This window comes from uncultured Enterovirga sp. (assembly GCF_964242715.1).
In the GTDB taxonomy this organism is placed as follows: domain Bacteria; phylum Pseudomonadota; class Alphaproteobacteria; order Rhizobiales; family Beijerinckiaceae; genus Enterovirga.
This window is the reverse complement of sequence record NZ_CAXTAZ010000045.1, coordinates 1-41,701: the sequence shown is the minus strand read 5'-3', so window position 1 is coordinate 41,701 and position 41,701 is coordinate 1. Positions and strand designations below refer to the sequence as shown.

42 protein-coding genes and 1 tRNA gene are annotated in these 41,701 nt (G+C 67.1%); 23 read left to right on the top strand and 20 right to left on the bottom strand.

The genetic code is table 11. From position 1 onward, the window contains the following. From ACFE87_RS19140 to ACFE87_RS19130, 3 genes are all read right to left on the bottom strand, one after another. Nucleotides 1-509 (bottom strand): ABC transporter ATP-binding protein (locus tag ACFE87_RS19140; protein WP_375461250.1); only part of this gene is annotated, 509 nt, incomplete at its 3' end. 94 nt (nucleotides 510-603) lie between these two features. Next, entirely contained in the window at nucleotides 604-1,923 is a 1,320-nt protein-coding gene (locus tag ACFE87_RS19135) for an ABC transporter substrate-binding protein (protein WP_375461247.1), read from the bottom strand. A 107-nt stretch (nucleotides 1,924-2,030) separates the two neighbouring features. Next, a complete protein-coding gene (locus ACFE87_RS19130) occupies nucleotides 2,031-3,107 on the bottom strand; it encodes a branched-chain amino acid ABC transporter permease (RefSeq protein ID WP_375461246.1) in 1,077 nt (358 codons plus the stop codon). Nucleotides 3,108-3,263: 156 nt separating this feature from the next. Here ACFE87_RS19130 and ACFE87_RS19125 point away from each other — a divergent pair, with 156 nt between their 5' ends. The 5 genes from ACFE87_RS19125 to ACFE87_RS19105 all read left to right on the top strand — a co-directional run bounded on the left by ACFE87_RS19125 (nucleotide 3,264) and on the right by ACFE87_RS19105 (nucleotide 7,117). After that, nucleotides 3,264-4,451 carry an amidase gene (locus tag ACFE87_RS19125; protein ID WP_375461245.1) on the top strand — a complete coding sequence of 396 codons (1,188 nt, stop codon included), beginning with the start codon at nucleotides 3,264-3,266 and terminating at the stop codon, nucleotides 4,449-4,451. 86 nt (nucleotides 4,452-4,537) lie between these two features. Beyond that, nucleotides 4,538-5,428 (top strand): SMP-30/gluconolactonase/LRE family protein, encoded by an 891-nt coding sequence (locus ACFE87_RS19120; RefSeq protein WP_375461244.1) that lies wholly within the window; start codon nucleotides 4,538-4,540, stop codon nucleotides 5,426-5,428. After that, nucleotides 5,425-6,444: an aldose epimerase family protein gene (locus tag ACFE87_RS19115; RefSeq protein ID WP_375461243.1), complete on the top strand. Its 1,020-nt coding sequence runs from the start codon at nucleotides 5,425-5,427 to the stop codon at nucleotides 6,442-6,444. Before ACFE87_RS19120 ends, ACFE87_RS19115 begins: the two co-directional genes overlap by 4 nt. A gap of 89 nt (nucleotides 6,445-6,533) precedes the next feature. Beyond that, a complete protein-coding gene (locus tag ACFE87_RS19110; RefSeq protein ID WP_375461242.1) occupies nucleotides 6,534-6,821 on the top strand; it encodes a hypothetical protein in 288 nt (95 codons plus the stop codon). 95 nt (nucleotides 6,822-6,916) lie between these two features. Then, the gene (locus tag ACFE87_RS19105; protein WP_375461241.1) at nucleotides 6,917-7,117 is read left to right on the top strand and encodes a hypothetical protein; all 201 of its coding nucleotides are present in this window, start codon (nucleotides 6,917-6,919) and stop codon (nucleotides 7,115-7,117) included. 33 nt (nucleotides 7,118-7,150) lie between these two features. Here the strand turns inward: ACFE87_RS19105 and ACFE87_RS19100 are convergent, their stop codons facing one another. The 5 genes from ACFE87_RS19100 to ACFE87_RS19080 form a co-directional block, all read right to left on the bottom strand. Next, complete coding sequence (locus tag ACFE87_RS19100) at nucleotides 7,151-7,855, bottom strand: ABC transporter ATP-binding protein (protein ID WP_375461249.1); 705 nt, start codon at nucleotides 7,853-7,855, stop codon at nucleotides 7,151-7,153. Further along, nucleotides 7,848-8,576 carry an ABC transporter ATP-binding protein gene (locus ACFE87_RS19095; protein WP_375461248.1) on the bottom strand — a complete coding sequence of 243 codons (729 nt, stop codon included), beginning with the start codon at nucleotides 8,574-8,576 and terminating at the stop codon, nucleotides 7,848-7,850. The genes ACFE87_RS19100 and ACFE87_RS19095 overlap by 8 nt, the downstream gene beginning before the upstream one ends. Nucleotides 8,577-8,587: 11 nt before the next feature. Further along, nucleotides 8,588-9,601 carry a branched-chain amino acid ABC transporter permease gene (locus ACFE87_RS19090; RefSeq protein ID WP_375461240.1) on the bottom strand — a complete coding sequence of 338 codons (1,014 nt, stop codon included), beginning with the start codon at nucleotides 9,599-9,601 and terminating at the stop codon, nucleotides 8,588-8,590. Then, on the bottom strand, nucleotides 9,601-10,479 hold the full coding sequence (locus tag ACFE87_RS19085) for a branched-chain amino acid ABC transporter permease (RefSeq protein ID WP_375461239.1): 879 nt from the start codon (nucleotides 10,477-10,479) through the stop codon (nucleotides 9,601-9,603). The genes ACFE87_RS19090 and ACFE87_RS19085 overlap by 1 nt, the downstream gene beginning before the upstream one ends. A 183-nt stretch (nucleotides 10,480-10,662) precedes the next feature. Next, complete coding sequence (locus ACFE87_RS19080; protein ID WP_375461238.1) at nucleotides 10,663-11,916, bottom strand: ABC transporter substrate-binding protein; 1,254 nt, start codon at nucleotides 11,914-11,916, stop codon at nucleotides 10,663-10,665. A 253-nt stretch (nucleotides 11,917-12,169) separates the two neighbouring features. On the opposite strand from ACFE87_RS19080, the gene ACFE87_RS19075 reads away from it, so the two are divergent. Further along, nucleotides 12,170-13,441 carry a cation:proton antiporter gene (locus ACFE87_RS19075; RefSeq protein WP_375461237.1) on the top strand — a complete coding sequence of 424 codons (1,272 nt, stop codon included), beginning with the start codon at nucleotides 12,170-12,172 and terminating at the stop codon, nucleotides 13,439-13,441. Between the two features lie 17 nt (nucleotides 13,442-13,458). Here the strand turns inward: ACFE87_RS19075 and ACFE87_RS19070 are convergent, their stop codons facing one another. Beyond that, entirely contained in the window at nucleotides 13,459-14,658 is a 1,200-nt protein-coding gene (locus ACFE87_RS19070) for an O-succinylhomoserine sulfhydrylase (RefSeq protein ID WP_375461236.1), read from the bottom strand. A 196-nt stretch (nucleotides 14,659-14,854) separates the two neighbouring features. Between ACFE87_RS19070 and ACFE87_RS19065 the strand changes: the two genes are divergently transcribed. After that, entirely contained in the window at nucleotides 14,855-15,061 is a 207-nt protein-coding gene (locus ACFE87_RS19065) for a hypothetical protein (protein WP_375461235.1), read from the top strand. Nucleotides 15,062-15,073: 12 nt separating this feature from the next. On the opposite strand, the gene ACFE87_RS19060 is transcribed toward ACFE87_RS19065, so the two are convergent. Then, nucleotides 15,074-16,648: a putative bifunctional diguanylate cyclase/phosphodiesterase gene (locus tag ACFE87_RS19060; RefSeq protein ID WP_375461234.1), complete on the bottom strand. Its 1,575-nt coding sequence runs from the start codon at nucleotides 16,646-16,648 to the stop codon at nucleotides 15,074-15,076. Between the two features lie 217 nt (nucleotides 16,649-16,865). On the opposite strand from ACFE87_RS19060, the gene ACFE87_RS19055 reads away from it, so the two are divergent. Next, nucleotides 16,866-18,566, top strand: coding sequence for a pilus assembly protein TadG-related protein (locus ACFE87_RS19055; protein WP_375461233.1), 1,701 nt, complete (start codon nucleotides 16,866-16,868; stop codon nucleotides 18,564-18,566). Here ACFE87_RS19055 and ACFE87_RS19050 read toward each other — a convergent pair. Then, nucleotides 18,550-19,869: an adenylate/guanylate cyclase domain-containing protein gene (locus tag ACFE87_RS19050; RefSeq protein WP_375461232.1), complete on the bottom strand. Its 1,320-nt coding sequence runs from the start codon at nucleotides 19,867-19,869 to the stop codon at nucleotides 18,550-18,552. The genes ACFE87_RS19055 and ACFE87_RS19050 overlap by 17 nt on opposite strands. A 182-nt stretch (nucleotides 19,870-20,051) precedes the next feature. Between ACFE87_RS19050 and ACFE87_RS19045 the strand changes: the two genes are divergently transcribed. Next, the gene (locus ACFE87_RS19045; RefSeq protein WP_375461231.1) at nucleotides 20,052-21,068 is read left to right on the top strand and encodes a Ku protein; all 1,017 of its coding nucleotides are present in this window, start codon (nucleotides 20,052-20,054) and stop codon (nucleotides 21,066-21,068) included. A 3-nt stretch (nucleotides 21,069-21,071) separates the two neighbouring features. Here the strand turns inward: ACFE87_RS19045 and ACFE87_RS19040 are convergent, their stop codons facing one another. From ACFE87_RS19040 to ACFE87_RS19030, 3 genes are all read right to left on the bottom strand, one after another. Beyond that, nucleotides 21,072-22,271: a serine hydrolase domain-containing protein gene (locus tag ACFE87_RS19040; RefSeq protein ID WP_375461230.1), complete on the bottom strand. Its 1,200-nt coding sequence runs from the start codon at nucleotides 22,269-22,271 to the stop codon at nucleotides 21,072-21,074. Between the two features lie 12 nt (nucleotides 22,272-22,283). Further along, nucleotides 22,284-23,600 (bottom strand): MFS transporter, encoded by a 1,317-nt coding sequence (locus tag ACFE87_RS19035; RefSeq protein ID WP_375461229.1) that lies wholly within the window; start codon nucleotides 23,598-23,600, stop codon nucleotides 22,284-22,286. 96 nt (nucleotides 23,601-23,696) lie between these two features. Then, nucleotides 23,697-24,620, bottom strand: coding sequence for an ABC transporter six-transmembrane domain-containing protein (locus tag ACFE87_RS19030; RefSeq protein WP_375461228.1), 924 nt, complete (start codon nucleotides 24,618-24,620; stop codon nucleotides 23,697-23,699). A 170-nt stretch (nucleotides 24,621-24,790) separates the two neighbouring features. Here ACFE87_RS19030 and ACFE87_RS19025 point away from each other — a divergent pair, with 170 nt between their 5' ends. Beyond that, nucleotides 24,791-26,680: an ABC transporter ATP-binding protein gene (locus ACFE87_RS19025; protein ID WP_375461227.1), complete on the top strand. Its 1,890-nt coding sequence runs from the start codon at nucleotides 24,791-24,793 to the stop codon at nucleotides 26,678-26,680. A 5-nt stretch (nucleotides 26,681-26,685) separates the two neighbouring features. Here ACFE87_RS19025 and ACFE87_RS19020 read toward each other — a convergent pair whose 3' ends face one another. Beyond that, nucleotides 26,686-27,408, bottom strand: a complete 723-nt coding sequence (locus tag ACFE87_RS19020) for a tyrosine-protein phosphatase (protein ID WP_375461226.1) — start codon at nucleotides 27,406-27,408, stop codon at nucleotides 26,686-26,688. Between the two features lie 224 nt (nucleotides 27,409-27,632). Here ACFE87_RS19020 and ACFE87_RS19015 point away from each other — a divergent pair, with 224 nt between their 5' ends. The 6 genes from ACFE87_RS19015 to ACFE87_RS18990 all read left to right on the top strand — a co-directional run bounded on the left by ACFE87_RS19015 (nucleotide 27,633) and on the right by ACFE87_RS18990 (nucleotide 31,226). Further along, nucleotides 27,633-28,139, top strand: a complete 507-nt coding sequence (locus ACFE87_RS19015; protein ID WP_375461225.1) for a GNAT family N-acetyltransferase — start codon at nucleotides 27,633-27,635, stop codon at nucleotides 28,137-28,139. A 59-nt stretch (nucleotides 28,140-28,198) separates the two neighbouring features. After that, nucleotides 28,199-28,735 carry an inorganic diphosphatase gene (gene ppa / locus ACFE87_RS19010; protein WP_375461224.1) on the top strand — a complete coding sequence of 179 codons (537 nt, stop codon included), beginning with the start codon at nucleotides 28,199-28,201 and terminating at the stop codon, nucleotides 28,733-28,735. 231 nt (nucleotides 28,736-28,966) lie between these two features. Continuing rightward, a complete protein-coding gene (locus ACFE87_RS19005; protein WP_375461223.1) occupies nucleotides 28,967-29,092 on the top strand; it encodes a hypothetical protein in 126 nt (41 codons plus the stop codon). A 145-nt stretch (nucleotides 29,093-29,237) separates the two neighbouring features. Continuing rightward, a complete protein-coding gene (locus tag ACFE87_RS19000; protein ID WP_375461222.1) occupies nucleotides 29,238-29,489 on the top strand; it encodes a hypothetical protein in 252 nt (83 codons plus the stop codon). 252 nt (nucleotides 29,490-29,741) lie between these two features. After that, nucleotides 29,742-30,044 (top strand): hypothetical protein, encoded by a 303-nt coding sequence (locus tag ACFE87_RS18995; protein ID WP_375461221.1) that lies wholly within the window; start codon nucleotides 29,742-29,744, stop codon nucleotides 30,042-30,044. A gap of 342 nt (nucleotides 30,045-30,386) precedes the next feature. Next, nucleotides 30,387-31,226, top strand: a complete 840-nt coding sequence (locus tag ACFE87_RS18990) for a class I SAM-dependent methyltransferase (RefSeq protein ID WP_375461220.1) — start codon at nucleotides 30,387-30,389, stop codon at nucleotides 31,224-31,226. Nucleotides 31,227-31,287: 61 nt separating this feature from the next. On the opposite strand, the gene ACFE87_RS18985 is transcribed toward ACFE87_RS18990, so the two are convergent. After that, nucleotides 31,288-31,364 (bottom strand) — tRNA-Arg (locus ACFE87_RS18985). A 124-nt stretch (nucleotides 31,365-31,488) separates the two neighbouring features. Here ACFE87_RS18985 and ACFE87_RS18980 point away from each other — a divergent pair. Then, complete coding sequence (locus tag ACFE87_RS18980; RefSeq protein ID WP_375461219.1) at nucleotides 31,489-32,043, top strand: GNAT family N-acetyltransferase; 555 nt, start codon at nucleotides 31,489-31,491, stop codon at nucleotides 32,041-32,043. Nucleotides 32,044-32,050: 7 nt separating this feature from the next. On the opposite strand, the gene ACFE87_RS18975 is transcribed toward ACFE87_RS18980, so the two are convergent. Beyond that, nucleotides 32,051-34,276 carry a malate synthase G gene (locus tag ACFE87_RS18975; RefSeq protein ID WP_375461218.1) on the bottom strand — a complete coding sequence of 742 codons (2,226 nt, stop codon included), beginning with the start codon at nucleotides 34,274-34,276 and terminating at the stop codon, nucleotides 32,051-32,053. Between the two features lie 190 nt (nucleotides 34,277-34,466). On the opposite strand from ACFE87_RS18975, the gene ACFE87_RS18970 reads away from it, so the two are divergent. Continuing rightward, a complete protein-coding gene (locus tag ACFE87_RS18970; RefSeq protein WP_375461217.1) occupies nucleotides 34,467-35,288 on the top strand; it encodes a DUF2076 domain-containing protein in 822 nt (273 codons plus the stop codon). A gap of 61 nt (nucleotides 35,289-35,349) precedes the next feature. Here ACFE87_RS18970 and ACFE87_RS18965 read toward each other — a convergent pair whose 3' ends face one another. After that, nucleotides 35,350-36,048 (bottom strand): L,D-transpeptidase, encoded by a 699-nt coding sequence (locus tag ACFE87_RS18965; protein ID WP_375461216.1) that lies wholly within the window; start codon nucleotides 36,046-36,048, stop codon nucleotides 35,350-35,352. A gap of 226 nt (nucleotides 36,049-36,274) precedes the next feature. Between ACFE87_RS18965 and ACFE87_RS18960 the strand changes: the two genes are divergently transcribed. Beyond that, a complete protein-coding gene (locus ACFE87_RS18960; RefSeq protein WP_375461215.1) occupies nucleotides 36,275-36,934 on the top strand; it encodes a chemotaxis protein in 660 nt (219 codons plus the stop codon). On the opposite strand, the gene ACFE87_RS18955 is transcribed toward ACFE87_RS18960, so the two are convergent. Further along, complete coding sequence (locus tag ACFE87_RS18955) at nucleotides 36,927-38,375, bottom strand: lipopolysaccharide biosynthesis protein (RefSeq protein WP_375461214.1); 1,449 nt, start codon at nucleotides 38,373-38,375, stop codon at nucleotides 36,927-36,929. The two genes, ACFE87_RS18960 and ACFE87_RS18955, sit on opposite strands and share 8 nt — an antisense overlap. 266 nt (nucleotides 38,376-38,641) lie before the next feature. Here ACFE87_RS18955 and ACFE87_RS18950 point away from each other — a divergent pair, with 266 nt between their 5' ends. Together ACFE87_RS18950 and ACFE87_RS18945 are read left to right on the top strand one after the other, a co-directional pair. Next, a complete protein-coding gene (locus ACFE87_RS18950) occupies nucleotides 38,642-39,208 on the top strand; it encodes a chromate transporter (protein ID WP_375461213.1) in 567 nt (188 codons plus the stop codon). Next, nucleotides 39,205-39,732, top strand: a complete 528-nt coding sequence (locus ACFE87_RS18945) for a chromate transporter (RefSeq protein ID WP_375461212.1) — start codon at nucleotides 39,205-39,207, stop codon at nucleotides 39,730-39,732. The genes ACFE87_RS18950 and ACFE87_RS18945 overlap by 4 nt, the downstream gene beginning before the upstream one ends. A 7-nt stretch (nucleotides 39,733-39,739) precedes the next feature. Here ACFE87_RS18945 and ACFE87_RS18940 read toward each other — a convergent pair whose 3' ends face one another. Continuing rightward, nucleotides 39,740-40,228, bottom strand: a complete 489-nt coding sequence (locus ACFE87_RS18940) for a PaaI family thioesterase (RefSeq protein ID WP_375461211.1) — start codon at nucleotides 40,226-40,228, stop codon at nucleotides 39,740-39,742. A gap of 295 nt (nucleotides 40,229-40,523) precedes the next feature. Here ACFE87_RS18940 and groES point away from each other — a divergent pair, with 295 nt between their 5' ends. Together groES and groEL are read left to right on the top strand one after the other, a co-directional pair. Beyond that, the gene (gene groES, locus ACFE87_RS18935) at nucleotides 40,524-40,838 is read left to right on the top strand and encodes a co-chaperone GroES (RefSeq protein WP_375461210.1); all 315 of its coding nucleotides are present in this window, start codon (nucleotides 40,524-40,526) and stop codon (nucleotides 40,836-40,838) included. Nucleotides 40,839-41,028: 190 nt separating this feature from the next. Further along, nucleotides 41,029-41,701: chaperonin GroEL (gene groEL / locus ACFE87_RS18930; RefSeq protein ID WP_375461209.1), on the top strand; the 673-nt coding region annotated here is incomplete at its 3' end.

Below are 41,701 nucleotides of genomic sequence, written 5' to 3'. Positions count from 1 at the left end.
GCGCGCCCGATCGCGCACATCTGCTGCTCGCCGCCCGACGTGTAGCCGGCCATCGCAGAGCGCCGCTGCCGGAGCCGCGGGAAGGTCTCGTAGATGATGTCGAGGTCGCGCCGTATCGCGGCGTTGCCGTCGCGCCGCGTGAACGCGCCCGTGAGCAGGTTCTCCTCGATCGTGAGGTGGCCGAAACAGTGGCGGCCCTCGAGCACCTGGATGCAGCCGCGACGCACGACCTCGGTCGGCGAGAGCCGGTCGACCCGCTCGCCCGAAAAGGTGATCGAGCCTTTCGTGACGTCGCCCCGTTCTGCCCGAAGGAGGTTCGAGATCGCCTTCAGCGTCGTGGTCTTGCCCGCGCCGTTCGCCCCGAGTAGGGCGACGATGCCGCCCTGCGGCACCGTGAGCGAGACGCCTTTCAGGACCAGGATGACGTGGTCGTAGACCACCTCGATGTTGTTGACCGACAGGATGGTGTCGGTCGCGGGGACGGGCGCGATGGCTGCCAACCCGCTCATGCCGGGGAAGACCGGCACCCAGCCCCGACCGTCCTGCTGGGTCCCGGCTTGCGCCGGGGTGAGCGGGAACGAGGCATGGCCTTCACGTAGCGCCTCACGACCTCTTGTCGCAGGCCTCGGCGCGCTTCGGCCAGCCCGAATTCTTTTCCTCGTAATCCTTCGCGGCCGCGTCCTGGAGCGGCTGCACCTTTTCCGTCAGGGGGGTGATCGGCTCGGTCACTTTCACGTATTTCTGGCCGTCGAATTCCTGGATGAAGGCGGCCTTGTGCCCGTTATGGTCGCTGCAGCTGAGCTTGATCGGATCCGCGAAACCCTCGAATCCGAGTTCCTTCAGGCGCGCCGCCGAAAGGTCCATGCCCTCGAGGCCACGCCGCACGTCCTCGCCCGTGACCATCTTCTTGCCGGTGATCTTCTGCGCCTGCGCGATCCCCTCGGCGATGAGCAGCGAGTTGTAGACGCCTCGGTTGTAAAGGACCTCGCCGACACTCTCCTTCGGTGTCTGGCTCCCGGCCTTGCCGATCACATGCTTCTGGATGTCCCGGATCGCCGGAAAGTCGGCGCTCGCGGCGTGCCAGTTCAGCGTCTTGAAGCCCTTCGCCCCGGCGCCGGCTCCCCGCGCGTCCTCCTCGGACGGCCACCAGACCGAGATGAACTTCGCCATGTTGTAATTGACCTTCACGGCCTCCTTGATGGCGGTCGGGTTCAGCGCCCCCCAGCCGTACATCACCATGTAGTCGGGCCGGTCACGGCGGACGCCGAGCCATTGCGACGACTGGTTCTGCATCTCGGTCGCGGCGACCGGGTACATCTTCAATTCTAAGCCGTAATCCTTGGCCAGCGTCTCGAGCAGCGGGATCGGCTCCTTGCCGAAGCCGGCATCGAGATAGATGTAGCCGATCTTCTTGCCCTTGAGCTTGTCGAGCCCGCCCTCCTGGCTGGCGATATACTTGATGATCATCGACGCGCCGTCCCAATAGGTGTTGGGCGGGTTGAAGATCCAGGGGAAGCGGGTGCCGTCGGCGGAGGCGGACAGGCCGTAGGCCATCGACAGGACCGGGATCTTGTCGACGGCGGCCTTCGGGATCAGCGGCAGCGTGATGCCGGTCGACCAGGGATTGACCATGACGGGCTTCTTGCCCTTCACGGCCTCGTAGCATTCGACGCCCTTCTTGGTGTCGTAGCCGGTCTCGCATTCCTCGATGATCAGCTTGACGCCGCCGATACCGCCATCACGCTCGTTCAGCATGGTGAGGTAGTCGCGCATGCCGTTCGCGATATGCGTGCCGGAGCCGGAGAACGGGCCGGTGCGATACGTGAAAAGGGGAACGTAGATCCCCTCCTGTGCCGGGGCCGGGACAGAGCCTGCGGCGAGCGCGGCGGCCACGACGCCGAGGGCGAGGGCACGTTTCAGCATCAGATCCTCCCGGATATTCATCTGGCCGCTTGGGGCCTTATGCTTCCTCTGCCGCAGTTTCCCGACGAGGTCACGTCGGCGGAGCGCCCGACTTTAGTCGACGCCGCTCAATAGGGGAACGGCCAGACCCTGAGCTTCTGCTTCGCCGTCTGCCACAATCGCGCCAGCCCATGCGGCTCGGCGATCAGGAACACGATGATGAGCGCGCCCACGATCATGAAGGTCAGATGCTCCACGGAAGAGGGCTGGATGTGGATCCCGATCGCGGGGAGAAACGACTTGAGGGCGATCGGCAGAAGGTAGATCAGGCCGGCGCCCAGGAAGGAGCCGAGGAGCGAGCCGAGCCCGCCGATGATCACCATGAACAGGATGGTGAAGGACAGGTTGATCGAGAACACGTCCGGCTCGGCCGAACCGTACCAGAGGAAGACGAGGAGCGCGCCGGCCACGCCGCAGATGTAGGACGAGACCGCGAAGGCGAGGAGCTTCGTCGGCAGGAGCCGGATGCCGATGAGCTCGGCCGCGATGTCCATGTCCCGGACGGCCATCCACATCCGGCCGATCCGGCCGTGCACCACGTTCGAGACGAGGAGCGTGAGGAGCGACACGATCGCGAGCACCACGAGGTAGCGCAGGGACGGGGAGGCGTTCGGTCCCGTGATGGCCATGCCGAAGGCGGTGCGGGTCGGCACCTCGATCGCGCCCGACACGTTGTTGTTGTAGAGCCAGGGCACACGCTGGAAGGCCCAGGACAGGAAGAACTGCGCGGCCAGCGTCGCGACCGCGAGGTAGAAGCCCTTGATCCGGAGGCTCGGCAGTCCGAAGACGAGACCGACGAGGCTCGAGAACAGCCCCGAGGCGAAGATCCAGACGATGATGTTCACGTCGGGATAGAAGGTCGTCAGCTTGTAGCAGGCATAGGCCCCGACGCCCATGAAGCCCGCCGTGCCGAGCGACAGAAGCCCCGTATAGCCGACCAGAATGTTGAGCCCCGTCGCCGCGAGCGCGTAGATCAGGAACGGGATCAAGACGACGTTGAAGAGGTAGGCGCTGCCTGTCAGCGGCAGGACCACGAAGGCCACGAACAGGATGATGGCCATCCCGATCCGGTCTTCCCGGAGCGGAAACACGGCCATGTCGGCCGCGTAGGCGGTCTTGAACTGTCCGGCATCGCGGTAGAACACCTGCTGTCGCTCCCGGGCGCCGCGGCCACGCCCCCTCGTCTGCCACGTGCGAGCTTTGCCGCCCAGCCCGCCCGAGGGTCAACCGCGACTTGAGGCGGAGCCGGCCCGGCCTATGCTACGGATCTCCACGCCCACATTCACCGTCACCGAGGCCCCATGCTGCTCGAGACCGATCCCGCCCGCGCCTTCGTTCCCTACCCGCCGGCCAAGGTGGCCGGGGTCGAAACGGGGCCTCTCGCGGGCCTCACCTTCGCGGCCAAGGACCTCTACAACGTCGCGGGCTACCCGACGGGCGGCGGGTCGCCGGCCTTGCTCGCGCTGTCCGGGATCAAGACCCGGAACGCAAAGGCGGTGCAGATGCTGCTCGATGCGGGAGCCCGCTTCGTCGGCAAAACGGTGACGGACGAGTTCGCCTTCTCGATGAACGGCAAGAACGCGCATTTCGGCACGCCCGTGAATGGCGGCGCGCCCGACAGGATCCCGGGCGGCTCATCCTCGGGGTCAGCCTCCGCCGTGTCGAATGGGTTGTGCAACACGGCGCTCGGCTCGGACACGGGCGGATCGGTCAGGGCGCCGGGGTCGCATTGCGGGCTCTACGGCATCCGGCCGAGCCATGGCCGGATCAGCCTGGACGGCTGCCTCGACCTCGCCCCCTCCTTTGATACCTGCGGGTTCTTCGCCCGCACGCCCGACGCGTTCTCGCGGGTCGCCGAGGTGATGCTCGGTCCGGACCCGCAGCCGCTTCCCGAACGGCCCCGCCTCATCCTCGCCGCCGACATCTTCGCGATGTTGGACACCGAGGTCCGGGCGGTGCTGGCCCCTATCGTGAAGCGGATCGAGGGCCTGTTCGGCGAGGCCCGGCTGGTCGAGTCTGCACGGGGGGGCTTCGAGCCGCTCTATTGGGCCTTCCGACGCCTACAGGGTCGTGAGGCCTGGATCACGGACGGGCCCGTCATCGAGCGCTACCGGATGCCGCTCGGGACCGGGGTCGCCGAACGCTTCGCCTATAGCCGCGACGTTACGGATCACGAGGTCGCGGACGCGGAGCTTGTCCGGACGGCATATCGGTCCGAGATGCAGGACCTGCTCGGCTCGGACGGACTGATGATCCTGCCGACGATGCCGGACGTCGCGCCGCTCCTCACCTCCAGCGAAGACGAACTCGAGAGCTACCGCAACAAGGCCATCAACATGCTGTGCCTGTCCGGCCTCTCCGGCGTGCCCCAGATCACGATGCCGCTGGCCTCCCGGCTCGGCGCGCCCCTCGGCATCTCGATCGTCGGACCGGCCGGCTCGGACCTCAGCCTGGTCCGGCTCGCGACACGCATCGCGTCGGCCTGCTGAGGCGGCCTTCGACGGACGGAACGGACGCCGGGAGCCAGAGTTCGATCCCGGTGCAGGACCGGGCGGTCCGGGAGGGTCTCAGAACCATGACGGTGCGGGTCTTTCCGGAGCGGCCGCGGGTCGCCGTCGCTGCGAACTGCATCCTGGGCGAAGGACCGATCTGGGACCCGCGCTCGGCGACCCTCTATTGGGTCGACATCGACGGCGGGGCGCTCTGGTCGTGGCAGCCGGACGGCGAGGCCGAGGCGCAACGGCGCCTGGTCGGCGAGCGGGTCGGCTTCGTTCTCCTCACACCCGATCCGGACCAACTGGTCTTGGGCCTGAAAACGGGCCTGGCCCGCCTCCGTGTCTCGGGGGGCGCGCCAGAGATGATCCTCAGCCCCGAACCCGATCTCCCGGGCAACCGCCTGAACGACGCCGGAGTGGGGCCGGACGGCTCGGTCTATCTCGGCACGATGAACGATACCGAGCGGATGCCGACCGGATCCTTCTATTATTGGTCGGAGCGGGGCCTTTCCCGCTTCGGCGGACATGCGATCGTGACCAACGGGCCGACGGTCGATCCTGTCCGCGGCGTCCTCTATGCCGCGAATACCTCGGAGGGGCATGTCTACCGGCACGCGATCGGGCCTGACGGCAGGCCGGGTCCGGCCGAGGATTTCGTGACGTTCCGGCCGGGGGACGGACATCCGGACGGGATCACGGTCGACGCGGAGTCCCATGTCTGGATCTGCCATTTCGGGGGCAGCCGCATCACGCGTTTTTCGCCGGAGGGCGAGCCCGTCCTGATCGTGCCGGTGCCGACCGCCCAGGTGACCAAACTGGCCTTCGGAGGCCCGGATCTCGCGACCGCCTATGTGACGACCGCGGCGCGGGACCGCGACCGCGAGACCGACCCCATGGCGGGCGACCTCTTCGTCTTCGAGCCCGGCATTCGGGGAATCGCGGCGGAACCCGTCCGGGTCGGACTGCGATGAGCGTCCGGCCCTTCGGCCGGGCGGGCGACCAGGAGGTCGTCGAGGTCACGCTCGCGGCTGACGGGATCGAGGCGAAGATCATCACCTGGGGCGCGGTCCTGCGCGACCTCTCCGTGCCCGGGAGAGCGGCGCGACAACGGGCCGTCCTCGGCTGGAACCGGCTCGAGGATTACGTGGCCTCGCCGGCGAATTTCGGCGCGGTCGTCGGGCGTTACGCGAACCGCATCGGGCAGGCCCGCTTCCGGCTCGGCGGCCGCGAGTTCATCCTCGTGCCGAACGAGAACGGCCACGCATTGCACGGCGGCCCCGCTGGCTTCGGGCGGCGGGTCTGGTCGCTCGTGTCGCACGATACGCGGCGGGCACATCTGGCGCTCGTCTCGGAGGCCGGGGACATGGGATATCCTGGCCGGCTGCATGTCTTCGCGACCTACGAAATCGCCGCGCCCGCGATCTTGCGGCTCTCGCTTCAGGCCTTCGCCGACGAGCCGACGCCCGTGAACCTCACGAGCCACACCTATTTCAACCTCGACGGCTCGCCGGATGCCCGGGATCACCGACTGGAACTGGCGGCCGACTTCTTCCTGCGGACCGATGCCGAACTGATTCCGACGGGCGAGGTCGCCTCGGTGGCCGGAACGCCGTTCGACTTTCGCCGAGAGCGGCCGATCCGGCATCCCGGCCCCGCCTTCGACCTCGACGCTCTTCTGGTGATCCGGCGCGAGCGGGCCGCCGAGGCGTTTCTGGCCAAGGCCGCCAGACTGTCGTCGCCCGTGTCCGGCGTCGCCATGGATCTCTGGACCACGGAGATCGGCCTGCAGGTCTATGACGGCAACCAGATCAGCGACGTCGCGTCAGGTCTCGATCACCAACCCTACAGACGCAATGCCGGGATCGCGCTCGAGACGCAGCGTTTCCCGAATGCTCCGAATCATGCCCATTTTCCGGCCTGTACCCTGAGGACGGGTGAGGTCTCCCGCCAGGTAACGGAGTGGCGGTTCTCGCTCGCTGGGCCGTGACCCCCACGGTGTGTGCCGCCGCACGGTCGCCGGCTTTGCCAAATGCAACAACCATCCCCGAAGGTCCGTGAGAGGCCTCGGAGAGCAGGATGCGTGGTCTCGTCAAGATCGCCTGTCTGAGTGCAGCACTGGCGGTCGCGCTGGTCACGGCGACGGAGAACCGGGATCCGCCCGGCGGGCGCCGGTCGTCGAAGGGTGATCGCCTCGACGTCAATAAGCCGGTCGACGGCAGGAAAGCGTCCCGGCCGAAGTGGACGGTCTTCGCGGCAGGGAGCCCGGACGCAGAGTTCCAGCCGGGCCGGGTCGCTGTTACGGCCGAGGGCCGGGACGTGGAGCGGTTCCTGGCTGTACCCGGGCGAATGCCTGATCCGCTTTGAAACAATGCACGACATCATGCCGAAATCGTTTTTGAACCATTCCTAAGAAGCGGCGTTTCTCCTGTCAGTGCCGCCCCCTTGTTCGGGAGCCCGTGATGCCTCACCTCGACGCCAATGCTCTCCTGACCGACGCCGAAGGTATGGACTTCTTGCGGGACGTCCTGGAGGTTCCGGCTGCTGCGCCTCTCAACTGGAAGGCATTCGAGGTCCGGCCCAGCGGTTCCGCCCATTCAATGGGCTTCGAGCCTCAGCCGGCGCGCCTGCGTGAATTCTGCTGGGAACACGAGGCGGCCTGACTCAGGTCGGCGAACGGTCGATTGCCAAGCGGCCTAGACCCCGAGATACGCCTTTCTGACATCCGTGTGGTCCAGGATCTCCTGAGCGGACCCCGAGATGACGACGCGGCCGGTTTGTAGCACGTAGCCCCGGTCGGCGATGGCCAGGACCTCGGAGAGGCGCTGCTCGACGATGAGGATTGTGGTCCCGGCGGCCCGGATGGTCACCACCGCGTCGAAGATTTCGTCAACGAGTTTTGGCGCGATACCCTGTGATGGCTCGTCGAGCATGAGCAGGCGAGGGCGGGTCATCAGGGCCCGGGAGATCGCCAGCATCTGCTGCTCGCCCCCAGACAGGGTCTCGGCCCGCTGTTGAAGCCGTTCCTCGAGGCGCGGAAACAGCCGGAAGACACGTTCAAGCGGCTCGTGGCGGTCGGCTTGGCCTCGGAACAGATATGAACCGAGCCGAAGGTTGTCGCGGACCGACAGGCGCGGGAAGAGCCGCCGGTTCTCCGGGACGTAGGCGATGCCGGCCTTCGTGATGAGGTGACCGGGGCGTGTCTCGATCCGCTCCCCGTCGAAGCTGATCGAACCGGAGCGCGAGCGCTCCGCGCCGGCGATGGATTTCAACAAGGTCGACTTGCCGGCGCCGTTCGCGCCGGCCACCGCCACGATCTCGCCCTCGGCCACATCCAACGAGATACCCTGGATCGCGACGAGGCCCTGATAGGCCGTCGTCAGGTCACGGACTTCAAGCAGCACGGCGACGGTCCCCGAGATAGGCCGAGATCACGCCCGGATCGACGGCGACCTCGGCCGGTTTGCCATGGGCGAGTTCGCGGCCGAGATGGAGGACGAAGGCCCGGTCGACGAGCGGCATGACGATCTCCATCACGTGCTCGACCATCAACACCGTCACGCCGGTCTCCCGCACGCGGCGGACGAGTTCGACGCCACGCTGGGCCTCGGTCGGGGTGAGGCCGGTCATCACCTCGTCGAGGAGAAGCAGTTTGGGCTCCGTGGCGAGGGCGCGCGCCACCTCGAGCCTCCGCTTCTCCGGGGGAGTCAGGTCGCCCGCCGGCGCTCCGGCACGCGACGCGAGCCCGGCGAAGTCGAGTATCTCGGCAGCTTTGGCCCGGGCCCGCCCGGCCTGCGGATGCCGAACGAGCGCGCCGACCACGACATTGTCGAGCACGCTCATCGAATCGAAGCCCTTCACGACCTGGAAGGTGCGGGCGATGCCGCGCCGGCAGCGGTCCGGGGCCGAGAGGCCGGTGATGTCCTCGCCTTCGAAGCGGATCGTCCCGGAGGAGACCGGGATCGCTCCCGCAATAAGATTGAACAGGGTCGATTTCCCGGCCCCGTTCGGGCCGATCAGCCCGACGATCTCGCCGGCGCCGACCGCCAACGAGACCTCACTCACTGCCGTGAGGCCGCCGAAGCGGCGGGAGACCGTCTCGATGGACAGGAGGGGAGGGATCGCTTCGCTCCTCACGCTCGGGGCGCCCGGCTGCGGGAGAACAGGCTGACGAGGCCCTGAGGCCGGGCGAGAGCGATCACCATGATGAGGAGTCCGTAGACGATGAGGTCAATGCCCCGACCGGAGCCGCCGAGATAGGAGCGTGTGACCTCGGTCATCGGGATCAGGATGGCGGCCCCGAGGGCCGGTCCCCAGAGGGTGCCGATGCCGCCGAGGACGGCCGGGAGCGCCATCAGCAGCGAGAATTGGAAGGCCATCACGCTCTCGGGGTCGATATAGGAGACGAAGGCCGCGTAGAAAGAACCACCGACGGCGGTGAAGAAGGCCGAGACGGCGGACGCGGCCATCTTCGACTTGAAGATCATCACGCCAAGGCTCTGGGCTGCGTCCGCATTGTCCTTCACGGCCCGCCACCAATAGCCCCAGCGCGATCCCTCGATCACGAAGGTGACGAGCCAGGTCACGGCGAAGAGGCCGAGCGCGAAATAGATATAAGGCAGCTTGCTGCGTCCGAACTGGAAGCTCGCCCAGGAATCGCCGGTGAACGGCCATTGGATGCCGGTCGCGGCCCCGGCCCAGTCCCAGTTGTGAACGAGGAGCAGCCCCGCCTCCGCGATCACGATGGTCGCGATCGTGAAGTAATGGCCGGCCAGCCGAAACAGCTGATAGCCGAGCGCTAGCGCGATCACGGCTGCGATCAGCCCGCCGGCCACCATGCCGAACCAGGGCAGGATGCCGAGCTTCGTATAGAGGAGCGAGGTCGTGTAGGCGCCGATGCCGAAATACAGGGCGTGACCGAGCGAGATCTGCCCGCAATAGCCGCCGAGGATGTTCCAGCTCTGCGACAGCGCGGCGTACATCAGGGTGAGGACGATGACGTTCTGCGTGTAGACGTCCTTCACGAAGAACGGCAGGCTCGCGACCGCCACCAGGACAGCCGCGAAGAGGAAGAGTTCGGACCGTCTGCGCCGATCATGGGCGGAGGTGGTCTCGACGAGCGGACGGGGCAGGGCAGGGGCCGCCATCAGAGCGACCCGAACAGGCCGCGGGGCCGCACGAACACGACGGCGAGATACATCGCGTAGATCCCGACCGACTTCAGCGAGGGGGGCAGGACGAGAGCCGTCGCGGCCTCGACGAGCCCGACCAGGATCCCGGCCGCGAGCGCGCCGAAGACGCTGCCGAAGCCGCCGAGTGCCACCGTCACATAGGCGATGAGCGCGAATGGGGCGCCGACATCCGGGTGGATGTAGTAGAAGATCGCGAGCACGGCGCCGGCAAGGCCGACGAGCGCCGCCCCGAGCCCCCAGCCGAGCGTGAAGACGCGGTTCTTGTCGATGCCGACGAGGGCGACGGCTCCCGCATCTTCCCGGGTGGCCTCGAGCGCCTTGCCGAAATCGGTCCGGGAGATCAGCAGCCAGAGGCCGACGAAGGCCGCGACCGAGATCAGGCCGCCGACGAGTTGCGGCAAGGGCAGGAACACCCCGCCGAACGACACCGTCTTGCCGCCGAGGAGGCTGGACGGGACGATCCGGTAATCGGCGGTGAAGAGGAGCTGGGCGACGCCGCGGATGACGACGGCCAGCCCGAAGGTCGCGAAGACCTGGACCATGCCGATATTGGTCTTCGCCCGCATCGCGTATTGTACGACGCCGAGATAGGCCGTCGCCCCGACGACGAAGAGCGCGGCGACCACGAGGGGCGCCAGGAAGAGCGGATCGATCGCGAGGAGGAGAACCGCCCCGAAGGTCGCGTACATGGCGAGCATCAGGAACTCGCCATGGGCGAAGTTCACCACGTCCATCAGCCCGAAGATGAGCGACAGCCCGACCGCGATGAGCGCGTAGATCAGGCCCATGAGGAGGCCCGAGGCGAGCACCTGGATGACGATTTCGATGGTCATGGGAACAGGGTCCGCCTCGCCCCGCAAAGCGGGGAGAGGTCGAGTCGCACGTCAGTGCGACCGGGTGAGGGGCAAGGAAGCCCAACGCTCACGGGGAGTCTCATTCGCCCCTCATCCGGTTGCGCTGACGCGCAACTCGACGTCTCCCCGTCTCGGACGGGGAGAAGCAGGCCACCGATGCCTTCACGCCTTGCCCATCGGCCAAACGGCCTGCGCCACGGCGGCCTGTTCCGGGAACACGGTCAGGAACTTCGCGTCCTTGTATTGCAGCAGCACCGGGTCGGCGTCGTTGTTCTGACCGTTCTCGTCGAACTTGACCCGCTTCCAGGGCATGATCGTGCGCTCGCCGGAGATATCCGTCTGCGCCAGCGCGTCCCGGACCTTGGTGCCGTCGGTCGATTTGGCGCGGTCGATCGCGTCGGCGAGGATGAGGAGCGCCATGAATTCGCGCGCGGTGTTGTCGTTCAGGTCCTTGTTCGACTTCGACTTGAACATCGCGTTGACCTTGCCAACAAGCGGGCGTTTCGCCGCGAGGTCGAGCGAGAAGGAGCCGCGCGTGATCACGTTCTCGATCTGCTTGCCGACGGCGTCGTAGAGGGCCTGTTCGGAGAAGCCGGCCGCCTGGCAGAGCATGGCTTTGGGCTTGTAGCCGAGTTCGCTCATCGTCTTCACGAGCAGGATGCCGTCGGTCGTGTAGCTCGACGGCATCAGCACGTCGGCGTTGCCGGCCTTCAGCTGCTGCACCTCGGCGGTCAGGGAGGGGGTGTTCGCCCGGTACTTGATGTCCGAGACGAGCTTGTAGCCGCGTTCTCCGGCCAGCTTGCGTTGCACGTTCGACGAGTCGGTTCCGAAGATCGTGTCCTCGTAGAACAGGGCGAGCGTGTCGATCTTCTCGCCCTTCTTTCGAAGTGCGTCGAGGAAGTCGAACATGACGATCGAAAACATCTCGTCATGAGCGGCCGCCCGGAAAAAGTATTTGAGGCCGCGGCGATGCAGGCTCGGCGAGGAATTGTCCGCCGACATGAACGGCACGCCGTAGCGTTCGGCGGTCTGGCTGATCGTGGCCGCGACGGAGCTCTGGTAGCTGCCGATCAGGGCCGTGACCTTCTCCTGCGTGATGAGCCGTTCGGCCTCGGCCCGGCCCTTCTGAGGGTCGCCCTGGTGGTCGGCGAAGATCAGCCGGATCTTGGCGCCGCCGAGCCCCGACAGGCCGGCATCCTTGGCCAGCGGCAGGTCCATATCGGCCTGGGCGTTGTTGATGATCTCCACCGCCGTCTCGAAGGCGGTCTTGGCGTCGACGCCGATCTGCGCGCTCGCGCCGGATAGCGGGTAGAGCGCGCCGATCACGACTTCCTTGGTGGCCTGGGCGCGTGCCGCGCCGGACAGCGATGCAGCGGCAATCGCGGTAGCTTGGACAAACCTCCGACGTGACAGCATGGAATTCCCCTCTCCTGGACGCGTCCCGCACGTCCGTGCGGCGGGTTCGTCCTTCATTTCAACAGCCTCTGCACGCAATGCCAAGGCCTGCCGCATCGGCTCTCCAGAGACGAATGGCTCGGCTTTGTCAGGATCATGCTTCCCGGTGAACGGGCTATGCAAGAGCGGGGCCGAGCCACACCCGAGCCGACATGCCACGAGGTTGTGACGTGGATCGGCGGAACTGGCGTCCGCAGCCTGCGTTCCCGGCGCGATGCTTCCCTACACCATCGTGCTCGCTGGGCTTGGCGCGCTCATCCTGCTGACCGCCTGGCTCCCGATGGTGCTCCGTCGGATGCCGCTGTCCCTGCCGATCTTCTGCATCGCGGCGGGAGCCGGGCTCTCGTTCCTGCCGGGCGTGCCGCGGCTCACGCTCTCGACGCCGTTTGAACTGGCCCTCGTGGAGCGGGCGTCTGAATTCGTCGTGATCATCGCCCTCATGGGAGCCGGGCTGAAGCTCGATCGCCAGGTGGGCTGGGGGCGATGGATCCTGACGTGGCGCCTCCTCGGGATCGCGATGCCGCTCACCATCGCGGCGCTCGCCGTTGTCGGCTGGAGCATGCTGGGGCTCGGCGTTGCGAGTGCATTGCTTCTCGCTGCCGCCTTGGCGCCGACCGACCCGGTTCTGGCGAGCGACGTTCAGGTCGGCCCACCGAGCGAGGGAGGCGAAGACGAAACCCGCTTCGCGCTGACCTCCGAGGCCGGCCTCAATGACGGCCTGTCATTTCCGTTCGTGCTGCTGGCCATCGGTCTGGCGACGGAAGGTTGGGGCCCTCGGCAGTTCGGGGAATGGGCGCTCGTCGCCGTGGCCTGGAAGCTGTCGGCCGGGGTCGCCATCGGTTTCATCGTCGGACGCGCTCTCGGATGGCTGACATTTCACCTCCCGGTTCGCTCGCGCCTCTCGCGCTCCGGGGCCGGCTTCGTCGCGCTCGGCATCACCTGTTTCGCCTATGGCGTGACGGAACTGGCCCATGGCTACGGGTTCCTGGCCGTCTTCGTCTCCGCGCTGGCGCTGCGGGGAACCGAGCGTGATCACGACTTCCATCGCAAGCTGCACGACTTCATGGAGGAACTCGAGCGGTTGCTCATGATGGTGTTGCTCGTGATGCTCGGAGCGGCAGTCGCGGCGGGTGGCCTTCTCGCCGGACTGACTTTCGGCGGTGTCGTGTTCGCGCTGCTCGCGATCTTCGTCGTGCGGCCGGTGACGGGCTGGTTGAGCCTCGTCGGCTCGGGACGGCCCTGGAGCGAACGGGCCGTGATCAGCTTCTTCGGGATCCGCGGTCTCGGGACGATCTATTATCTCGCCTATGCGCTCGGGCATGCGTCGTTCGCGAATCCCGGCCTGATCCTGGCAACGGCGAGCGTCACGATCCTGCTGTCGGTTCTGCTGCACGGCGTGACCGTGACACCCATCCTCGCCATGCTCGATCGGCGGAGTGGGCGGGATACGGAGACCGCTCAGCTCGAGTTCAAGCTCGAGACCTAGGCGTCTCGGTTCGTCGGTCAGACGGAGACGGCAGACAACGCTTCCTCGAGATCCCGAAGCAGGTCGTCCGGGTGTTCGAGCCCGACCGAGAGGCGGACGAGACCCTCTCCGATCCCCATGGCGGTGCGCTCCTCGGGCTTGAAACGCTGATGCGTCGTCGTGGCCGGGTGGGTGACCAGGCTCTTCGCATCCCCGAGATTGTTCGAAATCAGGACGAGCCGGAGCGCGTTCAGGAACCGGAACGCGCCCGCCTTACCGCCCACGATCTCGATTGCGATCAGGTTCGAGGCCCCCGTCATCTGGCGTCGGACGAGCTCCGCCTGCGGATGATCCGGCCGGCCCGGATAGATCAGGCGCGCCACCCCCGGATGATCGGCGAGCCGGTCGGCGATCAGGCCGGCGCTGCGCGTCTGCCGCTCCACCCGGAGCGGCAGCGTCTCGAGGCTTTTCAGGAGAACCCAGGCATTGAACGGGGACATCGCCGGGCCGGTCTGCCGCAGGTAGGTCTGGACGTGCTTCTCGATGAAATCCTGTGACGACAGGATCACGCCCCCGAGGCAGCGGCCCTGCCCGTCGATATGCTTGGTGGCCGAATAGACGACGCAATCGGCCCCGAGTTCGAGGGGCCGCTGGTAGAGCGCCGTCGCGAAAACGTTGTCGACGACGAGTGTGGCGCCGGCCTGGCGGGCGATCCGGGCGACGCCTGCGATGTCGACGAGGTCGAGCGTCGGGTTTGCCGGGCTTTCCAGGAAGAAGGTCTTGGTCTCCGGCCGGACGGCCTTCTCCCAGGCCGCGAGATCGCGTCCGTCGACGAGGGTGGAGGCCACGCCGAATCTCGGCAGAAATTCCTCCACCACATAGCGGCAGGAGCCGAACAGCGCACGGGCGGCGACCACGTGGTCGCCGGCCCGGACCTGGCCCACCAGCGCCGCCGTCACCGCAGCCATTCCGGTCGCGGTCGCGCGAGCCGCCTCGGCCCTCTCGAGCGAGGCCATGCGGGCCTCGAACATGGCGACTGTCGGGTTCGAGAAGCGGGCATATTGATAGCCCGGATCATCGCCGGTGAATCGGCGTTCAGCCTGTTCGGCGCTCGCGTAGACATGCCCCTGAGTGAGGAAGAGGGCTTCCGAGGTTTCCCCGAATTCGGAGCGAAACGAGCCCTCGTGGACGAGCCGCGTCTCGAGATGGCGATCAGGTCGAGCGAGAGGGTCGGTCATGGTCGGAAGTTGTGGGCTGCCCGCGGATGCGCCAAGCTGCATGTCCCTGAGTCATACGATTGTTTAACAAACCGTCAAGCCATGCAGGCAGCGCAGGACAATGCTGCGGTGCAACGTATTGTTGCAAACTGGATCTGGATTATGTTGCATTGCAACACAACGGGAAACGCCCGCGTCACGTTCTCTGGAGAGAATCATGCCCGCGGTTTCTGCACAACTCAGCCATTTTCTGGCTCCCACCGAGCGCGCCGACAAGCGCCCTGGAGCTTTCGCCCGCTTCTTCACGCTGCTTCAGGAAGCCCGCATGCGGCAGGCCGAGCGTGAGGTCGCCCGCTTCATTGAGGGACGCGGCGGGCGGATCACGGACGCGCTCGAGCGTCAGATCGAGCGCCACTTCGTCTGAGACGCCGCTCCGTCAGGCTGCCGCGCGCTGCGCGTCGGCCTCGGGCGGTTCGAGCTTTAGCATCGCATCGACCTGACTTGCCGGAACGGGTGCGCCGAACAGGAAACCCTGTCCGGTCGTACAGCCCATTTCGGCAAGCCAGGCGGAGTTGTCGGTGCTCTCGATTCCTTCAGCCGTGGTGAGGATGCCGAGAGATCGTCCGAGGCCCAGGATGGCGCTGATGATCTTCGCGCTCTCCTCGTCTCCGCCGAGCGACTGCACGAAGGAGCGGTCGATCTTGATCTTGTCGAACCGCATCTCGCGCAGGTGATAGAGGCTGGAATAGCCGGTCCCGAAATCGTCGAGCGCCACCGAGACCCCGGCCGCCTGCAGCAGGCCAAGGGTCGTGCGGGCGACATCGAAATCGTCCGTGAGCGCGGTCTCGGTGATCTCGACCTCGAGCCGCTTCGCCGGGAAGCCCGTCTCCCGCAGGATGGCGAGCAGCCGCGGCGCGAGCAGCCCGTCCTTGAACTGGACGGGCGAGATGTTGATCGCGAGACCAAGATGGGCCGGCCAGGACCTCGCATCGAGGCAGGCCTGCCTTAGGAGAGCGTAGCACAGTTCCGTGACGAGGCCCGTATCCTCCGCGATCGGGATGAACACGTTAGGCGGAACGATGCCCCGTTCGGGATGATACCAGCGGGCAAGAACCTCGAAGCCGAGCAGCGTGTGCTCGGGCAAGGCAACCAGCGGCTGGTAATGCGGGCGGATGTCGCCGGCCGCGATCGCGCCCCGGAGCGACGATTCCAGTGACAGGCGGGCCTGCAACTCCTCGTCCATGGCCTGTTCGAAGAAGCGGTAGGTGCCACGTCCTTCGCGCTTGGCGCGGTACATGGCGATATCGGCAGACCGCAAGACCGCCTCCGCATCCGCGCCGTCTTGCGGGATGCAGGCAATCCCGAGCGTTGCCCCGACCGTGAGGTGCGAGTTCTGCCACGCGACGGCATCGGACAACCGATGGATCATCTGTTGGGCGAGACGCATGAGGTCGTCGTTCGAGGCGTCGCCCGGGAAAAAGGCCGCGAATTCATCGCCACCGAGCCGGGCCGCCATGGCGTCCCGGGGCAGCACTTCGCGCAGCCGGTCCGCAATCTCGCACAGGACCGCGTCCCCTGCCGCGTGACCGTAGACGTCGTTCACGGGCTTGAACCGGTCGAGGTCGATCAGGAACACCGCTCCTCTGGGCTTGCCGGCGATGTGGCTCGAAATGGTCTCAGCCAGCATGCGACGGTTCGGCAATCCGGTCAGGACGTCGCGGCGGGCGATCGACTGCGCCGCCGTCTCGGCGCTCCGTCGCGCCGTGATCTCGCGCCGCAGACGGACGGACTTCACGACGGACGCGATCGCGATCGCGAAGCTCATGAAAAATCCAAGGACGATGACGTTCGACAGCCCGTGTTCCAGGACGAAGCCCTGAAGCGCCGGAAAGACGTCGAGCGTACTGCCGATCAACCAGAGGCATTGTGCGATGCCGACCAGGCACAGCCCCTCGTAGAGCTCGCCCTTGTGCCAGCTGTCGGGTTCCTCCGCCTCGCCCGTCAGTCTCATGCCGTCACTCCGAACCGAAGGGCCCAAGGCATTCATGGCCTGCGAAGCCTTTGCCGGCCGTAAACGAGACGTCGCGACTTGAGAGAAGTGTGTCCGCGGTAGAAGGGGTGGAGACGTGCCCAAGGCTGAGACGTGCCGGAACAGGTTGGCGCAATGTTAAGACCTGCCGGGGCATCTTTGGCCGGAGCGCCCGTCGGGCGCGGACCGGAGCAGCGGCGTGTCGGCATCTCTCGATGGTGCATTCAAGAGAGGCCTCGCGCGCCTGAGTGAGTGGCGGGATAGCCGGGGCACGGTCGCCGTCCTGTTCGCGCTCTCGATTGCTCCCATGACGTTCCTGGTCGGGGCGGCGGTCGACTATTCGGGTGCCTCGAACCTGAAGGCCCATCTTCAGCGGGCGACCGACGCCGCCGGTCTTCAGCTCTGCCAGGTGAGCGGGAATCCCACGGAGTCGCAGCTCCTCGTCGAAGCGAACAAGATGCTGCCCGGCTACCTGGGCACGACCGCCTACACGGTCGAGTCGCTGACCCTCTCCAACAACCCGCGCTCGGTCGACATCACCACCAAGGCCATGTTCCCGACCGCCATCGTAAAGGCCTTCGGGACCCGGTTCGCTCAGGTCCCGGTCGAGGCCCATGCTAGATGTTTCGGGGAACCGCAGACCTTCGAGATCGCCTTGGTCCTCGACAACACGGGATCCATGTCGGCCTCCGCCGGGGCGCAGACGAAGATCGAGGCGTTGAAGTCCGCCGCCACCTCCTTCGTCAACTCGGTCTATTCGAGCTCGGTCATGGCGACGGGGACGAAGATCTCGATCGTCCCCTTCGCTGCCGCCGTGGCCGTCAACCCGTCGACCTATCGGAACGCGAGCTGGATCGATCAGGCCGGCAACGCGACGCATCATTGGAATTTCGTCCAGGGCGGAACGACCGCGGCCCGCGCAGTCGGGGCGACCAACCGCTTTGTGGCCTTCGACCAGCTGAAAACGGCGCATTTCTCTTGGGACTGGGCGGGCTGCCTCGAGTCCCTGACCTATCCTCTGAATGTCCGCGACGGCACGCCGACCCCATCAGATCCGAACAGTTACTTCGTGCCCATGCTGGCCCCCGACGAGAGCGGCGCCGGCGGCGAACTCGCGCACAAGGATGCGGCGGGAAACTACGTCATCTCGACGAACAGCTATATCGACGACCAGAGCGGGAGCGGCTCGTGCCCCGCCACCACCGACGAGAACGCTCGTTTCGGACGACCCTGCAAGTACGTCGAAATCCGCAATGCCAGGACGAGCAACGGCGCGTACACGACGGGTCCCAATGCGAGCTGCACGACGAGGCCCTTGACCCGCCTCACCTCGAACACTGCCACCCTGCTGTCCGAGATCTCCCAGATGCAGCCGAACGGGAATACCGATATCCACGAGGGTTTCATGTGGGGATGGCGCACCGTCTCCCCGTCCAGCGTGTTCGCGAGCGACGCGGCGGCCTACAACAAGGCGAACAACAACAAGGTCATCGTCCTGATGACCGACGGAGACAACACCTGGACGTCGAATCCGACGAGCCCGTCCGCGAAATCCCTCTACTCCGCCTACGGGTACTTCCGGAATGGCGACGGGATCGGCCCGAATAGCCGTCTCCCGCCGGCCAACGCCAACCCGACCAGCGATGCGCATGCGCGCGCCGCCATGGATGCGCTGACGCTGGAGGGGTGCCGCAACGCGGCGACGTCCCCGAGCAATGTCGTCGTCTATACGGTCGGTTTCAGCGCCACGGGCTCTCCGATCAGCCAGCAGAGCATCGACATGCTGCGCACATGCGCCGGCTCGGCCGATCGCGCCTACGTGGCGAACGATTCAACCGCGCTCCAGGCCGTCTTCAAGAAAATCGCAGCCGATATCGGCGCTCTCAGGCTGACGAACTGAGAAGCGCCGTCTCGGCTTCCGGCCGCGGAGCGGCGGCGCCCGAGGAGCCCGGATTCTGCCTCAGTCGGAATACGGGTACGTGCCCGTCGAAGCCATCGAGTTCGTGCGACCCGAGCGGCTCGGGATCGCCCCAGAGGTGGTCGGCGAAGGCCCGGGACATCAGGAGGGGCTCGCCCAAGACCTTGTTCAGTCGCGCGATCCTTGAGGCGAGATTGACGTCGGGTCCGATGACCGTGAAGTCGAGCCGAGTCCCGGACCCGACATTGCCGTAGGCGGCCTCGCCGTAATGGAGCGCGATCCCGGCGCCGATGGTCTCGGGAAACAGATCCTCTGCATTTCCCTGATCGAGCCGGACGAGCGCATTGATGGCGGCATTCAAGGCCGCCTGCGCGCTCCCGCCGGTATCGTCGCCCCGGTCGCGGAAGATCGCGAGCAGGCCGTCCCCCATATATTTCAGCACCTCGCCGCCCTCCTGTTCGATCGGCGGGACCAGGCAGTCGAAGAAGCCGTTCAGAAGCTCGACCGCCGCCTCGGGCGACAGGGCGGAGGTGATGCGGGTGTAGCCGCGCATGTCGGCGAAGAGGATCGCCGACCGGATACGGCTGACCTGTCCACGCCGGATCGCGCCGGACAGGATCGCCCGATGAGGCTCGTCGCCGACATAGATCCGAAGGACGTTGTCCAGGCGCTGATTGACGGACCGCATCTCGATTGCGGCCGCGAGGGTCGGCACGAGGAAGCGCAGGAGGTTGCAGGCCCGCTCGTCGAAGGCGCCAGCCTTCCGGGTCGCGAGCGTGATGCCGTTCTGCGTCCCGTTCGTGAAGACGAGCGGGATCGCGAGATATTGCCGGTACCCGGCCTCCTTCAGCTCGGGAATGATCCCGAAAGCGTCGTCCGCGGTCGCATCGAGGTCGAGATTCATCCATTCGCCGGTGCGCTGGACGATCGCGAAGGGCGAGCGGGCGAAGACATCGTCGGAAGCCTGTCCGTGCGGGAAGAGGCGGAAGCTCGATCCCTCGCCCCGGATCCAGATCCGGCCGATGCCGGAATATTCCGAGTGGAGGGCGTCGATCGCGGTCGTGAGACGGTCGACCGGGATCCCGAGCCCGTTCAGCCGTTCGGCGAAACCGGCCAGAAGTTCCTGGTGATCCGAGCGGGCGGCGGTGCCGAGGAGCCAATCCCGGATTCCGACCGCCTCGGGCAGGCAATCTCGCGGCACGAGGCAGACCTCGTTGCCATCGGCGAAGGAGCTGGGCGGCAGGCCCGAGGAGGGCGGGGCCGCCGAAGGTTCAGGGACGGACATCCGCGTCGTGTGAACCCCTGATCGGGATGGCGCAAGCGCGAGCCCGGACCGCGCGAGCGCGGCGGAATCCGGCTTGCGGGAGAATCTTGCCGAATCGGCGACGCGATCCCGGAACGACTCCGCCCGAAAGGAGTCGTTGAGTCGGGGCCGTTAGTGTGTGGCCGCGCGTACGGAGTTCCTCGATGGCGGCACGTTCGAATTGGAAGGGCTATCTCAAGCTCTCGCTCGTCTCCTGCCCGGTGCAATTGTTTCCGGCGACCTCCACCAAGGACCGGGTCGCCTTCCATCTCCTCCACCGCGAGACCGGCAACCGCCTGCGCCGGAAGCTGATCGATCCGGAGACCGACGAGGCGGTCGAGAGCGAGGATCAGGTCAAGGGCTACCAGGTCGCCAAGAACGAATACGTCCTGGTCGAAGAGGACGAGATCGAGAAGGTCGCGATCGAGTCGAGCCACACGATCGACATCGAGGCCTTCGTACCCCGTGACGAGATCGACGAGGCCTATCTCGACACGCCCTATTATCTGTCGCCCGACGGCAAGATGGGTGAGGAAGCCTTCGCTGTCATCCGCGAGGCGATGCGGGAGAAGAACGTGGTCGGCATCGGCCGCGTGGTGCTGTATCGCCGCGAGCGCCCGATCCTGCTCGAGCCGCGCGGCAAGGGCCTCGCCGCCACGACCCTGCGCTACAAATACGAGGTGCGGGACGACGAGGATTATTTCGACGGCATCAAGGATGTCGAGGTGCCGGAGGAGATGCTCGATCTCGCCACACACATCATCGGCCGCAAGCTGGCCCATTTCGATCCGGGCAAGTTCGAGGATCGCTACCAGAACGCACTGCTCGAGTTGATCGAGGCGAAGCGCGAGAACCGGCCCGTCAGCAGCCCGGCCGCAAGTGCGAAACCCAGCAATGTCGTGAGCCTCATGGACGCCCTGCGGAAGAGCATCGCGGGCGATGCGGAGGCTACCGGCGGCAAGCCCGAGAGCGGCCGCGGCGAAGAGACCGCGGCCGAGGTTGCCAAGCCGGCACGGAAGAGCGCTGCCCGCCCGGCGGAGAAGGCGGCACTGGCCGCGAAGGCCGCCGCCAAGGTGTCATCCGCGAAACCGGCGACCGCAAAAGCCGAGGCGGCCAAGCCGGCCGCGAGCGCAGCGCGACGGGCGCCGGCGAGTTCCGGCCGCTTGCGGCGCGCCGGCTGAGGCCTATTCGGCGACCGCCCCGTAGACGAGGCTCCGGAACGTGTCGCGGCAATAGTCGCGCCGGCCCGGGGCCTGGACCATCAGGATCGCATAGAGCTGCTCGGCCGGGTCGTACCAGAAGTTCGTCCCGGCAAGGCCGAGCCAATAGGCATCGCCCGCGGAACCCGGAAAGGGCGCGTGACCGGCTGCACGCCGGACCGCGAAGCCGAGGCCGAAACCGTAGCCCTCCGGCAGGAGAGCGGATCCGCTTCGGACGTCCGGCGCGAGATGGTCGGCCATCATGAAGCGGAGCGTATTCGCCGATAGGATGCGGGCCCCGTCCAGTGTTCCGCCGCTCGCGATCATATGTAGGAAGCGCGCGTAGTCCGCTGCGGTCGAGACGAGGCCACCGCCCCCATTCTCGAGCGGGGGCGGGCGGGTGACATCGAGGACCTGCACCGGCTCGCCGGAATCGGGATCGACCGGGAACGGCTCGGCGATGCGGCCGTGGTAGTCCGGCGGCACGTGGAACCCGGTTTCCATCATCCCGAGCGGGGCGAAGAGGCGCTCCGCGAGATAGGCACCGAGCGTCTGGCCGGACACGATCTCGATCACGCGGCCGATGACGTCGGTCGAGCGGCTGTAATCCCAAGAAAGTCCCGGATGCGCGAGGAGCGGCAGCCGGGCGAGAACAGCGGCCTGCTCCGCGTTGGTCTGCGTCCGCCGGCCCGCCCCCGCGGCCAGATAGGCGTCCGTCACGGGCCCCGGCACCAGCCATTCATAGGTCAGTCCCGACGTGTGTCGCAGGAGGTCGTGGATCGTGATCGGCCGGGAGGCCGGAACGGTGTCTCCCGAGGCGGTCGCGACCACCATCTCCGAGAAGGCCGGGATATGGGCGGAGAGCGGATCGGCGAGGGTGAGACGCCCCTCTTCCACCAGCATCATCAGCGCGACGGAGACGATGGGCTTCGTCATCGAATAGATGCGGAACAGGGTGTCGAGCTGCATCGGCCCGTCGCCCTGGGGATCGCGCCGTCCATAGGCCTTGAACAGGACGACCCGCCCGCGACGCGCAACCAGCGCCACCGCGCCCGGCAGGATCCCTCTTGCGATATCCGCCTCGAGCCGGAGGCCGATGCGACCGAGCCGCTCGCGCGACATGCCGACATCCTCGGGCCGGGCCAAAGCGAGGGTATCGGAGATGGCAGCCGCGTCGGGGATCATCGTCGAGGTCTCTCAGGCCGCCGCCGGGGCCGGTCGGAGGACGGCCGGCCGGAAGGTGAAGCGCATGATCAGGAACAGGATGATCGCCTGGTTCACCACATTCCAGGCGACGCCGTTGCCGAATGCGGCGTGGTACGAGCCGGTGAGGTCGAAGATCCAGCCCGAGAGCCAGCCTCCGAGTGCCATCCCGACGAGCGTCGCCGCGATGCACATCCCGACCCGCTGGCCGGCTTCGCTCGCCGGAAACAGCTCCCGAACGATGATGGCATAACTCGGCACGATCCCGCCCTGGAACAGCCCGAACAGGATCGAGATCACGTAGAGCGAGGCGAGGCTGTCGAAGAGCATGTAGAGGACGAGCGCCACGCATTGCAGGGCGGATCCGACGAGCAGCGTCAGGAGGCCGCCGATCCGGTCCGCCACGAAGCCCGATGCGACGCGCGAGATGATGCCGAAGCCGAGCATCAGGGACAGCATCTCGGCCCCCTTGGCGGGCCCGTAGCCGAGGTCACCGCAATAGGCGACGATGTGGACCTGAGGCATCGACATCGCGACGCAGCAGCTGATCCCGGCAATCACGAGCAGGGTCTGCACGAGGCCGGGCCGCAAGCCGGCGGACGGCTGTATCTCGGCCCTCGCGGCACCTGACCCAGCGACCGGCGGCAGCGAGGGAAGCGGCCGCGTCGGGTGACGGCCGAGCGCCAGCGCCAGCGGCAACAATGTGCAGAGGCATACGGCGCCGACGCACATCAGCGTCTGGCGCCAGCCGATCGCTCCGATCAGATGCTGGACCACCGGCGGCCAGATCGCGCCCGCGACGTAGTTGCCGGACGCCACGATCGCGACCGCGATCCCGCGCCGCCGGATGAACCAGAAGGAGATGTCGGCCATGATCGGCCCGAAGCTCGCCGAGCAGCCGATCCCGATCAGGAGCCCGTGGACGAGCGCGAAGGTGGCGAGGTTGGGCGCCAGGCCGGACAGCACGAAGCCGAGCGCGAGAAGTGCGCCGCCTCCGAAGGACACGGGCACGATGCCGAACCGGTCCGACAGCCGGCCGAGCATCATCCCGCCGGCCGCGATGCCGATCATCAGGAGGGTATAGGGGAGGGAGGCGGCGCTGCGGTCGACGCCGAATTCCGCCTGGACGGCGGGCAGCGCGACGACGACGCACCACATCCCGGACCCGCCGACGGTGACCATCGCAACCGCGATGGCGAGGCGCAGCCAGGAGGCCCGCCCGTCCGGCTCTGGCCGAAGGTCGCGCGACGTCTCGCGCGCCGCGGAACCCGGCTTGGCCCTTCCCCCCATCATCATGGCGTCGTCTGACACTCGCGTTCTGCGGTCGGACTATCAGAGCGGGCGGCGGCTTGCGAGAGAGGCCGGTGCAGGTCGGATCGGCCTGGGGCGGGACGCAGGCGCCCTCCGCTACATCTCCGAGGCATCCTGCTCATGCGCCTTCTCGATCTCGGCCCCGACGGCCTCGATCGAGGCCCCGGCCTCGATCCGCTTCCGGATATCCTGCAGACGCGTCAGCTGCTGCACGATCTCTGGGATGTGATCGAGATTCTCCATCAATCGCCAGACGTAGACCAGGATGGCGAAGATATCGCCGGTCTCAGTCGTCGGCAGGAAGGTCGCACGCGCGATCACGGCCATGAAGACGATGATCGAGAGAACCTCGATGATCGTCCAATTGATCGCTGCGGCATCGGACAGCTTGATGCGCCATTGCCGTAGCAGCGTAAAATGCTGGTTGATCCTCTGCTCGTCGTTTTCTTCGATCAGATCGACTTCGTGTTCGAGTTGGTCGTTGAGCTTGGCGTTCAGCATGGCGGAGCGCCGGCTGTAGCCCCGATTGATAAGGTAGACGGGCAGGAACAGCGATGCCGTGATCGCACCGATCGTCATGTCGTAGAAGAACAGGATGACGGCGGAACCCACGATCCCGACGAGGGAGGTCAGGATGGTCGGGACGTCCTTCTCGAAGAAGGTCACGAAGTCGCGCGACATGCTCGAACGGGCGGCGACGTCGCTCGTCCTGACCCCGGCCGAGCGCTGGCGCGTGATCGTGGCCGTGACGATGTTGTTGTACACGACCGTATAGAGCCGCGTGTCGTACATCTGCCGGAAGCAACCGATCGCGCCCCGCAATGTCCAGGCGACCACGATGGGCAGGATATAGACGTATTGATGTGCGATCAGCCCGTCGATCGCGAGCCCCGTTGCCCACGGATAGGAGAGTTCGAGCAGGTCCTCGAGGAAAATCAGCCCGTAGGTCAGCGCGATGCGCGGCCGGAAGGGCCGGACGGCCTCAAGCGCCGACAGCGGTCTCGGGGAAGGGGAGGCCATGCGGCGGGTCTCGAAGGAATGCCCGGGCGTCATAGCGGGCTCTGCCCGGGATGCAATCGCATCCGACCGGGCTCGCTTCGCGAATCTAGGTCCATGCGAGAGCAGACCGGGCCGATTCGCCTCACGGCTCCCAAATTGCTTGGCCCCGCGCGGGGCGGTACAGGGTTGGGGTGTCCTGGCTCTCCAAACGCCGAACTGCCCGCGCGGCCGAAATCCTGCCGTCAGGCGACACGCTCGCGCTCGTGCGGCGGTTGTGGCGCGAGTGGCTGAGGCCCCACGCGCGCACGCTGTCGCTCGTGATGGTCCTGATCGTGCTCGTGGCAGCCTCGACGGGCCTCTATCCGGTCCTGATCAAGGCCGCTTTCGAGGCGTTCTCGAACAGGTTCGGGACTGGCACGCCGATCAAGATCAATCTCGGTTTCGCCCGCTGGTTCATCGAGCGGCGGGACGCGATCCTGTACGGGCCGCTCTTCGTGATCCTGATCACCTCGATCAAGGGTTTCGCTCTCTACGCACTCACCCTCCTGACGAACCGGGTCGTGACCCGGATCGAAGCCGACATGCAGAGCGCCCTCTACGCGCACCTGATCGACTCGGACGTCGCGCAGCTGAACCGGGAAAGCCCCGCTGCGCTCACCCAGCGCTTCACGACCGACTTCGCCTTCATCAAGGAAGCTCTGACCCGGCTCTCGACGGTGTTCTTGCGCGAACTCGCCACCATCACGGCGCTGATCGCGGCGATGTTCCTGATCGATCCGGCCCTGACGCTGGTCGCCGCGGCCGTGGTGCCGTTCATCGCCCGCCCGGTCGCACGGATCGGCAAGAAGCTCAGGCGGAACTCGACCTCGACCCAGGAACAGATCGGGCAGATGGCCGGCCTCGTCTCCGAGAGCCTGGCCGGGGCCCGGATCGCGAAGAGCTACGGGCTGGAAGGCTACCTGAAGGGGAAGGCGAAGGCCTCCTTCGATGGCGTGCGGCGGCTGAAGATGAAATCCGCCAATGCCCGAGCCCGTCTCGACCCGCTCCTCGAGGCCGGAGGCGGGCTCGCGGTTGCGGCCGTCCTGGCGATCATCGGCTGGCGCATCCTGGACGGGCGCTCGACGGTCGGCGACTTCGCCGGCTTCGTGACCGCGCTCATCATCGCGGCGCAACCCGTGCGCGCGCTCGGCAACCTCAACGCCATCATCCAGGAGGCCGCGGCCGCCCTGAAACGCTATTTCGCCGTGATGGACGAGCGGCCCGAGATCCGCGACCGGCCCGGCGCCGTTCCGCTCGTGGTCGGGCCGGGCGAGGTCCGTTTCGAGGATGTCCGCTTCCACTACCGCGACGGCGTTCCGGCGCTCGACGGCGTCAGCCTCGAGGTCCCGGCCGGCCGCGCGACCGCGATCATCGGCCGCTCGGGGTCCGGGAAGTCGACACTTCTGTCGCTCCTGCCTCGCCTCTACGACGCGAGTTCGGGCCGCGTTCTCGTCGATGGCCAGGACGTCCGGGAGGTCACGCTCGCGAGCCTGCGAGCCTCGATCGCGCTCGTCACCCAGGACGTCGTCCTGTTCGACGACACGGTCGCAGCCAATATCGGCTTCGGCCGACCGGCTGCCACCCGGGACGAGATCGTGGCCGCGGCGACCTCCGCGGCTGCCCATGGGTTCATCTCGGCACTGCCGCAGGGCTACGACACCAAGCTCGGGCCTGGCGGGGCGCGGCTGTCCGGCGGCGAGCGCCAGCGCCTCTCGCTCGCCCGCGCCTTCCTCAAAGATGCACCGATCCTCCTTCTCGACGAGGCCACGAGCGCGCTCGACGCCGAGGCCGAGACGCAGGTCCAGGCCGCGATCCGGACCCTGATGCGAGGCCGCACGACGCTCGTCATCGCGCATCGGCTTTCGACGGTGCGCGACGCCGACGTGATCGTGGTCCTCGATTCCGGCCGCATCGTCGAGACCGGCACGCATGCGGCGCTCGGCAGGAATGGCGGCCTCTATGCGAGGCTCCAGCGGCTGCAGCTCCTCGGCGAATTGGAGCCGGATTCGGAGGCTGAGCCGGTACGGGTCGCCGGGGAGTAGCGGAGCTATTCCCGCCGGATCAGGCGGTCGGCGATCAGCGTCGACCAGAGGGTCGGCCTGAAGTCGCGGGCCAAAGCCTCCGGATCGTAGATACGGGCCGCCCACTCGCCGAACGGCAATCGGGCAGCTTCCCCCTCGCACTCGTAGGCGTCCAGAAAGGCGTCCAGGATCCCGGTCTTCGCATGCCGGAAATGACCGAACCGGAGCGCGAGCTGTCGCCGCGCCTCGGCAACCGTCGCCCCCCTGCGGAGGATCATGTAGAGCGCCGCGAAGAGACCGGCGCGGTCCGCTCCGGACTTGCAATGGACGAGGGCCGGATACTCGATCTCGCCGAGGAAGGACTCGAGCCGTTGAACCACCTCCCGGTCGGGCGCCTCGCGCGACCGGAGCACGAAATCGACGAGGGCGACGTCATGGCGCTCGCAGGCCTCACGCTCGAGCGGCCACGATCCGTGTTCCCGGCCGCCCCTCAGATTGACGATCGTCCGGAGGCCGGAGCGGGCCAGGCGCGCGATCTGTCCGGGGCTCGGCTGCGACGACCGCCAGAGCTCGTCCGACACCCGGTCGCGATTCGGATAGACGATCCGAAAGAGGCCATGATCCACGAACAGCATGTTCGCCCAGGCATGCGCGCGGTCGAGCCGGCCTCCGATGGCGCGGTCCCAGCGCGCGATGCGGGCCATACGTCGCGCATAGCGGGTCTCGGGTTTTAGGAGTTTGTTAAGCACGATGACCGGACGATAACGGCAGCAGATGTGTCGGGGAGCGGGTCTCGAGCGAGCCGCGCTCTAGCAGCCAAGGTTCCGCCCGGCAATGGCGGCGCCCGGAGTTGCGGCCCGGTGACATCGCATCGGGCATCGGGGGACGCGCGCGATTGCTGGCCTCGAACTTGCTCGGTTTGGGGAGGATGGAAGGCCAGGGTCGTCTCACACCGGGAGGTTGCGGGTACGCCATGACTGCGATCACGATCAGTGTCCGTCGGGCGCGCTCGGAAGACGCCGCCGACCTCTCCACGGTCTTCGACGCCACCTGGCGCGAGGCCTATCAGGGCATTCTGCCGGCCATCGCGCTCGAACGGATGATCGGCCGCCGCGGCCCGCGCTGGTGGCTCGCCACCATCGGACGGGGTCGCCCGCTCGTGGTGCTCGATGTCGGCGACAAGGTGGTGGGCTATGTCTCCTACGGCCGTTGCCGGGACCGGTCGCTTCCTGCGGACGGAGAGATCGACGAACTTTATCTCGCGCCCGAATATCAGGGGCTCGGCTTCGGCAAGCGGCTCTTCAAGGCGGTCCGGAACGACCTGGACGACCGCGGCGCGAAGCGGGTAGCCGTCTGGTGCCTCGCCGACAACGAGCGCGCCTGCGACTTCTATCGGCACATGGGCGGTCGCATGATCGCCGAGACGAACGAGCGGTTCGGCGGATCCAGCCTGACGAAGAGTTGCTTCCTGTTCCGCTGAGTTCGCTTGTGGTCGGGACAAGGTCCCGATAGAGCGAAATATTCAGGGAGAACGGGCGGATGCGCCTCGAAGCAGTCAAGACGGGGCACAATCCCCCGGACGACGTGAATGTGGTGATCGAGGTCCCGATCGGGGGCGAACCGATCAAATACGAGATGGACAAGGAAGCCGGGACGCTCGTCGTCGATCGTTTCCTCTACACGTCGATGCGCTATCCCGGAAATTACGGCTTCATCCCGCACACGCTGTCGGGCGACGGTGACCCCTGCGACGTGCTCGTGGCGAATACCCGGGCGATCGTCCCGGGCGCGATCATCAACGTCCGGCCGGTCGGCGTTCTCCTGATGGAGGATGACGGCGGCCAGGACGAGAAGATCATCGCGGTCCCGACCAACAAGCTGACCCGCCGCTACGAGAAGGTCGCGGGCTACACGGATCTTCCTTCGATCACGATCGACCAGATCGAGCATTTCTTCGGCCATTACAAAGACTTGGAACCCGGAAAATGGGTCAAGATCATCCGCTGGGGCGACGCCGACGAGGCTCGCCGGCTGATCCTGGAAGGGATCGAACGCGCCAGGGCCCATTCGCTCTGACCGGGAGCCGTCGAACTGTCGGCTACGATCGCGGTAATCAACGGAGCCTCGTGCTGTCGTCCAATTTTTTCACGTAGGCGTAGCCGGTTCTCGTGTGCGCGCGGACCGTCGTGAACCGGACGCAAGCCTCGGCAACGTGCGTCTCGAGCGAGATAATGGGGCAGCCGGTTGTTCCCGAGACAGAGAGAGTCTATCTCAAATTGTAGTGTTGCGTGTCTCGTCGGGTGCCTGATGACCCTGTTGCATATGGTCGAACTCGGGGCCTTGGCCTTGAGCGTGGGTGCCGCCGTCTTCATGGCTGCGCTGTTCCTTCCGGCGATGACCCAGGATGAGGGGGACGACTGGCGCGGTATCTGACGCGACTCGTTCCCTGCCCCCGCGTCATCGCGGCCATCGTCTTCCGACCCGCCATCCGCGACGCGCCTGTTCGGCCAGCTGAAGCGCTCATGCAGCAAGGGTTCAGGTCGTCGGCTGTAACGCACGGATCCGTAAAGGATCGATCGTGCCAGACATGCCGACATATTGGGTTCAGGTATTCGAGCGCGCGGAGGGTCGCGTCGTGCCGAGCCGTCGCATTCCGGTGAGCGGACAGGCGGAAGCCCGCGCCACCGCGGCCGCCATGTTCCCGACGGTTCCGGCGGCTGCCGCGCTCTGCCTCGTGTCCGACGACGACGGCCGGATCTGCACGACGACGATCATCGCGGCCTTCGGTGACGTCCCGCACGATTATCCCGAGACCCTGCTCCAGGCGTAGCGGCCGCCGGCTCAGGGATCCCGACACTCTGGTGCTGGCGGAGGCAATCACGATCGGGCCTTGGTGCCGGACCTCGAGCGCATCCGCTCGGCCTGGCTCTCCCGCATAGACTGCCACCGAAGCCGATCACGAAAGGAGCTAGACGTGCCTGATCAGCCGGGCCAGGCTCCGTGGCGTGTGACGAACGGCAACTGAGCAGTCGCCGACAGACAAGGGGGTGAGAGGTGGGGCAGTTGGCCGGATCATCCACGGGTGCTGATCGCCTTCACTGTCTTGGCCGGCATCGTCATCGCCATCGTCGCTTTCACGGCGGACAATCTCACCAAGCGCGAGGCCGCCGAGCGCATCATGGCCGCCGATGAGCCGTGCCGGGCAGCCTTCGTGAAGGCCCTCGATCTGCGGATGGGGGCAGAGGGCAAGGTTGCCGAGTTCGTCGAGGCCAGCAGGTCGGGGGAAGCGACCTGCCGCGCGGCTTTCAAGCGCCTCGACGAGATCACGATCTTCATTCCCGGCAAGGGAAGGGGCGCCGAGGCGAGAGAGAGAAAGACGCCATAGACGCGTGCGCCTCTCTGTCACTGGTGCGAGCCAGCTTGCTTCTGTTCTTCGGGAACTCGTCTCAGGACAAGGCTCGTCCCCAGGACCTCGATGCGGAACTCGAGAGAAGCGAGAGCGCTTGTCAGCGCAGCTTCAGCCGGCTTGCTTAGCCGGCTCCGTTGCTTCGGCAAGGGGCAGCCCTTGGAGGAACGCCTCGAATTCGGCATGAAGGATCACGGTCGCAGCGCTGATCTTCACGGCGGTGATCAGCTCCGAACATCTCGGCCGCCTGATTGGGAACCGCGCCGAAGGCGGCCTGTTGATCGAGCTGGTTGGGTTCGCTACCCGCACAAGGAACGCGCAATGAGAGCCATCCGTATTTGGGCTGCTGCCTGTGCCATCATGCTGGGCGCTCAAGGCGCCGCCAAAGCACAGCAGGATACCGTCGCCACCGGGACCCAGGGAGTCTTCGTCCCTCGCTCCGGCCAGGAAGGCAAAGATGTCGTCTGGGTGCCCACCGAACAGACGCTCGTCGACCGCATGCTCGATATGGCCGGGGCCAATGAGGCGGATTACGTCATAGATCTGGGATCAGGCGATGGGCGGACCGTCATCACCGCAGCAAAGCGCGGCATCAAGGCACTCGGCGTGGAGTATGACGCCCGAATGGTCGCCCTATCCCGGCACAATGCCGCCGTTGCCGGCGTGTCGGACAAGGCGCAATTCATCCAGGGCGACATCTTCGAGACGGACTTCAAGCAAGCGACCGTCTTGACCCTGTTTTTGTTGCCTGACCTCAATCTGCGCCTGGTTCCGTCCATCCTGGCGATGAAGCCGGGCACGCGCGTGGTGTCCAATACCTTCACCATCGGAGATTGGACGCCGGAGGAATCCATCAACGTTGGCGAGGGATGTAGCAGCTTCTGCCGGGCATACAGGTGGGTGGTGCCCGCCAAGGTCGGTGGGACTTGGCAGGTGCCCGGAGGCGAACTCAAGTTGACGCAGCGTTTCCAGATGGTGACGGGAACGCTGTCGGCGAACGGCGAGGCTGTCCCGATCAGCGAAGGACGCTTGAACGGAGCCGAGATCACCTTTCTTGCGGGACAGGCACGCTATTTCGGGACGGTGAGCGGAACGCGCATCGAGGTGAAATCCCCGAACGGCGGTACCCAGACCTGGACGGGCGTTCTCGACGGATCGTGATCACCTCGGGCGGGATCCCCAAGCGGAGGTTCATCCCACTCGATGAGGCCGGGGAAGGTAGTGGCGACCCCGGCTGGGCTCGAACCAGCGACCTGCCGCTTAGAAGGCGGCTGCTCTATCCAGCTGAGCTACGGAGTCTTGCGCGCGCTCATCTAGCAAACCGGGTTCCGGGTGTCACCGAAGACCTGCTGAGCCTCGGACACGGCAGGTGGCCCGGAACACGCAAGCGGTGGGCGCCGGATCAGGCCGGAGAATGTTCGGGATGAGTGCACCGAGTGCCGGGGCCGGCAGCCCGGCCGTCAGAAAACTGGACGCGGCGGAGGCAGAGGCCCGACTTGCGGATCTGGCGGACATCCTGGTCGACGCGGTCGCCTGTGGGGCGTCGGTCAACTTCATGGCCGGCTTTTCGCGGGACGAGGGCCAGGCCTTCTGGCGGGCGCAGGTCGCCGGGATCGCCTCGGGAGAGAAGCGGCTCCTGGTCGCCGAGCAGGGCGGCCACCTCGTCGGGACCGTGATCCTGACCTTGGCGTCTCAGCCGAACGGCTCGCACCGCGCCGAGATCGGGAAGATGCTGGTCCTGTTCTCGGCCCGCCGCCAAGGCGTCGGCCGCCGCCTTCTGGCGGCCGCGGAGGCAACAGCGCGCGAAGCCGGCCGCACGCTCCTCCTGCTCGATACCGAGACCGGCAGCGCCGGCGACAGGCTCTACCGGAGTTGCGGCTGGACGGAGTTCGGCCGGGTTCCCGACCACGCCTTCCAGCCGGGCGGCCGCCTCGCGGATACGAGCTTCTTCTACAAGATCCTCGAGCCCTCGACCTGACGCCCGGTCAGGCGCTGGGCACGCGGACAGGCTGGCGGTCCGTCGAGCCCGCCGACTCGTCCATCCGGTCAGGAGCCCCGGCCGCCTTGGCCTCGCGGCGGCGGCGATGGAGCACGAACTCGGTATAGCCGTTCGGCTGGTCCCGGCCCTCGAAGACGAGGTCGCAGGCGGCCGCGAAGGCCGGGCCTTCGAAGCCGGGCGCCATCGGCCGGTAATCCGGATCGCCGCTATTCTGCCGGTCGACCACCTCGGCCATCCGGCGCATCGTCGCCATCACGGTGTCGCGGTCGACGACGCCGTGATGGAGCCAGTTCGCGATATGCTGGCTTGAAATCCGGAGCGTGGCCCGGTCCTCCATCAGCCCGACATCATGGATGTCCGGCACCTTGGAGCAGCCGATCCCTGAATCGATCCAGCGCACGACATAGCCGAGGATGCCCTGGGCGTTGTTGTCGAGTTCCTCCTGCACGGCGTCCGGCGCCCAGTTCGAATTCGCGACCGGGATCGTGAGGATGTCGGCGAGCTTCGCCGGCTCGCGCGAGGCGAGTTCGCGCTGGCGGGATGCCACGTCGATCTCGTGATAATGCAGGGCATGCAGGGTCGCGGCCGTGGGGGAGGGGACCCAGGCCGTGTTGGCGCCGGCCTTCGGGTGGCCGATCTTCTGGGTCAGCATCTCGGCCATGGCGTCCGGCATGGCCCACATGCCTTTGCCGATCTGCGCCTTACCGACGAGCCCGCAGGCGAGGCCGACATCGACGTTGTTGTCCTCGTAGGCCCGGATCCAGGGCGTCTGCCGCATCTCGTTCTTGCGGATCATCGGGCCGGCTTCCATCGAGGTGTGGATCTCGTCGCCGGTGCGATCGAGGAAGCCGGTATTAATGAACACCACGCGCTCGCGCGCTGCCCCGATGCAGCTCTTGAGGTTCACGGTCGTGCGCCGCTCCTCGTCCATGATGCCCATCTTCATCGTGTTGCGGGCGAGGCCGAGCAGGTCCTCGACACGGTCGAAAAGCTCAGCCGCGAAAGCCACTTCGTCCGGACCGTGCATCTTGGGCTTGACGATGTAGACCGAGCCGGCGCGGCTGTTCCGGATGGGCCCGGTGCCTTTGAGGTCATGGATCGCGATGAGCGCGGTCATGGCCGCGTCGAGGATCCCCTCTGGGATCTCCTCCCGGCCTTGCGTCACGGCATCGGTGAACATGTGGTGGCCGACATTGCGGACCAGCATCAACGAACGGCCGGGGACGGAGACCTCGCCGCCGTCCGGCGCGAGGTAGGTCCGGTCGGGATTGAGGCGCCGCTCGATCGTGCGGCCGCCCTTCTCGAGCGTCGCCGTGAGGTCGCCCCGCATCAGGCCGAGCCAGTTGCGATAGACCTCGACCTTGTCGTCGGCATCGACCGCGGCGACGGAATCCTCAAGGTCCATGATCGTCGTGATCGCCGATTCGAGAAGGAGGTCGGCCATTCCGGCCGGGTCGTCGCGCCCGATCTGGTGCGAGCGGTCGATCCGGATCTCGAGATGCAGGTTGTTGTGCCGCAGCAGGATGGTCGCCGGGGTGGCCGGGTCGCCCGTATAACCGATGAAACCCTCCGGCCGGGCGAGCGGGGTCGTGTGGCCGCTGCGTAGCTTCGCAGTCAGCATCCCGTCCTCGACGGCATAGCCGACGACCTCGGCATGCGGGGCCTCCGCGAGCGGGGCGGCGCGATCCAGCGCTTCGCGGGCCTTCGCGATCACCTTCGCGCCGCGCGCCGGATTATAGCCGCCGCCGCGGGTCGCGCCGCCCTCCTCGGAGATGGCGTCGGTGCCGTAGAGTGCGTCGTAGAGCGAGCCCCAACGGGCGTTCGCGGCGTTGAGCGAATAGCGGGCGTTCGAAATCGGCACGACCAGCTGGGGGCCCGCGATGGAGGCGATCTCCGGGTCGACATTCCCGGTCTCGACCGAGACGGGTCCGGGATCGGGGAGAAGATAGCCGATCTCGGTCAGGAAGCGTTGGTAGGCGGCGGGATCGGAGGCGCGACCGCCGGCATCCCGGTGGTAGCGGTCGATCTCGGCCTGGAGCCGGTCGCGGAGCGCGAGGAGGTCGCGGTTCCGGGGCGCCAGGTCGGCGACGATGCGCGCGAAGCCGGACCAGAATCGCTCGGGCTCAATTCCCGTACCGGCCACGGCCTCCTCCGACACGAACCGGTGCAGCACCTCCGCAACCCGCAATCCCGCCACCTCGACCCACCGCATCTCGTTCGTCTCCATCCCGTTGCGCACCCTTAGCGGGCCCGCGGGGCGATCGGCACCCGAAATCGTACGACTTCCCCGGATGTTATGCCGGATCACATTGTTTTGTGCGCGACCCTACAAAAGCTTCGGACGCTTCCCATGTCTTCTCCGTGGCCGTTTCAACCGGCCTCCTTGCAGAGGGGACCACCACGTGAACGACCAGGAAAAACAGATCATCGCCGACATCTTCAAGCGGCTGGAACAGACTGCCGGGCAGACGCGCGATCCGGATGCCGAGCGCTTCATCGCAGAGAAGGTGAGGGCGCAGCCCTACGCGCCTTATGCCATGGCGCAGGCGCTCTACGTCCAGGAAGAGGCGCTGAAGAGCCTCAACCAGCAGATCGAGGAACTCCGTGCCGAGAACGAGCAGCTCCAGCGCTCCGCGTCGTCGGGCGGCGGCGGGATCCTGTCGTCGATCTTCGGCGGTGGTGCGCGCCAGCAGCCGGCCGCCGCTTCGTTCGGTGGACAAGGCGCCCAGCGCGGCTACGGGCAGCAGCAGGGCGGCGGTCAGCAGCAGCCCGGCTACGCGTCGCAACAGGGCGGACCCTGGGGCGGCCAGCCTCAGCAGGGTGGACCGTGGGCCGGCCAGCCGCAGCAGCAGGCGCCTGCCGGCGGCGGCTTTCTGCGCGGTGCGCTGACGACGGCAGCCGGCGTCGCCGGCGGCATGGTGGTCGGCAGCGCTCTGATGAACGCCTTCTCGGGCGGCAGCCACTCGACGCTCGGCAGCCTGTCGAATACCGACATGTCTTCGATGGGCTTCGGTGACGCGCTCGGCGGCGGCGCCGGGGGCGGATACCAGGACGCTTCCTTCGGTGACGGCGGCGGCGTGTTCGGCGGCGGCGGCGCAGGCGGCGTGCAGGACGCGTCGTTCGGCGACGGCGGCGGTGCCTTCGGAGACGGCGCCAGCGTACAGGACGCGAGCTTCGACGATGGCGGCTCCGACCTCGGCGGCGGCGACGACAGCTGGACCTGACGCCGCTTCAACGGCACTGATCGAGACGTGGACGGCCGGGCTTGCCCGGCCGTTTTCGCGTCTAGATCACGCGCACGCGTGTGCCGACCCGCACACGGGCGTAGAGGTCGGTCACGTCCTCGTTCATCATCCGGATACAGCCGGAGGAGACATCCTGCCCGATCGTATGCGGCTCGTTCGTGCCGTGGATCCGGTAAAGCGAGGACCCGAGATAAAGCGCCCGGGCGCCGAGCGGATTTCCCGGACCACCTTCCATGTGGCGCGGCAGGTCGGGCCTGCGGGCCAGCATCTGTGGCGGCGGCGTCCAGCCCGGCCATTCGCGCTTCGCCGTGACGGTCTTCATGCCGGCCCAGGTGAAGCCCGGCCGGCCGACACCGATGCCGTAGCGGATCGCCTGCCCGCCCGGCTGCACATGGTAGAGGAATCGGGAGGGCGTATCGACGACGATCGTGCCGGGGGCGTCGGGACCGTCATAGGCCACGGTCCGACGCCGGTAGATGGGGTCGGTCTCGCGGCGGACGACCGCCTCCGCCGGGTATGACGCCGGGAGGCCGGCGAGGAGAGGATCCGGGGCGTGACCGAGCAGGGCGCTCCGCGGCGCTGCCCGGACGGCTTCCTGGCCCGTCATCAGGAGTTCCAAGAAGCCGCCGCCATACTGGCCGCCTCGCACGGATTGGCGCGGCAGGCCTTGGGCGAATGCCGGGGTTGTCGCTGCGGCAAGAACGCAGCCGAGCGCCATCGTCCAGGTGAGACGTGTCATGGGGAAAGTCCGTCGCGTGACCGATGCGAGGCCGATGGCCTGCGCAGGCTCACGATCTCCGACCCGCCTGACGGGTTGGTGAAGGTGCGGCGTCTTCCGGCCCTGGGTCGGCATCGCTGGGCCGGAAAGTCGAGAGAGGGTTAGCAGGAGCTTTCGCCACGGCTGCGAAACGCCGTTCGGCACGGAGGGCTTTCAGCAACTCGCAAGGTTCGACGCCTAGGGTCGCTTGCCACTCACCCCTTGGGCCGCCATGCCGTCTGCGCTGAAATCCTTCCGGATCGAGCACCGAGACACCGTGCTCGGCGAGGCGCAGGTGGAGGCGAGCGGTGGCGCGGCAGTCGGTTGCCCACCGCACGCGTGCCGTCATCGGGTCGATGCCGAGCGCCTGTCCGCCGAACTCACGGCCATGCGGGAGGCGATCTCCGCGACGAAGCGCGAGGTGTCCGATCTCCAGCGTTTCCCCGCCACCGGCGGCATTCATCGGGCCGCGTGCGAACTCGACGCCGTCTCGGCCGCGACGGAACGGGCCACGACGACGATCCTCGGCGCGGTCGAGGAGATCGAGTTCTCCGCGAATCTGATCAAGACGGGAGGCGCGGAGCGCCGGGGCGAGCCGGCCGACGTCATCCTCGACCGCGTGCTCGTCCTCTACGAGGCCTGCAATTTTCAGGACATCACGGGGCAGCGTATACGCAAGGTCGTGACGGCGTTGAAAGTCGTCGAGGAGCGTGTCGAACGCATGATCGCCGTGTGGGGTCAGGCCGCGTCCCCGTCACCCGATGTCTCGCCCCTTCTAAACCGCCCGGCTGCTCTCCTCAGCGGGCCCTGTCTGCCCGGGGAGGCCGGGCACGTCTCCCAATCCGATGTCGACGCCTATTTCAGCTGAGCGCTGAGCCCGGGTCTCGGCGCGCATCCGGCATGCGGCGCATCCGGGCGGTCAGATAGCCTCGCGCGCCGGCGACGTCGAAGGCGAGGGCGAGGGCGCCATAGATGGCGGCGCCGGCCACGATCTGCGGTCCGAGAAGCCAGGCCGGGGCCGCCCATCCCCGCGTCGGCCACAGACAAGCGGCCATGATCGCGGCCGCGAGACAGGACAAGGCTAGGTCGCGCCATGGCAGGCGGCCGCCCGTCGCGACCGCTACCGCGGCCAGGATGACGAGCCCGCCTGTCATGCCGGCCAGCTGGGCTGCCGCAAAGCCCTGCGGCCCGGCGAGGGCCGGCCAGCCGAAGACGATCGCGACATTGATGAGAAGTGCCGCGAGCGCCGCCGCGACCACTGGCGTGGTCCGCCGCCTGAGCTGGAAGACAGGGTTCAGCGCGTATTGCACGAGCGCGAAGGCCGCGAGCGTCGGGATCATGAGCCGCATCGTCTCCCCGAGCCGCCCCTGGAAGGCCGCGGGGATGAACAGGGCCTCGAAGGACGGCCACACGGCCCAAAGGCCGACGGCCGACGGGATCACGACGGCGGCCACGATGCCGGCATTGCGCTCCACCTGCGCGTCGGCCGCCTCGCGTCCGTGCAGCTCCTCGGCCCGGACCGCGAGCTGAAACAGGACGAGATCGAGCGCCGCCCCGAGATTCTGGAAGAGGCGCGTCACGAGTTCGCTCGCGAGCGAGAAATACCCCGCCTCCGTAAAACCCTCGCGTCCGGCCAGGATGGTCCGATTGAGGAGCGGCAGGAGCTGGTAGAAAGCGCTCGCCGCGACCAAGGGCAGGGCATAGCGGGCGAAGGTGAGGGCGAGGTCGCGCCGAAAGCCCGCATCCGGCGGCGGCGCATCGTGCAGCCTGCGCCGGACGACGAGGATGGGCAGAAAGGCCGAGAGCGCGGCTCCGGCCAGGACCAGCGCCGGGTCCGCCGTCGCGAGCGCGGCCCCGGCCGCGAACAGGAAGCCGAACAAGGCGCGCAGCAGCCCGAGGAGCGCATAGGGCCGCTCGAGAAAACGGGCGCGGGCCAAAGCCATCCGGTACTCGCAGAAGCCATAGGCGAGACCGCAGGCCGAAGCCGCCGCGAACAGGCTTGCCGGGAGTCCGAGGTCGAAGCCGAACGCGATCACGCCGGCCGTGACGGCCGCGAGAGCCGCCCCGGTCACCAGATAGGCGCGGTTCAGCGTGACCCGCACCGCAGGCTCGGCCGTCCGGACCCGCTCGGAATAGAAGCGCGTCGTCGACAGGCGCAGCCATTCGAACAGGACCGTGTTGATCACGAGCGTGACCGCGAGCCCGATCGCGTAGCGCCCGAACCCGTCGGGCCCGAGCAGCGAGGCAAGGATCAGCGACAGCGCGAAACTGAGCGCAGCGTTGACGAGGAAGATGGCGACGAGGATCATGCTTTTGCCGCGTAGGGGCGTGACCCACGCTAGCCGGCCACGGCTCAGAAAGCCTTAAGCACCGGTCGCGACGCTCTCAGGCCGCCGCTCCGCCAGTCTGTTCTTCGGCAAGCCATCCCCCCCGCGAGCGCCCGCGTCGACACGGAGGAGCCCGGGCGCTAAGCGCGGGACGGCAGCAGGGCGGAGGGGGCGAGGGTGGCCGAAGATCGGGCGGATGCCTCCAGAGGGGCGACGATGCGTCAGGCATCTGCCGACAGGTGCGGCCCTTGATCGAGCAAGGTCCGGAGCCGGACCTGGCACCGACCCCGTCTCCCTGGGCCCTGTTTCTCGGCTTCATGCGGATCGCGGCGCTCTCCTTCGGCGGCGTGCTGCCATGGGCGCGATTCGTCCTCGTGGAGCGCCGTCGCTGGATCACCTCCCAGGACTTCACCGACACGCTCGCGCTCTGCCAGCTGCTGCCCGGACCCAACATCGTCAACATGTCGGTCGCGATCGGGGCCCGCTTTCACGGACCTGTCGGGTCGCTGGCCTCCATCACCGGCCTGATGGCTTTGCCGGTCGTGATCGTCCTGGTGCTGGCGACTCTCTACGGCCAGTATCAGGAGGTGCCGGCCGTCGGCCGGGCCCTTGCCGCGATGGCGGCCGCGGCGGCGGGCCTCGTGACCGCCATGGCGATGAAGATGGCGGAGCCTCTGCTGCGACGCCGGTTCTGGCAGAGCGCGCCCTTCATCGCGCTGACCTTCGCGGCCGTCGCGATCTTTCGGCTGCCGCTTCTCCCGGTCGTCCTCTGCCTCGCACCGCTCGCGGTCGCGGCCGGATGGCGATCCCGATGACCGCGGCCCTGCTCGCCAAGCTCGGCTGGCGCTTCTTCATCATGGCCTTCCTGGCCATCGGCGGCGCCAATGCCGTCGTTCCCGAGATGCAGCGCCAGGTCGTCGAGATCGAGCGTTGGATGTCGGCCGGCGAATTCGCCGCCTTGTTTGCCATCGGCAACGCCGCGCCCGGTCCGAACGTCCTCATCGTCACGCTGGTCGGATGGCGGGTCGCCGGGATCGCCGGCGCGCTGGTTGCGACGCTCGCCATGGTGGTGCCGACCAGCCTTCTCACCTACGCGGTCTTCAGGGTCTGGGACCGCCTGAAGGATGCGGTCTGGCGTCGTCCCGTCCAGAACGGGCTGTCGACCGTGACGGTCGGGCTCGTCGCTGCGACCGCCTGGCTGCTGGCCTCGGCGACGGATGTCAGTCCGTTCCTGGCTTTGGTCACGGCGGCGACGGCCGCCTTGTCCTATTTCACGCGACTGAACCCGCTCTGGGCCTTCGCGGCGGCGGCGGCACTCGGGGCGGCCGGCCTCGTCTGACGGCAGGTCAGCCGCGCGGCGGCCGGGCGGCCGCGTCGAAGATGAGGCAGGTCTCGGTCCCGTGGGCGAGGAGGCGGCCTTCGGCGTCGCGCAGATAGCCCTCGGAGGTGGCGACCGTACCGCCCCGATGGACGATGCGACCCTCGCATGTGAGTTCGCCCGACCCGGGCAGGATCGCCCGGACGAGATGCACCTTGAGTTCGAGCGTCGTGTAGGCCTGGCCGGCCTTCAGACACGAGTGCACCGCGCAAGCCATGGCACTGTCCAGGATGCCCGATGTCCAGCCGCCATGGACCGCGCCGAGCGGGTTCAGGAAACGGGCGTCGGGGCGGCCCGTGAAGACGGCACGGCCGTCGGCGACCTCGGTCAGGATGCAGCCGGTCGTGTCCGCGAAGGGTGGCTTTGGATGGCGCCCGTCGATCAGCCCCTGCAGCAAAGCGAGGCCGCTCTCCCGCAGAACGACGTCCCGCGCTACGATCCCGACCTCGCCGCCCATGACCGACCGCCTCCATCAAAGCGGGCATATACGCCTTTCACGAAGGGCCTCGTCAACGTCCTGGCGTTGGATCGGGCCGGCTTCGCCGCCTGGACTTGAAGATGTCCGTGAACGCCCCGATAGAAGGTGGAATGCAGTCGAGGCACGCCGCTTCCTGCGGGATTTCATTGCGAACCTCTTGACGAGGACAGGGCCGCGGCCTAACTCGGCGCCAGCCCTGGCACTCGCAGGTCGCGAGTGCCAATTCGAGGCGAGCGGCCTGGCCGCGCTGAATCCCTATTCCAAGAGGCTACGCATGAACTTTCGCCCTTTGCATGACCGCGTCGTCGTTCGGCGCATCGAGAGCGAAGAGAAGACCAAGGGCGGCATCATCATCCCGGATACCGCCAAGGAGAAGCCGCAAGAGGGCGAGATCGTCGCCGTTGGACCGGGCGCCCGGGACGAGAGCGGCAAGATCAACGCGCTCGACGTGAAGGCCGGCGACCGGGTTCTGTTCGGCAAATGGTCCGGCACCGAGGTCAAGATCGACGGCGAGGACCTCCTCATCATGAAGGAATCCGACATCATGGGCATCGTCGAAGGCGGCGCGGCTCTCAAGAAGGCCGCGTAAGCAGGCCTCCCGGCCGCATCAGCCTGCGGCCCGATCCGGCACCCGCGTCATCCCGAGGAGCCGGCGCAGCCGGCATCTCGAAGAGCCTGCCCCGGACTTGATCCGGGGACGCACCAACCCTCTCGCCTGCTTCGAGACGCGCCTGTCGGCGCTCCTCGGCATGCGGGCCTAGTCCAACCGAGGTTACATCATGGCAGCCAAAGACGTACGTTTCTCCACCGACGCCCGGGACAAGATGCTTCGCGGCGTCGAGATCCTGGCCGATGCGGTCAAGGTCACCCTCGGCCCCAAGGGCCGCAACGTCGTGATCGAGAAGAGCTTCGGCGCTCCGCGCATCACCAAGGACGGCGTGACGGTCGCCAAGGAGATCGAGCTCTCCGACAAGTTCGAGAATATGGGCGCCCAGATGGTGCGCGAAGTCGCTTCGAAGTCGAGCGACCTGGCCGGCGACGGCACCACCACGGCGACGGTGCTCGCCGCCTCGATCGTCCGTGAGGGCGCGAAGTCGGTCGCGGCCGGCATGAACCCGATGGACCTGAAGCGCGGCATCGACCTCGCGGTCGCGGCCGTCGTCAAGGACATCGGCGAGCGCGCCCGCAAGGTCGCGTCGTCGGAGGAAGTCGCCCAGGTCGGCACGATCTCGTCGAATGGCGACAAGGAAATCGGCCAGATGATCGCCGAGGCGATGCAGAAGGTCGGCAACGAGGGCGTGATCACGGTCGAGGAGGCCAAGACCGCCGAGACCGAACTCGACGTCGTCGAGGGCATGCAGTTCGACCGTGGCTATCTCTCGCCCTATTTCATCACAAACGCCGAGAAGATGGTCGCCGAGCTCGAGGATCCCTACATCCTCATCCACGAGA

Excerpts from the sequence above, each read along its gene's own strand:
- ACFE87_RS19135 (WP_375461247.1), bottom strand. The coding sequence starts at position 1,923 with ATGCTGAAACGTGCCCTCGCCCTCGGCGTCGTGGCCGCCGCGCTCGCC.
- ACFE87_RS19125 (WP_375461245.1), top strand. The coding sequence starts at position 3,264 with ATGCTGCTCGAGACCGATCCCGCCCGCGCCTTCGTTCCCTACCCGCCG.
- ACFE87_RS19120 (WP_375461244.1), top strand. The coding sequence starts at position 4,538 with ATGACGGTGCGGGTCTTTCCGGAGCGGCCGCGGGTCGCCGTCGCTGCG.
- ACFE87_RS19115 (WP_375461243.1), top strand. The coding sequence starts at position 5,425 with ATGAGCGTCCGGCCCTTCGGCCGGGCGGGCGACCAGGAGGTCGTCGAG.
- ACFE87_RS19110 (WP_375461242.1), top strand. The coding sequence starts at position 6,534 with ATGCGTGGTCTCGTCAAGATCGCCTGTCTGAGTGCAGCACTGGCGGTC.
- ACFE87_RS19105 (WP_375461241.1), top strand. The coding sequence starts at position 6,917 with ATGCCTCACCTCGACGCCAATGCTCTCCTGACCGACGCCGAAGGTATG.
- ACFE87_RS19090 (WP_375461240.1), bottom strand. The coding sequence starts at position 9,601 with ATGGCGGCCCCTGCCCTGCCCCGTCCGCTCGTCGAGACCACCTCCGCC.
- ACFE87_RS19085 (WP_375461239.1), bottom strand. The coding sequence starts at position 10,479 with ATGACCATCGAAATCGTCATCCAGGTGCTCGCCTCGGGCCTCCTCATG.
- ACFE87_RS19080 (WP_375461238.1), bottom strand. The coding sequence starts at position 11,916 with ATGCTGTCACGTCGGAGGTTTGTCCAAGCTACCGCGATTGCCGCTGCA.
- ACFE87_RS19075 (WP_375461237.1), top strand. The coding sequence starts at position 12,170 with ATGCTTCCCTACACCATCGTGCTCGCTGGGCTTGGCGCGCTCATCCTG.
- ACFE87_RS19070 (WP_375461236.1), bottom strand. The coding sequence starts at position 14,658 with ATGACCGACCCTCTCGCTCGACCTGATCGCCATCTCGAGACGCGGCTC.
- ACFE87_RS19065 (WP_375461235.1), top strand. The coding sequence starts at position 14,855 with ATGCCCGCGGTTTCTGCACAACTCAGCCATTTTCTGGCTCCCACCGAG.
- ACFE87_RS19060 (WP_375461234.1), bottom strand. The coding sequence starts at position 16,648 with ATGAGACTGACGGGCGAGGCGGAGGAACCCGACAGCTGGCACAAGGGC.
- ACFE87_RS19050 (WP_375461232.1), bottom strand. The coding sequence starts at position 19,869 with ATGTCCGTCCCTGAACCTTCGGCGGCCCCGCCCTCCTCGGGCCTGCCG.
- ACFE87_RS19045 (WP_375461231.1), top strand. The coding sequence starts at position 20,052 with ATGGCGGCACGTTCGAATTGGAAGGGCTATCTCAAGCTCTCGCTCGTC.
- ACFE87_RS19040 (WP_375461230.1), bottom strand. The coding sequence starts at position 22,271 with ATGATCCCCGACGCGGCTGCCATCTCCGATACCCTCGCTTTGGCCCGG.
- ACFE87_RS19030 (WP_375461228.1), bottom strand. The coding sequence starts at position 24,620 with ATGGCCTCCCCTTCCCCGAGACCGCTGTCGGCGCTTGAGGCCGTCCGG.
- ACFE87_RS19015 (WP_375461225.1), top strand. The coding sequence starts at position 27,633 with ATGACTGCGATCACGATCAGTGTCCGTCGGGCGCGCTCGGAAGACGCC.
- ppa (WP_375461224.1), top strand. The coding sequence starts at position 28,199 with ATGCGCCTCGAAGCAGTCAAGACGGGGCACAATCCCCCGGACGACGTG.
- ACFE87_RS19005 (WP_375461223.1), top strand. The coding sequence starts at position 28,967 with ATGACCCTGTTGCATATGGTCGAACTCGGGGCCTTGGCCTTGAGCGTG.
- ACFE87_RS18990 (WP_375461220.1), top strand. The coding sequence starts at position 30,387 with ATGAGAGCCATCCGTATTTGGGCTGCTGCCTGTGCCATCATGCTGGGC.
- ACFE87_RS18980 (WP_375461219.1), top strand. The coding sequence starts at position 31,489 with ATGAGTGCACCGAGTGCCGGGGCCGGCAGCCCGGCCGTCAGAAAACTG.
- ACFE87_RS18975 (WP_375461218.1), bottom strand. The coding sequence starts at position 34,276 with ATGCGGTGGGTCGAGGTGGCGGGATTGCGGGTTGCGGAGGTGCTGCAC.
- ACFE87_RS18965 (WP_375461216.1), bottom strand. The coding sequence starts at position 36,048 with ATGACACGTCTCACCTGGACGATGGCGCTCGGCTGCGTTCTTGCCGCA.
- ACFE87_RS18955 (WP_375461214.1), bottom strand. The coding sequence starts at position 38,375 with ATGATCCTCGTCGCCATCTTCCTCGTCAACGCTGCGCTCAGTTTCGCG.
- ACFE87_RS18945 (WP_375461212.1), top strand. The coding sequence starts at position 39,205 with ATGACCGCGGCCCTGCTCGCCAAGCTCGGCTGGCGCTTCTTCATCATG.
- ACFE87_RS18940 (WP_375461211.1), bottom strand. The coding sequence starts at position 40,228 with ATGGGCGGCGAGGTCGGGATCGTAGCGCGGGACGTCGTTCTGCGGGAG.
- groES (WP_375461210.1), top strand. The coding sequence starts at position 40,524 with ATGAACTTTCGCCCTTTGCATGACCGCGTCGTCGTTCGGCGCATCGAG.